Below are 53,542 nucleotides of genomic sequence, written 5' to 3'. Positions count from 1 at the left end.
ATTATAACGTTACTTTTTTATAACAACATTTCAAACCGTCAGTCGAGAGATTGACGGTTTTCGTTTTAAATAACTGTAGGTAAAATATTGTTTATTTAATTTGAAGTTTTTAAAATTAAATCCAGGATAATATTTTTTTTATTAATAAATTTGAATACTTTATACAATTTATGAAAAATAAGTTTACATACATAGATCTTTTTGCTGGATGTGGCGGACTTTCACTTGGTTTACATCAAGCTGGATGGAAAGGTATTTTTGCAATTGAGAAAAGTTCGGATGCTTTTAAAACACTTGATTATAATTTAATAAAAAATAAAAATCATTTTGATTGGCCAAAATGGTTACCAAAAGGGGCCCATGAAATAAATGAGGTACTTGAAAATTACAAATCTAATTTAGAAAAACTCAAAGGGAAAGTGACGATGATTGCGGGTGGGCCGCCTTGTCAGGGCTTTTCGATGGCAGGAAAGCGTAATGAGTTTGACTTAAGAAATGATTTAATTAACTCCTATATTAATTTTGTTAAGATTGTAGAGCCTAAAATTATTTTTTTCGAAAATGTAAGAGGTTTTACAATGGAGTTCAAGAAAAATAAAGAAAAAGGAATTGCTTATTCTTCACAAGTAACTCAAAAACTAGATGAAGCAGGTTATTATGTAAAAGGGCAATTAGTGAATTTTGGTGATTATGGAGTTCCTCAAAAAAGAACCCGTTTTATTCTAGTTGGGATAAAAAAGAGTTTAGAAAATGCTTCTCAAGAAAAAGCAGAAAGTTTTTTTAATTCTTTAAAAGAGAATCGATTTGATTTTTTGAAACAAAAAGGATTAAATGTTAAAACCAATCTTCAAGATGCTATCTCTGATTTATTTAAGAAAAATGGATTAAAGGAAACACCAGATTATCCAAGTTTTCAATCAGGGATTTATGGGAAGGAAAAAGGGAATTATCAAAAGTTAATGCGTGAAGGTGTTGATAATAAAATTGCTGACAGTCATCGTTTTCCTAAACATTCCAGTGCAATTATAGACAGATTCAAATTAATATTGGATGAAACCGTCGATAGAAGAAATTTCAATGTTAGTAAAGCTATTCAAGAAAAATATGGCATTAAGAAACGTACCGTGATTCCTTTGAATGGGTTGGATAAAACTCCAACAATCACAACTCTTCCAGATGATTATATACATTATTCAGAACCAAGAATTCTGACAGTTCGAGAATATGCACGTATTCAATCTTTTCCTGATTGGTATCAATTTCAAGGAAAATATACAACAGGAGGAAAATTAAGAACTCAAGAAGTACCAAGATACACTCAAATAGGAAATGCAATTCCACCGCTTTTTAGTGAACAAAGTGGATTGATTTTAAAACAACTTATTTAAAATGCAAAATCCATTATCATTCAAAGTTAGTTCTGCTTTAAAGAATATTATAGGGAGTGATTTAATCAATGATGATTTTATTGCCGTTTTTGAATTAGTTAAAAATGCTTATGATGCTCATGCAACAAAAGTTGAAATTATATTTGAAAATATTTATTCTAGGAGAGCTAAGATAATCATAAAAGATAATGGTAAAGGAATGAATTATGACGACCTTATAAATAAATGGTTGTTTGTAGCATATTCGGCAAAGATTGAAGGTACAGAGGAAGATAGTTATGATTATCGTGATAAAATTAAAGTAAAAAGAGCGTACGCAGGTGCAAAAGGGATTGGTCGTTTTTCTTGTGATAGACTTGGTAGTAATCTTTATTTAGAAACTATAAAAGAAGAAACAAATCCCAAAGTTGAAGTTTTAATAACTGATTGGAATAAATTTGAAGGAGATATTAAAGATGAATTCGTAAATATAACAGTATTACAAGAAACTATTGAGGAAAGTAATTATGATATTGATCACGGAACTGTTCTTGAAATTACTAATTTAAAAAGCAAATGGAGTAGAGATAAGTTTCTTCAATTAAAAGATGCACTTTCAAGATTAATAAATCCTAATACAATTAATGAAAATGATTCTTTTAATATCATATTAAAAGTTAAAGAAGAACTTCAAAACGATAATGAACAGATTCTAAAAAATAAGAGACAAGTTAATCATCCTAAAAGTCCAATTGATCAAAATTTAGTCAAATATATAAAGATTGTAAATGGAGAAATCCAAAACCTTATTTTTGATGCTTTAGGTATAAAAACTTCTTACATTGAGTCTAAAGTTTATGACTCAGAAATAATTACAACATTATTTGAAGCGGGTAAAATGGTATATTCAGTAACTGAAGAAAATCCATTTCAAAATTTTAAAGATCTTAATTTTTCAATTTACTATTTAAATCTATCTGCAAAATTAACTTTTAGCAGAAGAATGGGGTTACAGCCTGTTGAATATGGACACATTTTTGTCTACAAAAATGGGTTAAGAATTTTTCCTTATGGAGAAAGAGGAAATGATCCATTAAAAATGGATAATAGGAAAGCTCAAGGGCATAGTAGGTATTTAGGGACACGTGAGGTAATAGGTTATATATCAATAGAAGGTACAAACAATAATCTTCGTGAAACCTCTAGTAGAGGCGATGGATTAATAAAAACTCAAACTTATTTAGATTTAGAAAATTGGTTTTATGAAACGTTAAAAAAACTCGAAAAATATACAATTGAAATTACCGATTGGGGGAATTCACTTTCTCCAGAAGAATTCATCAATTTTGACAATGTTTTTATAAAAAACAAAGGACAAGAAAATGAAAAGATTAATGATATTAATGATAACTTAAGGAAGTTATTGAATGGTTTAACAAATTCTAAAAATGTTATAAGGTTCGAGGTTTCAGATGAAATCCTAAGTATTTTAAATAAAAAATCTGAAAACTCTATAAACACAGTTTTAAGTAATCTTACCGAACAAATAAAAACTGATTCTTTTAATAAAGAAGAAGTTATTAGTACAATTAAGAAAGCAGAAAAGAAAATTGATGAACTTCGTAAAGTAAAAGACGAAGCAGAAGCAGAAGCATTTGAAAAACTTATAGAAAATGAAAAAATTTCTAAAGAATTAAATGAAGAAATTTCTAGAAAATTATTTGATAATTCAATAAATAATAGAGATAAAGATGATTTATTAACGTTGCAACATCAAATAGTTCATACAGCTGGAAATATAACTTTTAGTCTTGATGAATTGATAAAATCAATAAATAGTAATTTATCAAAAGACAAGTTAATTGAAGAAGTTCTGAACATTAATTTGGAAGTCAAAAAAATATTAAGTGCATCAAGATTTGTAACAAATGCAGGTTTTAGTATGGAAAGTGAAAGAATAACGGAAGATATTGTTCAGTTTTCATATGATTATGTAGTAAATAATTATATTCCAATTAATTCATTTATTCATCAAAAAAGACCAATTAATGTAGAATTTGAACCGATAGAAAATATAGTATATAAAACCAAATTTAGGCCGTTAGAAATAACTGTTTTGTTTGATAATTTATTTAGTAATTCAAAAAAAGCCAATTCAAAAAATATATTTATTAAATGGACCAAAACTAAATCAGATTTCATTCTATATTTTAAAGATGATGGAGATGGAATTCCAAATGAAATTAAGGATAAAGTATTTGACTTTGGTTACACTAAGACAAATGGTTCAGGGATTGGTTTATATCAAACAAAAGAAACATTGAAAAAATTAGGAGCATCAATAACTATTAATAATGATTTTGAAAAAGGAGTTGAATTTATAATAACATTTCCATTATGAAGTTAAATTACGATATTTTATGGGTTGATGACAGAATTAAAGAGCGTCCTTTTCAAAGAATAATTAATGAGACAAAAGAATTTCTTTTAGATCAGTACTTTAATTGTAATATAATTGAAGCAGAAGATTTTAATGAGTTTAAGGAAAAGTTTTCTGCCCAAAAAGAATTTGATATAATTATAACTGATTACTCCTTAAATGAAGGAACTTTCGGTAATCAAGTAATTGATTTTATTCGAGATAGCCAACATAATTTCACAGAAATATTTTTCTATTCAGCAAATAATAATGTAAAAGAAATAAAGCTTTTTAGTAATAATCGTATAACTTTTTATCAATTAACAGGAGGTGATTATAAAGAATTAGAAAATGAAATTATAGAAGTGATTAACCAAACAATCAAGAAATTTCAACATATTGTTGCTATGCGAGGTATGATTATGAATGAAACTAGTAGTTTAGATGTGGAATTTCATAATATTTTAAAAACTGTAATTTCTCGAGGGGAAACTGAAGATATTTTGAATCTGATTAAGGATAAATATAAAAAGTCAAATTTAGATTTTAATTCAAATATAGAATCTGTTAAAGAAATTGACGATATATTATTAAAAATTGGCTCTACACATAGATGGAGAGCTCTAATAAGAAATTTACCGAAAGGTGATGTGTTAAACATTTTAAACGAATATGAAAAAGAAGTTATAAAAGTTCGTAATGATTTTGCTCATGCAGAACTAAAAACAGAAGAAGGGACAGGGATTCAATATTTTGAAGATAAAAAAGGAGGAAAGCCTTTCAACGATGAAGCATGTAAAATTATTAGAAAAAACATTATTAAACATAAAAATAATTTAGATAATCTTCAGTCTGAACTGGGTTAAATAATATTTTTTAATTCTCACATTAAAGAAGAATTAATTCTTATCTCAATTTGTTCTTAAAGAATTTTAGTAAATGTAAAGTTAGAAAGACTGTTTTATATCATAATATTTTACTAATTCATTCGCTTTTTAAATTGTGGTTGGTTAATTTAGGGAAATAATAATAAACAAAGCAGACTATGAAAATTCAATTTAATACAGACAAAAACGTAGAAGGACACGAGAGAGCAGAAGCTTATTTTGCTAGCGAATTAGAAACCGCTTTGGCGCGTTTTGAAGAAAAGATTACCCGTATTGAAGTGCATGTTGGGGACGAAAACAGTACTAAATTTGGAACTGACGATAAACGTTGCTTAATTGAAGTGCGTCCTGCAAAATTACAACCTATTGTAGTTACAGAACACGCTGATACGGTTGAAAAAGCATTTAGAGGTGCGCTTGCAAAAATCAAGAAAACACTGGAAACTACATTTGAAAAACAAAAAACATATTAAATACTTCCGTTTAGGTATAAAATACAAAAGACAGTTACTTTAAAAGTAGCTGTCTTTTTTTATGCTGAAATTTTAAATTATTGCTTGAATAATAAATTAGCTAATAATTCATCTCTTTTGTAGATATCATTGTAAAAATGAATGGTGCCGTCATTATCTACCCAGGCGGTAAAATAACCAATATAAACAGGGATTTTGTTTTTGAGCGTGTGCCAGGTTTCCTTGCCGCTATTCATGGCTGCTTCAATTTTTTCGGGAGTCCATTTAGGATCATCTTTTAGGATTTCGATGGCTAATTCTTTTGGCTTTGCCACACGAATGCAACCATGACTAAAGGCTCTGGTTTCTCTTTCAAAAAGACTTTTAGAAGGCGTGTCGTGCAGGTAAATATGATTTGAATTGGGGAATAAAAATTTGATTAATCCAAGGGAGTTTTTAGGTCCGGGTTTTTGTCTGATGTTGTTGCCGTTCCATTCCATGTTGTGTTGGGCTAAATAATTGGGGTTTTTAGCTATGGCTGGAAGAATTTCGTTTTTCTTAATGCTGGTAGGTACATTCCAATACGGACTAAAAACAATGTATTGCATGGGAGCACTAAAAATTACGGTTTTATTCATTGTTTTACCCACAACAACTTTTGATCGTAAGACCACTTCCTGATTTTTGAAATAAGACAATTGAAAAGAAGGAATGTTTATGGCAATTACTTCTTTTGATTTTGGAATATCGCTGGAAACCCATCGGCAGCGTTCCATATTAATCATGATGGTTTTAATGCGTTCGCTGATGGGAACATTCAAATCTTTGATTAATTCTTTTGAAATAGTACTGTTAGAAAGATAGCCTCGTCTTAGTTTGTAATTCAAAATTCCTTTGGATAACTCTTTGTCATAAACAGCACTTTTAGAATCGGATTTGATGTCATCCGTAAGAAACAAGCGTTCTCTTATTTGTGCTATGGCAGTTGCGCTATCGCCAATTTTATAAGAGGTAAAGGCAGAATCTGTGGTGATAGCATTCCATTTGTCTTTCTTCTGGATTTGGCGGTATTTTCGGAGTGCTTTTTTGAGTAAAAAATATTGGCTAAAAAGGTTTTTTTCTTCTTTGTTAATTAACGAAGGATTGGCCAAAAGCGAATCCAGATAACTAATGTATGATTGTTTTTTTCGGGGAATATACCATTCTATTTCATTTGATTTTTCGGTGTCTAAACCATGATACACATTCATAGCGTAGAAAAAATACAAAGAAGAATGCAAGAGTTCAGTTTCGGTATTCGGTTTTTGATTTCCACTTAAATTAGTATGAATTTTGTCTAATTTGTCTTTATATGGAACATTGATTGCAACGCCTTCGTCTTCTAAATGATTGGTTTTATCGTATAAAAGATTAGCAAATTCGTTAATTCCTTTTTTATCAAACCATACATAGTGGTATTGGTGTTTTCGATACAATTGTTTTACATCTGACTCGTATTTTTGTAATAAAGGATGCGTTTTAAAAAAAGAATCTACAGCCGTACTGTCAAATGTACTTTGATAGGCTTCAACTGCAGCTGTAGGTTTGATAACTTGATCTTTAGCCGATTTATTTTTGCATGACAACGTAAACAAAACGATAATGGAAAAGGCAAAAAATATTTTTTTCATGCAGTGACTGTTTTGGATTTAGTAGAGTGAAATAAAAGACAATAAACACTTTTTAGCACTATGAAAATTTACAACTTTTTTTTCATATTTTGGGTGTTAAGCACTTTTTTGTTAAGTTTTTCTAAATTTTCAAAAAATATTTTTCTCATTGAAAAGAGTTAAAATCGTCAAAATTGATAATTTTTTGCAATAAAATTTTATTAGGAGAGTTGAAACGGGGTAGTTTGTTGTGGAGTTTCTTATTTTACATACTATTTAGGCTCAAATGTAAATTATTTTTAAATTTGCCCCCACAATTTAATGGGTTAAAGTAAGAAAATATGAAAATTGAGAAACGCTGGATCATTTCTTTTGTAGTTATTAGTATTGTTTGTATTTCAGGACTTTTCTGGGAAGTGCCTTTGGAACCTAAGAATGTACATTCTCAATTTGGAACTATTGACCAAATTGTTCCTGCTGATGTTGCCTGGATGCTTACTTCCTGTTGTTTGGTTTTGATTATGACTCCTGGTTTGGCTTTCTTCTACGGAGGAATGGTGGGCAAGAAAAACGTAATTTCGACTATGTTACAAAGCTTTATTTGTATGGGTGTGGTTACTTTAATATGGGTTGTGGTTGGATTTAGTCTGGCTTTTGGAGAACCATTAGGAGTTCAGATTGGAGATGGTTTTTATAGTTTTGTGGGTAGTCCAGCTACTTTTACTTTTATGGATTATGTGGGTGTTTTGCCTCATAAAGATATTGCAAAGACAGTTCCGTTTATGCTTTTTGCTTTGTTCCAAATGAAATTTGCAGTTATTGCTCCAGCTATTATTACAGGTTCATTTGCTGAGCGTGTTCGTTTTATTTCGTATTTACTTTTTATCTGTTTGTTTAGCATCTTTATTTATTCTCCTTTGTGTCATGCGGTTTGGTATCCAACAGGAATTTTAGGTTCATTCTTTGGGGTTAAGGATTTTGCTGGTGGAACAGTAGTACACATGAGTGCTGGATTTGCAGCATTAGCAGGTGTGCTTGTTTTAGGGAAAAGAAAAAACAGCAATCATGTACCTACAAATATTCCGTTTGTTTTATTAGGAACTGGAATGCTTTGGTTTGGATGGATTGGTTTTAATGCGGGTTCTTCTATGGAAGCGAATGGTGTTGCAGCTATGGCTTTTGGAACAACTACTACCGCTTCTGCAGCAGCTATGTTAACCTGGATCTTTTTTGACAGAATAAATGGTAGAAAAGTTTCTGCTCTTGGTGCTTGTATTGGGGCAGTGGTAGGATTAGTATCTATTACGCCAGCTGCTGGTTTTGTTACGGTTCCTGAAAGTATGTTTTTTGGTTTTGTTGCCGCTTTAGTTTCTAATTTAGTAGTATATTCTAAATATTTAAAAGGAATTGACGATACATTAGACGTTTTTGCTTGTCATGGTGTAGGCGGAATTATGGGAATGATTTTGACGGCTATTTTTGCTCATGGAGAAGATGCTAGTTTGTTACACGGAGGTTGGGGTGTTTTTGGACATCACATGACAGCCTTATTATTGGTTTCTATTTATACTTTTTTTGGAGCTTATTTTCTGTTTAAAATTACTAATAGAATTATTCCGATGCGTGTTTCAGAAGAAAATGAAGTTATCGGATTGGATTTATCACAACATGATGAAACGCTGTTTCCTATCGAATGTGCTGAATAGTTGTTTTAGATTTTTAAGTTATTAAAAAAAACAAGCACTTTTATTTTGTAAAAGCTTACCATCGGTCTTATATATTTGCTTAATTTTGCGCAAATATTTAAAAAACAGTGGGAAGTAAAAATAAATTAAAGCGATTTAAGGAGAACGAAACATTCAATAACGTTTTTCAACCAACAAGAGAAGAGGTAGTAAGTAATTTATTTCCTTTAAGAGGGAAATGGAATACTGATTTCTTTAAAAATGACAATCCTTTAGTATTGGAATTAGGTTGTGGAAAAGGCGAATATTCTGTTGGTTTAGCCGAAAGATATCCTAATAAAAATTTTGTTGGAATCGATATCAAAGGAGCTCGTTTTTGGCGAGGCGCTAAAACAGCTGTAGAAACGGGATTGAACAATGTGGCTTTTATTCGTACTCAAATCGAATTGATCAATCATATTTTTGCCGAAAATGAAGTAGATGAAATTTGGATTACTTTTCCAGATCCTCAAATTAAATACAAGCGTACAAAACACAGAATGACCAATTCAGAGTTTTTACAATTGTATAAAAAAATCCTCAAAAAAGACGGTGTTGTCAACCTTAAAACCGATAGCGAATTTATGCACGGTTATACCTTAGGATTGCTGCACGGAGAAGGTCATGAGGTTTTGTATGCCAATCATAATGTTTATGTAAACGAAGGAAGCCCAGAGGAAGTGACTGCTTTTCAAACTTTTTACGAAAAACAATATTTAGAAATTAACAAAGCAATCACTTATATTCGTTTTAAAATTAAAGATTAATTGTACTGCTTTTAAAACGAATTTTTAGGTTTTCCTATAAAATAGGCTTATGAATTTAATTATATCCTTGCTTTCTGGTTTTATTTCAGCCTTTATAGGAATTACTCCTCCAGGTTTGCTTAACATGACTGCTGCTAAAGTAGGCATGAAAGAAGGAAGACGCAATGCTTTTTGGTTTGTAACAGGAGCGGTACTGGTTATTTTTATTCAAGTCTATCTGGCGGTTTTGTTTGCACGAATTATTAATGCGCGTCCAGATATTATTTTATTATTGCGAGAAGTAGGATTTGGAATTTTTGGAACATTGACGGTGTATTTTTTATGGATTGCTAAACAGCCTAAAATTAAGCAGCCTAAAATTAAACAGTACAGTAAAAAGAAACGTTTTTTTCTAGGGATGCTATTGTCAGCGCTGAATTTTTTTCCTATTCCGTATTATGTTTTTGTGAGTATTTCATTGTATTCCTATGCTGTCTTTTCTTTTGATAGTACTTCGGTTTTTACCTTTGTAAGTGGAGCTGTTTTAGGCTCTATTCTTGTTTTTTACTTCTATATTGCCTTTTTTCAAAAAATAGAAAAAAAGGCCGATTATCTTCTTAGAAATATGAATGTTATTATTGGTTGTATTACGGGCATTGTTTCGGTAATTACGCTAATCAATATTTTGGAATATTATTTGCGTTAATTACTTGATTGCTATAAAATTGTAATGCAAGAATTTGTCTATTTAAAATAGTATGAATTATCTCCAAATAACGTCTTTTTAAGATCGTATGTCGAAAATATTTTCTGGTCTGGTGGTAAAGTTGGATAATTGTATATATTTAATTTTTGCAATAGTAATTTTGACCAATTATGTATTTAAGTCTTGTATATTTTGTAACCGGTTTGTTGGGATTCCTGACATTTTCTGTTGTAGTTACTCAGTACAGGTCTAATAGGAAAGTTAATTCTTATCTTCTAATTTTATTTTTTTTTTCAGCGTCTCGATATCTTTTTAATGGGATTCATATTTTGATTCCTTTTAGAATTAATGAAGATGTAATGATTACTCTTCGCTCTTTTGGCTGTTTGATTTTTCCTTGTATTTATTTGTATTTTAGAAATTTAATAGCAAATAGAAAGCATTTTATTAAAGAGGATTTTCTTTATTTTATACCTCCCATTTTATTTGGTTTTACCAATCTCTTGATTCGGAAATATGCCATTTCTTTGCATATCATTGTTTATTTTTTGTTTGCTGCAATTGCTAGTTATTATTTGATTCTTAGTTATCTGGAGTTAAAAAATAAACTTTGGTCCAGGCAATCTACAGTAGCAATAGTAGATAAGCAAAAAGGATTAATTCGAAATTGGACTATCTTTTTCTTTGTTCTCTGCTGCTTGTGTATTTCACGTTTGTTGATTACTCTTTTTTTAGATATTTATATAGCGGGATATTCTGATGGGACAAGTTATTTTTGGGTTGCAGCAATTCTAAGTTGTATTTTGTATTTTAAAATTTTACTGACTCCGGTGGATTTACATGCTGGGATTACAATAAACCATAAAGAAAAAAAAGAATATTTTGAATTGGTTTTTGAAGATTTTTGGATTGTTTCTGATTCAGTTTTAGTTGAAAATTGTCAGGATTTAAAATTAAAAGAGCGAATGGATGCTAATCTGGTGAGTTACATTCATGAGATAGAAAGGATGGCGCTGAAACAGTTTTATTTTAGAAAATCATCGGTTTGTATGAGGGATTTTGCAATTATTTTAGGCATTCCTAAAAGTCATTTAATTTATATTTTTAAATACCATTCGAATGTAAATTTCTTTGAATTTAAAAAAACAGTCCGAATTTATGATGCTATTTGTTTGATTGAAGCGGGTTTTTTGAAATCAAATGCTTTAATGTGTTTGTCTAAAAAAATAGGATTTTCATCTTGTAATCTTTTTTTAATTAGTTTTAAAGAAATTACAGGAGTAGTTCCGCAGGAATACAATAAAATGATAAAAGAATGAAAGCAGATCAGGTTGAACCTAATTTTTTCGAAAAAGTTTATGAGGTTGCAAAGCAAATCCCGTATGGTAGAGTGACTTCTTATGGAGCTATCGCCAAGTTTCTGGGCACCGCCCGATCAGCAAGAATGGTGGGTTGGGCAATGAATGCTTCACACGCTATGGAAGATGTTCCTGCCCACCGGGTAGTGAATAGAAAAGGTTTGCTTACTGGAAAATTTCATTTTGACGGAACTAATTTAATGCAGCAACTACTGGAAAGCGAAGGCATAAAAGTAGTGGACAATCAAATTGTAGATTTCGATACCCATTTTTGGAATCCACAGCAAATTAATTCTGAAAATTAGTTCGTAAAAATCACATCTAAGCCCTTTATAGTTAGAACTAATTCGACCATTAATAAATACAATTTAAAACCTTTAAATTAAGAACTTAATCTATTATCTTTGCAATCTTAAATCAGTTTAAAATAAAAATGTTTTTAGACTGAAAAATAGCAATTGAAAAATAGTATACTTAGTAATGAAATTAGATAGAAAAGAAATTCTTAAAGCCTTAGAAACAATTACTATAGCGGGAGAAGGAAAAAATATGGTAGAAAGTGGAGCCGTTACTAATGTAATCACTTTTGGAGATGAGGTAGTAGTAGATTTAGTTTTGCATACACCAGCGATGCACATTAAAAAACGTGCCGAAGACGATATCAAAAAAACAATTCAGGAAAAAGTCGCTGCCGAAGCTAAGATTAAAGTTAATATAAAAGTGGAAGCTCCGGAAAAGCCAGAAATTAAAGGAAAAGCAATTCCTGGAATTAAAAATATTATTGCTGTAGCTTCTGGAAAAGGAGGAGTAGGAAAATCTACAGTTACAGCTAATTTAGCCGTTTCATTAGCTAAAATGGGATTCAGTGTTGGTGTTCTTGATGCTGATATTTACGGACCATCTATGCCAATTATGTTTGATGTTGAAAACGAGAAACCCATTTCGATTCTTGTTGACGGAAAATCAAAAATGAAACCTATTGAAAGTTATGAAGTAAAAATGCTTTCGATTGGATTTTTTACATCGCCAAATCAAGCTGTGATCTGGAGAGGACCAATGGCTTCTAAAGCACTTAATCAAATGATTTTTGATGCTGATTGGGGAGAATTAGACTTTATGCTAATCGATTTACCTCCAGGAACTGGAGATATTCATCTTTCTATCATGCAATCACTTCCAGTTACTGGAGCAGTAGTGGTGAGTACACCTCAGGCTGTGGCTTTGGCTGATGCCAAAAAAGGAGTTGCCATGTTCATGTCGGAAGCAATCAATGTTCCTGTACTTGGAATCATAGAAAATATGGCTTACTTTACACCTGAAGAGTTGCCTAACAATAAATATTATATTTTTGGTCAGGAAGGAGCTAAGAACTTAGCCGAAGATTTGGCTGTGCCATTTTTAGGAGAAGTTCCAATTGTGCAATCTATTCGTGAAGCAGGAGATTACGGTCGCCCAGCGGCATTGCAAACTGGTTCAGTAATAGAAACTGTTTTCGAAAACATAACACGTAATGTAGTTCAGGAAACGGTAAGCAGAAATGAAAGTTTGCCTGCAACAGAGGCAATAAAAATTACTACTATGGCTGGTTGTTCAGCAGTAAAAAAATAATTTAATAGAACAAAATGACAACAGAAGAATTAACAATTGAAGTTGAAAAAGCGCTAACTGAAATCAGACCTTTCTTAGAGTCGGATGGCGGTAACATCAGCCTTATTTCTATTGAAGACGATAAACATGTAAAAGTGCGTCTGGAAGGAGCGTGTACTAATTGTAGTGTGAACCAAATGACACTAAAAGCAGGAGTTGAGACTACTATTAAAAAGTATGCTCCGCAAATAGAAACTGTTGTAAATATCTTGTAAAACAAGCTAATGTTTGTCTTAAAGAGATGACTTGCTAAAACTGTTATATTGTTAAATCAATCAATTTCCAAATAGTAAAAATGGATGTATTAATAAAAGTTAAAGATAGAGAAGGAGTCATTCATGAATTACAAGCTCCTACAGATATGGCCATGAATATCATGGAACTTTGTAAAGCTTATGAGTTGCCTGTTGAAGGTACTTGCGGAGGAATGGCTATGTGTGCTTCTTGTCAATGTTATGTTTTAAATGATGTAGGTTTGCCAGAAATGGGAGAAGATGAAGAAGCCATGCTTTCGGAAGCTTTTTATGTAAAATCAAATAGCCGTTTGGGTTGTCAAATTCCAATTACCGTAGACTTAGAAGGTCTTGAATTAGAATTAGCTCCTGAGAGTTAAAATCATATCAAATCGAAATATAAAACCTCAAAATAGCATTTGCCTATTTTGAGGTTTTTTTATGTTTAAAATTTCAGCCTATTCCTTTAAAATAGCAACCGCTTTAGGTAATAATCTTTCAGTAAAAAGCGTATAAGCATTTTGCGAAGGATGCAATCCATCATTAGCAACTAAATTAGGTGTGTTTAATCCTTGACGGGTAATATCAGTGATGTTAATGAAAAGTATTGAATTGATTTCGCAATACGATTTTGCAAACGCATTATAACGATCAATTTCAGTTGAGATGGAAGTTGGATTTCCAAAACTTTGTCCAAAAGGAGTATAAGCATAATCCGGTATAGAAACTACAATCAATTTGGCTTTATCGCCTTTGGCAAGGCTAATGGCTTTGGTTACTAATTCAGGAAATTCTTTTTCGTATACACTAAAATTGATTCCTTGATATTGATTATTTACTCCAATTAATAAGGTAACCAAATCATAGTTATTATTTGGTTTTTGTTGCTCAATAGCATTAATTAAATTAGTTGTTGTCCAGCCTGTTCGGGCAATTATTTCAAGAGAAAAATTGTTTTGAAGATTTATGTTTTTTAAAGACTGTTTGAGTTGTTCAGGAAATCTGCAAGTCTCACAAACACTTTGACCAATGGTGTAACTATCGCCCAGAGCCAAGTAATTTATAGTTTCAGATCGTGTTGGGAGTTGTAGCGAGGAATCGGTAATTGGTGGTGGAGGTGTAATAGATTCTATATTGGGATTTTCGCTGCTACAACTTGTGGTTATTGCAAAAGTAAAAAACGCAACTACTACTTTTAATGTCGTTCTCATGGATATGAAATTGAGTTATAATAGTAGTTACGTTTTTTCTATAATCTTGGATTATTTTTTAAACCATTTCCACTTTCATGGTAATAATTTCCTCGATAGCATTCCATAGTTCGATTCTTTTTTCTAAAGCAATAATAGATACTTCCTCTACTTCTTTCCACTTTTGAGCCTCTTCTCCGCAAAGTTCAGTAATCATTTGCATCGCCATTGGACCGTGCTCATCAGCATCTAATTCAATGTGTCTTTCGAAATAATAAATCAATTTACTTAAATCAGTTTCTGGAAATTGTTCTTGAAAATTGTTCAAAATAGCATGAAACATACTCGGGATTAAATCTTCTCTGCCAAAGGTAAATGCTGCAGCAATTTCATGCGGTTTTCCTTCCTCAATAACTCGAAAAGTAAAATCTAAAAAAGCTTTAATATTCGGGTGTAAATCACTCGTTTTAATAGCAACAAATATGTTTTGCAAAGATTGAACCTCAGATAAAAAACTATTGATTTTACTAACATCAGCTCCGCAAGCTTCCATAGCTTCCAGATACATTTCAAAATGACTTTGACGTTTTCCATCAAGAGTCAAATCAGTTTCTTCGGCTAGAACAATTTCGTTAATTAAATATCGGGTTTCTGGGTTTTGGGTAGCAAACCACGGAGTGGTAGTACAGGTTAACCTGGATTGCAATGCTTTTAATAAAGACATAAAATCCCAAACGGCATACACATGACTTTCTAAAAAAGTATGTAAGTCTTCAATAGTTTTTACCTTGTTATAAAGCGGATGCTGTAATAGAACGCTTTTTTGGGTTTCGATGCTGTTGTTGATATGCTGAATGTTCATTGTCTATAATTTTGTGTAAAGATAAAAAAGCTAGCACTTTTGAGTAGTGTTTTCTATCGATTTTATCAATACTTTAATAAATGTTTATTTTCTAAAAATCCTGTAATTCTATTTACGAATTTATCCAAATTAAGGTTTTTACTTGGAGTACTAAAGAAGTCTATTTTATATAATAATTTTCTCCATTAATTTTTCCGGATGTGCCAATGAATTAAAACCGAATTTTTGATATAAAAAATGCGCATCGGTTGTGGCTAATCTCCAAATTTTAATCTGTTTTAGTTGTGGTTCGTTCATCATGGCATTAATCAGAATAGAAGAATAGCTATTTCCTCTGTGTTTTTCGTCAATAAAAACATCCATCATATACGCAAAAACTACATAGTCAGTAATAACACGTGCAAAACCGATTTGCTTGCCATCAAGATAAATTCCAAAACAAAAAGAATGTTCAATTGTTATTTGCACTTCTTCTATTGTACGACCCGCTGCCCAATAAATATCCTTTAGAAAATTATGAATAAACGGAACATCAAGTTTGTTTTTGTCAGTTGATATAGTAATCATTTGATAGTTGATTATTAAAATTTTTAAATCTGTAATCTGCAATCAAAAATCTGCAATCTTAAATAGTATGGGTTTACTGGGACTCGCATCGTTTTCAAAAGAGGCAATTTGTAAATTCAAAAAATAACTTCCGTCTAAAATGGCATCAGCCACAAAAATCATTTCGGTAATCGTACAATTCAATCGTGCGTCAGCATTCAAATTAGTCACATCTTTTACATTCCAGAATGCTTTGTGAGCCAATAATTTTCCTTCGTCATGCTCTTTGTCTACGCTTGGTAAATCAATTAGTAAATGCTGAATTCCGTTTTCGCGAATGAAAATCGCCGCTTCTTCAGACAAATAAGGCGGATTCGTATTCGAATAATTTTGATGTTTTTTGTTTGCCAAATTTGGAAGCGTTCTAATAATTAAAGCTTCTGGAGTTTTTCCGTTTAAAAGTGGCTCAAGCTGGTTTTTAGTAATTACAGCATTTTCTCCTTGAATTTCTGGTTCAATAGAAATCAATTCAGCTAAAAAGAAAAACTGCTTCAAGCATTGATTGATGCTGTAAAATTCTTTGGTGATATGCCCCAGACATTCCGTGTGCGTGCCATGTCCATGCGGATTAAACTGGATATTATTAAAATTTGTTGAAGCTCCTTCTTTTACACTTCCTGTCCAATCGCCAAAAACAACGGGTTTTATTTCAGGCTTCTCAATATACCACGCAATCGGATTTTCCTCAGTGTTCGATAAAGGGATAGAAATATCAATGGGTTTTGATAAATCGATTTCGAAGTTGTTGATTTTTGCTAACACAAATTAGGTTTTTATGCCGCAAAGACGCTAAGTCGCAAAGTTTCATAATTTGCTTTCTTTGTGCCTTCATGGCTAATTTCATTCTTCCAAATTTAGATAAAATAAGTCTGATGCAATTCCATCAGTCAAAAACTTTCCTTTTTTAGTTGGTTTTAAGATGTTGTTTTCAATAAAAAGCAAATCGTCGGTTAAGAATTTCTGTGCTTGTTTTGATAAATAATCCAAATAATCTTGTCCAAATTCGTTTTGAATTCTGTCTAAAGAAACACCCCAAATGGTTCGTAGACCTGTCATAATATATTCGTTGTAGCGATCAGTAACGGAAAGAATTTCGGTTTCATTCGGAAGTTTGTTGTCGGCAATGGATTTCAAATAAAGAGCATTATTGGCTACATTCCAACTTCTGGAAATGCCATCATAACTGTGTGCTGAAGGACCAATTCCAATGTATTTTTTACCCAGCCAATAAGCCGAATTGTTTTTAGAAAAATAATCAGGTTTGCCAAAATTCGATAATTCATAATGAACAAATCCGTTGGCTTCTAGTGTTTTGACCAGAATCATAAAATGTGCTGAAGCTACTTCGTCTTTTGGTTCTGCAATTTTTCCTGTTTGAATCAATTTATTCAAAGCTGTTTTAGGTTCTACCGTCAAAGCATAACTCGAAATATGCGGGATTCCAAAACTCAAAGCGGTTTCAATATTTTGTTTCCATTTTTGGTCACTCATTCCCGGAACTCCATAGATCAAATCCAACGAAATGTTATCAAAATATTTTGTGGCAATTTCCAAACATTTTTTGGCTTCCGCAGAATTATGCGCACGATTCATCAACTTTAAATCATCTTCAAAAAAAGATTGTATTCCGATAGATAGACGGTTGATTCCTATTTTTGAAAGTTCAATCAAATAGTCTTCCGACAAATCATCAGGATTGGCTTCTAAAGTAATTTCAGGCTTTTCGATTACTTTATAATTGTTATAAATCGTATCAATCTGCAATCTCAAATCTGCAATTTGCAATCTACTTGGTGTTCCTCCTCCAAAATAAATGGTCTCAATTTGGTTGTCACTTCGAGCGGAGTCGAGAAGCTCAAACTCATTTTTTCGAAGAGAAATTTCTTTAATCAAAGCCAAAACCATTTCATCCTTCTTTTTCATCGAAGTCGAAAAATGAAAGTCGCAGTAATTACACGCTTGTTTACAGAATGGTATGTGGATGTAGATTCCTGACATTACTTCTTAACTCTTTCTTCATTCTGTTTCACAAAAGCATCCCAACCTGAATAATTTTTGCCCGCTACCACTTTTCCTGAGTTGAAAAAATGACAAACTGCAGCAGCCAAACCATCGGTGGAATCGAGATTTTTAGGAAGTTCTTTCAGTCCTAAAAGCTGTTGCAACATTTTAGCAACCTGTTCTTTACTGGCGTTTCCGTTTCCGGTAATCGCCATTTTTATTTTCTTAGGTTCATATTCTGTAATCGGGATATCTCTGGAAAGCCCGGCTGCCATAGCCACACCTTGTGCACGACCTAGCTTTAGCATCGATTGAACATTTTTACCAAAAAAAGGAGCTTCAATGGCAATTTCGTCTGGATGATGAGTATCAATTAATTCAATGGTACGCTCAAAAATGAGTCTTAGTTTTTGGTAGTGATTATCGTATTTAGACAATTGCAATTCGTTAAGCTGAACAAATTCCATTTTTTTATTGATAACACGTATCAAACCAAAACCCATTATGGTTGTTCCTGGGTCAATACCTAATATGATGCGTTCTTTTGTCATTGTTTTGTCTCGCTAAGCTGCACGAAGTTGGCACAGAGATGCACGAAGTTTTTTTGTTATTGTAAAAAATTAAAATTCTTAGCGAAACTCTGTGAGTCTTTGCGTTTCTTTGCGCAATAGTTCTTCGTTATGATTTCAATTCCTCACAAAACTAAGCAATTCCTTGTACTTCTAATCAAAATTTTGATTGTAGCTGGCGCCTTTTATTTTATTTACAATCAGCTAGCGAATAACGATCAACTGGATTGGCAAAAATTCATTGTTTTGTTCCAGAAAAATCAGTCGGTTTTAGGGATTAGTTTTATTTTGTTGCTGAGTGTTTTAAACCGTTATTTCGAAATTTTGAAATGGCAAAATCTAGCGCAATACATTCGCAAAATCTCAGTTGCCGAATCGACTAAACAGGTACTTGCCGCTTTAACTGCAGGATTGTTTACGCCAAATGGTGTAGGCGAATATGCTGGAAAAGCGCTGTTTTTCAATAAATCAGAAGCTAAAAAAGTAGTTTTTTTGAACCTGATTTGCAACGGAATCCAAATGGTTTTAACGGTTGTTTTTGGAATATTTGGGTTGTTGTATTTCAACACACTTTATGATGTGATTACTCCAAACGCAGTTCTGATGCTGCTTGGAATTTGTTTTTTGCTTTTTGGAATTTTGTTCTTTTCGAAAAAAATAAATATAAAAGGTTATTCAATAGAAAAATTGATTCATAAGATTAATGAAATTCCAAAGCGTATTCACCAACGAAATATCTTGCTTGGAATTTCTCGTTATTTGGTTTTTTCGCATCAATATTATTTTTTGTTTTTGGCTTTTGATGTGCATTTACCATACTTGATTCTCATTGCAACCATAGCTAGCGTTTACTTTTTGGCGTCTTCGTTGCCTACTTTTCAGTTTTTGGATTTTGCTGTAAAAGGCAGTGTTGCTATTTATTTCTTTGGGATTTTAGGTGTCAACGAATGGATTGTCGTTTTTATCTCCACTTTGATGTGGTTTCTTAATGTGGTAATTCCAGTGGTTATCGGTAGCTATTATGTATTGAATTTCAAGACTAAAAACATCGCATAATGCTTTTTTTAGTCTTCATATTGTCCATTTATTTTGTAGCTATTTTGTTTTTAATTTATGGTTTTACAAAAGTAAAAAGCTATGATGCTATTGGCTTAAAGCCAAAAACTACGTTTACAATTGTAGTTCCTTTTCGAAATGAAGCCGAGAATTTACCAGTGCTTTTAGAAAGTATTTCGAAAATAAACTATCCAATGGATTTGTTTGAAGTGATTTTAGTGGATGATGAATCAACAGATAAATTCCAAAACATAAATTCTAAATTCCAAATATCAGTAATTGATAATATTAGAATTTCAAATTCACCAAAAAAAGATGCTATTACAACCGCTATTCCTTTCGTGAAAACGAATTGGATTATTACTACTGATGCTGATTGCGTAGTTCCTGAGAATTGGCTTTTAAGTTTAGATAATTACATTCAAACGCATCAAGTTGCTATGATTGCTGGAGCGGTGACTTATAATTGTAACAATTCCTTTTTACATCATTTTCAACAATTGGATTTGGCAAGTTTGCAAGGAGCAACTATTGGGAGTTTTGGACTCCAAAAGGCTTTTATGTGTAATGGTGCGAATTTCGCTTACACTAAATCATTATTTGAAGCTCTCAATGGTTTTGAAGGAAATGATACTATTGCCAGCGGTGATGATGTTTTTTTGTTGCAAAAAGCCATTCAATCCCGAAGTTTCGGGACCGAAAGGGTACATTATTTAAAATCTAGAAATACTATTGTTACCACAAAACCTTTAGATAGTTGGAAATCCTTATTTTACCAAAGAGTACGTTGGGCATCAAAAACGGGTTCTTATCAAAGTAATTTTGGAAAATTATTAGGATTGCTAGTTTTTGCGGGGAATATTAGTTTGTGGTTTGTAGTTTGTGGTTTATTGTTTGGGAAAGAAAACTTTTTTCTATTATGTATTTTGTTGTTGATAAAATTTATTATTGATAGCATTTTGATTTATAAGACTAATCGATTTTTAACAAAAAACAAAATACGCTATTTGGTTTTTAGTAGCTTATTGTATCCTTTTTTTAGTGTAAGTGTGGCTTTGTATTCGTTGTTTGGAAAATACGAATGGAAGGGGAGGCAATTTTAAATCTTTTTTTGATTTCTAAAAATTAAACCCGCTAATGTAGCTGCTATTATTATTGATGAAATAGTGCTTACAATTATGTTTCCTATTTTGTTGAATTCAGTTCCAAAATAGAAGCGCATTAAAATAACTATTGTTGAAAATACTAATACCAAATACCAATAATTGGGATTGATTTTCTTTACGCTCACTTCATTGAAAGGCATTTTGTAGAAATAAATAAAAATGAAGCACATGCCAATTACTGAGCTCAAATGTTGTCCTATTTTGTATAATGGAATGTTGTATATTTTTATGTTTAAAAGAGAAATATTTTCTACCAAATAACCATTCCAGTGTGTCATTGAATCCCAAAATATATGAGAAATTGTACCTATAAAGAATGAAATTAATACAGTGAAGATGTTGTTTTTCAAATATTCAATCCAATTTAATTCTTTTAAATCATTCAGTCTTTTTTGGAAAAAATAAGGAGCATTTTCTATTAAAGGCTTTTTTATAATTTCATGAAATAATATTATTGTTATAAGTCCTAACGGAAAATCAATCAAAAATATTCCTAAAAAAGTATGACCAATTTCACTTTGAATTTTCATTCGAAAAAAATACTCTAAATCTGGAGACATTGCTCCAACGATTAAAGCAGTTGCCGATACATTTTTGTTTTTTAAGAAAGGCAGAATGATTGCTGGATGTGATAAAGTAAAAGGCATTTACTCTATTTTTATAATTACAGGCAATATAAATTGTGTTTTTACAGGAATCCCTTGTTTGAGAGCTGGATTTACTTTTGGGAAATCAACTAATCTTGCGTGTAGGATACTGTCTATTTTAATTGTGTCATAAGCAACAGAATCTTTGGGAAACTGCGGTTCAAATTTCATTTTTGAATTTGGAAAAACTGTTACTTTTACCTCGATTGTATCAAGTTCCGGATATAAAACAGAAAGAGTATCTACTTGTAATTTTTCCTGTATAAGCTGGGTTAAAAGGTTGAAAAAACATTGTTGACGCTCTGTTTTATCGTCTAATTTGTCGCAATCTACAAACGAAGGATATTCGTCGACCTCTTTCCAGTTAATGGCTTTCAATTCCTTTTGCAATAATTCTTTCTCTGACGGCACTTGTTTTTCGAAGTATTGACAGGAAGTGAATAGAATGAAAAGTAATAAAAAGTAATAGTGCTTCAAGGTTCTGTTTTTGAATTCGACCAATATTTTATAAAAATACAATTATTTTTTTGAGATGCTTTGGAAAATAAATAATCTTCCTAACTTTCTGTAAATTATTTTTTCAAAATTAATAAAAATTAATTTATGGATATTCTACTTCTGGTACTTGGTTTAGCGTGTATGTTTATTGGAATTCTAGGTAGTTTTTTACCAGTGTTGCCTGGTATTAGTTTGTGCTGGTTAGGGATAGTTATGCTTTATTTTACAAGTGTAATTCCGGTCAATTATTGGCTTTTAGGAATAACATTGTTAGTGGTTATTGTTTTTTCTATTGCCAATTATATTTTGCCAGCCAAAGGAACTCAGCGATTTGGTGGCAGTAAAGCTGGGATTTGGGGAACAAATATTGGACTTGTTATTGGCTTATTAGCTCCAATTCCTTTCGGTTTTATAATTGGTCCGTTTGTAGGTGCATTAGTTGGTGAATTGTTTTTCGATACTAAAAATGTTGAGCAAGCATTAAAAGCGGCTACTGGATCGGTTTTAGGGATTTTAGCTTCTAGTTTTATTCAATTTATGCTTTGTGTGATTTACTTTGGAATATTTATTTCCATTGTTTGGGAATACAGAGCACTTCTGTTTTGATTAGAATAAATTTATCATAAAAACTTTTGAACCTGATCCCTAAAAACACACTCTCTAATTGTTTTTTTTTACCGCAGAGAGCGCAAAGGTTTTCATTTAAGAATGCTCCTAAAAGCACAAAGTTCGCAAAGCTAAGTCAATAGAAAGCTTTGCGAACTTTGTCTTTTTATAAAAACTAAGGGTAAAAAACTTAGCGCTCTCTGCGGTAATTTTTTTCTAACTCCACAACTTTTAGTATTGATCCGTGATTTTATAATTTCAGTTAATTGATTAGAAATTGTTTAAAATAAAAAAGCCTTTCCGTTAAGAAAGGCTTCTTGCAAATTTGTCTCGTTTTTGAAACGAGAGGACTCGAACCCGTCTCGTCCGAAAGACGAGATGACAGGGGTGTATTCTAAGCTTGTATTAATTTTTGGATTGATGTTCTATTTAATTTTTTTAGTCGCTTTTCTTCAATTAAAGCGGATTGTTTAGTTTCAAACTCTTTTGTATAGACTAATTTCCAATCTATAGCTCTAGATGTAAACTCACTTTTGCCTAGCAAATGCGATTCTAGTCTTCCTTCAACATTGGAAGTAAAGCCTTTGTAATAAACATCAAGACTTGCGGAGTATAAAATATAAACATAAAACATAATGCAATATAATAAAAAAAAAGCCTTTCAGTTAAGAAAGGCTTCTTGCAAATTTGTCTCGTTCTTAAAACGAGAGGACTTGAATCCGGTCTTGTTTCAAAGATGAGATTATAGGGGGTATAATCCAGCTAATTGAATTGGAAATCGTTTAAAATAAAAAAGCCTTTCCGTTAAGAAAGGCTTCTTGCAAATTTGCGGTCTGGACGGGACTCGAACCCGCGACCCCATGCGTGACAGGCATGTATTCTAACCAACTGAACTACCAAACCTCTGCTTTATTGCGAGTGCAAATATACGATATAATTTTCTTTAAAAACAAGTGCAAATAAAAAGTATTTAGTTTAAAGTTTACTTCTATGAAAATTGAATTAAAATGTGACTCGAATCCGTCTCGTTCCAAAGACGAGATAACAGGTATTTATTCTAAGAAATGAAGCTGTCGAACTTCTGCTTTATTGTGAACTACAAAATGGTCAATGTGATTTTTTTTTAACAAGAAGAATTTAAAAAAGTATTTTTATAATAAAACGTCTTTAAATCAAAAAAGCCATTCACATTTAAGTGAAAAGCTTTTCATTGGTCTAACTACTAAACCGAGATCAGCTAACTAGGCTGATCTAACAACACAACTAGCTTTAGATACCGTATAGTGGAAAAAAAAGCCTTTCTGTTACGAAAGGCTTTCCCAATATTAGCGGTCTGGACGGGACTCGAACCCGCGACCCCATGCGTGACAGGCATGTATTCTAACCAACTGAACTACCAAACCTCTGCTTTATTGCGGTGGCAAAGATACAATAGATTTCTGTTTACACAAGTGTTTTTGCTAAAAATAACAATATTTTTTTTGATGTATTATCCAAAGTTTTGTTTTTCAGTTAAATAGGTGAGGATGATTTTTCCAAAATCTTCTCTTACGTTTACAGGAACATACTTGATTTTATTTTGAGCACAACTTAAAGCCAGTTTTTTAAAGTATATTGCTACTTGTTTTTCATATTCTTCCTTTACATTCTCGGCAAAAACTGAGATTTCTTCCGCGGTTTCTATGTCAATAAATTTTCGGGGTGCATTGTCAAAATCAAAATTGAATTCGGTTTTTCCATCAAAAACATGAAATAAAACTACTTTGTGTTTGTTGTGTTTTAGATGTTGCAAGGCGTTCAATAATTGTTCTTCATCTCCAGTTTGAAACATATCGGTAAACAAAATAATCATCGAACGACGGTGAATTTTCTCGGCTATTTGATGTAAAAAAGTAATAGTATCGGTGCTTTTCTTAACTACAGGTTCTTTTAATAGATTTTCAAGAGTATTTAATACCATTCTGTGATGTCTGTCACTGCCTTTTTCGGGAGCGTAGTATTCATAAGTGTCCGAAAACACACTTAGTCCCACAGCATCTCTTTGCTTCTTTAAAAGATTCATTAAAACAGCCGAAGCTAGAACCGAGAATCCTATCTTGTTTTCGTAGAAATTTTGATTTCCTTTTAGTTTAGGAAAATGCATTGACGAAGAATTATCAATAATAATATGACAACGCAGATTGGTTTCTTCCTCAAATTGTTTGGTATACAACCGATCCGTTTTGGCAAAGAGTTTCCAGTCGATGTGCTTGGTGCTTTCGCCTACATTATACACTTTATGTTCGGCAAATTCTGCCGAAAATCCGTGAAACGGACTTTTGTGCATGCCCGAAATAAAGCCTTCAACAACTTGGTTAGCCAACAATTCCAGATGTTGAAAACTCGATATCTTGTCTATTTGCGATTCTATCTTCATCTCTCAAATGTATTAAAAGATTGCAGAATCTAAATCGAGAAACCGAAATAAATTTGGTTTAAACCACAAAAAAAAGGCTTGACTTTCGTCAAACCTTTTTCTCATATAAATCATAATCTTACGATTACAACAAAGCGTCTAAACTATCTGCGTAAGTTTGTTTCGGAGCAACTCCTACTTGTTTTCCTACGACTTCTCCGTTATGAAAAACCAATACTGTAGGTATGTTTCTCACTCCGTATTTTGCAGCAAATTCCTGGTTTGCATCCACATCAACTTTTCCTACAACAACTTTTCCGTCGTATTCTGTACTCAATTCGTCAATGATTGGTCCAACCATTCTACATGGTCCACACCAAGCTGCCCAAAAATCTACCATTACTGGTTTGTCTGATTTCAATACTATTTCTTCAAAAGTAGCGTCTGTTATTGCTAATGCCATATCTTTTTTATTTAAAGTTTATAAATTTAGAGTCTTTAATTCCTTAAACACTATGCAAATTTAGAAATTAAAAACCAACAAAACACCATTCTAAAATTAGTTTTGGCTATTAATGTATTGTTAATTATTATCAGTAGCTATTCCTGCTGTCCGCTATATCTTTTATCCTGTACTTGTTTCAGGATCCTGAAACAAGTACAGGATAAAAGGATGCCGCTTCCATCAGGGCTAGTGGTTTAATAGTTAAATTTAAACAAATCATTCCATAGAATTAAGTTTTAAAGGAACCTTTCTGCCATCCAAAGCAAGTGTGTATCTTAACATTTTCTCTCCTTGATGATTTTCAATTCCTTTGAAAATTAATTCCCCCGATTCAATAAGCGGTTCGATTATCTCATATTTCCTAAAAGTATCATCATATAAAAAACGAGCTTTACTCGGGATAAACCATACAGAATGTCTATACGAAGAAGGTTTTTGAAGTATGTCTTTCAATGATAATTCTTCTTTAATTGAAGATATTATCTTTTCTTGTGCCTTTTTTACATCCATAATCATAAATATTATTGTAATTTTTTTATTAAAGAGTTATAATTAATTCAACTTAAAATTCACTTGCATTTTCTCTAATTCCTGTAGTAATTCATTCGAAATCTTAATTTTTAACCTTCTGCTTGCCATACTCAGTTTAGTTACCACTTTTACTTCTTCTACCTCAGTAACCTGAACCGCTTTGTTTTCTGATATTTCCGAAGCTTCCAGATCTTCATTTTCATCTTCAAAAACTACTTCTTCATTTTCTTCAAGAACAGCGGTTGTTTCTATTAGTTTCTTGATTTTTTCTATTTCCATCACTTCAAAAGTTACTTGATTATCTCCTTTATTTTCGTTAAAAAGATGGCTCAGCTTATGAATAAATTCTGGCTGTAAATCTTTTATGTTCAACAATACAATCAGTCTTTTTGCCATTGCTTCTAAAACATCCTGCAATTGTTTCAGTTCTATAAATTGCATTCTCGGATCTCCTTTTTTTCCAGTATCCTGATTCATCCAGCCTTCTTTTACGGTTATTTTCATAAAAGTAAAATTGTTTTGTATCAGGAAATGACGGAATTTTAGATATTCTTCTCCAAAAATTCGAAACTCAAAACTTTCATCATAACCTTCAAGCGAAAACATTGCCCATCCTTTACCATTCTTAGCCACACGATGTTGTACGTTATTGATAATTCCGCCAAAAGTCAATGTTTTGCCCACATAAGCTTCTAAGGTTTTTAGCGCTTCCAGCTTCGCATTACAGAAATATTTCATTTCAAATCTAAAATCATCCAGCGGATGACCCGAAATATAAATTCCAACCACTTCTTTTTCTTTGGCTAACTTTTCCATCGTACTCCAGTCTTCACAAGGCGGAACGACAGGCTCGGCAATTTGCACTTCGCTGGCTTCGCCAAACAAACTCACCTGAGAGGAATTTTCATTTTCCTGGAATTTCGAACCATAACGAATGGCTTTTTCATAAAAAGTAATTCCATCGCCTTCATCATGAAAATATTGTGCTCTTGTTGTTCCTTCAAAAGCATCAAAACCACCAGCCAAAGCTAGGTTTTCAATTGCTTTTTTGTTGGCTGCTCGCAAGTCAATTCGCTTAGCCAAATCAAAAATCGATTTGTATTTTCCGTTTTTTCTATTTTCAACAATGGTTGCCACCGCTCCAGAACCTACACCTTTAATGGCGCCCATTCCAAAACGTACCGCATACTCATCGTTTACCGTAAATTTGTAAAAAGATTCATTTACACAAGGTCCTAAAACCTGTAATCCCATTCGTTTGCATTCTTCCATAAAGAACGAAACTTGCTTGATATCGTTCATGTTATTCGAAAGTACCGCTGCCATATATTCTGCTGGATAATGGGCTTTCAAATAAGCAGTTTGGTAGGCAATCCAGGCGTAGCATGTAGAGTGTGATTTGTTAAAGGCATAACTTGCAAAGGCTTCCCAGTCTTTCCAGATTTTCTCCAGAATTTTTGCATCATGTCCTTTTGCCGAAGCTTGTTCGACAAATTTAGGTTTCATTTTATCCAGTACGTCCTTTTGTTTCTTACCCATCGCCTTACGTAAAACGTCGGCTTCACCTTTAGTAAATCCGGCTAACGATTGGGACAAAAGCATTACCTGCTCTTGGTAAACCGTAATTCCGTAAGTTTCTCCTAAATATTCTTCACAAGCGTCTAAGTCGTATTTGATTTCCTCTTCGCCGTTTTTTCTTCGAACGAAAGAAGGAATGTATTCCAAAGGTCCCGGACGGTACAAGGCATTCATGGCAATTAAATCTCCAAAAACCGTTGGCTTCAGATCCTTCATGTATTTTTGCATTCCGGGCGACTCATATTGGAATATCCCTACTGTTTCTCCACGTTGGAACAGTTCATAGGTCTTAACATCATCAATTGGGAAAGTATCCGGATCGAGGTCAATGTTGTTACGGTATTTGACTAACTTAACAGTGTCTTTTATCAAAGTAAGGGTCTTTAGACCCAAGAAATCCATTTTAAGCAATCCGGCACTTTCGGCAACGGAGTTGTCAAACTGAGTCACATATAAATCAGAATCTTTGGCGGTAGTTACCGGAACATAATTGGTAATATCCGAAGGCGTAATGATTACTCCACAGGCGTGAATTCCTGTGTTTCGCATCGAACCTTCCAGAATTTTTGCCTGCTGAATAGTTTCTCCAGCCAAATCACTTTCATTGGCAATGGCGATTAATTGTTTTACAAGTTCAAATTCATCAGGACCTTTTAATGCTTTTTTAACCTCATCTTCTGATTCTGAAAGGAAACGCGCCAAGTTCCATTTACCAGGCATCATTGCCGGAATCAATTTCGCAATTCTATCGGCTTCAAAAAGTGGCAAATCCAGTACACGTGCTGTATCACGAATCGCCGATTTGGTTGCCATTTTACCATAGGTGATAATTTGCGCCACCTGATTGGCTCCGTATTTTTTGATTACATAATCCATCACTCGACCACGACCTTCATCGTCAAAATCGATATCAATATCGGGCATGGACACACGATCAGGATTCAGGAAACGCTCAAAAAGTAAATCGTATTTAATAGGATCAATATTTGTAATTCCGAGACAATAAGCAACCGCAGAACCCGCTGCTGAACCACGACCCGGTCCAACTGAAACATCCATTTTTCGGGCTTCGGCAATGAAATCCTGTACAATCAGGAAATAACCTGGATAACCGGAATTGGAAATCGTCAATAATTCAAAATCCAAACGTTCCTGAATGGATGCTGTAATTTCGCCATATCTTTTAGCTGCACCTACCATAGTTAAGTGCCTCAAATAAGCATTTTCACCTCGAACGCCTCCATCGGCGGCATCTTCGGCAACAACAAATTCTTCTGGAATATCATATTTTGGAAGTAAAACGTCTCGGTAAAGCGAGTAAATTTCGACCTTATCTATAATTTCCTGAATATTGATAATGGCTTCGGGTAAATCAGAAAAGAGTTTTTTCATCTCTTCTTCCGACTTGTAATAATATTCCTGATTAGGCAATCCGTAGCGGTAGCCGCGACCCCGCCCAATAGGCGTTGCTTGTTTTTCGCCGTCTTTTACACACAATAAAATATCATGCGCATTCGCATCTTCCTTGTTTACGTAATACGTATTGTTAGTTGCAATTAATTTAACCTGATGTTTTTGTGCAAACTCAATCAGGGTTTTGTTTACCCTGTTTTCGTCTTCCTGATTGTGGCGCATGATTTCGAGATAAAAATCATCTTGAAATTGTTCTTTCCACCAAATCAAGGCTTCTTCCGCTTGGTTCTCACCAACATTTAGGATTTTACTCGGAATTTCTCCGTATAAATTCCCGGACAGAACCATGATGTCTTCTTTGTATTTTTCGACGATGTTTTTGTCAATTCTGGGCACATAATAAAAACCACTCACATAAGCAATCGAAGCCATTTTGGCCAAATTATGATAACCATTTTTGTTTTTTGCCAATAAAACGACTTGGTAGCCATTGTCTTTTTTGGTTTTATCCAAATGGTTTTCGCAAATGTTAAACTCGCAACCTACAATGGGTTTTATTTCAGTTTCTGTTGGTTCTTCGCCACTTTCCACTAAGGCTTTGTTTTTAGCAGAAGCCCCTTTGTTGTGATTCATTACTGCGCTCACAAAATGAAATGCTCCCATCATATTTCCGGTGTCAGTCATTGCAACTGCTGGAAATTTATTTTTAGCGGTAGTTGCAACAAGTGGTCCAATTCCAATGGTGGATTGTAAAACCGAAAATTGCGTATGATTGTGTAAATGCGCAAACTTCGCCGCCGAAAAATCTTCTTTATCGGCAGCTGAAATCGTAGTTTGTGAAACGTTTGGCTCCGTTTTTTGAAGTTGCTGACGGATTTTATCCGAAGCCGCTTTTAAATTGATATGTTTTAATCCGATAAGCTGAATTTCTCTCGGATTTTTGTTTTGAAAATCTTGAAAATAAGAAGCAGGAACATCCAGTTCTTCTTTGGTAAAAACTTCTTTTCTGATTAATTCCAGAAAACAACGTGTAGTTGCCTCCACATCGGCAGTTGCATTGTGCGCTTCTGCAAATGGAACATTGAATAAATATTCGTGTAATTCAGTTAACGTAGGTAGCTTGAATTTCCCACCACGACCACCGGGTAATTTTAATAATGAAGCGGTAACTTCAGTACAGGTATCTAAAACTGGCATCGAAGCCATTGGCGAGTCAACTCCCATTCGATACAATTCGGAGCCCATAATGTTGACATCAAAACCTAAGTTTTGACCCACAATAAATTTGGCTTTGCCTAATGCAATATTGAATTTTTCTAAAACTTCACTCAAAGGGATTCCTTCGGCTTGTGCTAATTCGGTTGAAATTCCGTGAATACGCTCGGCATCATACGGAATATTAAATCCATCGGGTTGTACCAAATAATCCTGATGCTCGATGAGATTTCCCATATCATCATGCAACTGCCAGGCGATTTGGATACATCGCGGCCAGTTATCAGAATCAGTTATTGGAGCATTCCAATTTTTTGGCAATCCAGTTGTTTCGGTATCGAATATTAAGTACATAGCTGTAAATGAAGGAATTGAAATTTTGTGAAATCAAAAAATCTGAATTCCAAATTTAGCTATTTTTTAGAGTAAAATAAAGGGAAGTTATGAACAAAAAAACTCTTTTATGGAGATTAAAAAAGAAAGAAAAAAACAGCTTTATGTTTTTTTGTGTACGTTTTTAATAACAACAGAAAGTTACTCAACTAATTTGTTGAATTTTTCTATCATGGCGTTGCCTTTTTGTATGTTTCCTGTCTTTTTTAGTGCTTCGCCAAAACGATAATAATAAATAGGATCCAATTCACTATTCATTGCAAAGAGTTCTTCGTACCATTTTACGGCTTTTTCCATCTGATTTTTAAAGAAATACTGATTTGCCATTTCTTTAAACATATATACAGATTTGTATCCTTTTTGAGCTACTCGTTCGTAAACATCAGTAACATTTATGGATATGTAATTTGGTTTTTCTTTTATTGGTTCCATTGTAATTACAACAGCTGGTCCTTCCTTTATTGGATTATTAGTTGGTAGCGCTAATGGAGTTTTTTTGGTTTTTGGATTTTCGGCAATTTTGATGTTTTTATTTTCGGTTTTTGCTGCAACAAGAGTTTTTAGTTTTGGCGCTTTTTCAGATTTTATATCTAAGTTATCAATTCTTGAAATGTTGTCTTTATTAGGGTAATTAATAGTTTTTTCTTGTTTGTTTAAATTATTTATAGCTAATAAAAAACTGTCTTTTTTAGGGCTTTTAGAAACCCTAGTATTATCGTTTTTGCTTTTTATTTCAACAAGATTAGCGGGTTTTTTATTTCTTACTGCAGTTTTATTTATACTATTGGTTTCGGGAATATAGCTCTTGGTTTTGTAATTCTCTTCCTTTTTTTGTGAGGTTAAATTGTCTATGGCTATAGCTAATGCAACTTTTTCCATTTTTGGATTATCAGGAATCACGATGTTAGAATTTTCTATTTTAATTTCTACAAGATTTGTTGGGTCTTGATTTTTTTCTGAATCTTTTTTTAAGTTTTGGGTTTCTACGTAGTAACTTTTTGTTTTATAATTTTTATCCTTATAAATAGGAGTAATAATTCTAATATTATCAGGTCCTAAATTCACTTTGCTAATAAGATTTAAGTTTGAGACTGTGTAGCGGGTAGTAGTTCCTCCAAAAGTCATCTTGACAATTTCTTCTACCTTATAGTATAAAACATTCTTAGTTTCTATAGTGCTATAGTTTTTGTTCGCTTGAGCGTGCCCATAGTAAGGATATAGAGTGCTTAAGGTTATTAGTACTATGAGGATATAGTTTTTCATGATTATCTGGAAGTATTTCAAAGTGTATAATAAAGTACTCTTTGAAAATTATTAATTTTTAAGGTTGCTACTGTAAAATTATAGAAAGCAACAATGTTGTTTATAAAGTTAATTTATAATCTGGGGCGATAAAAATGAAACTATTTAAAGTACAAAGATATGCCACTTCTAAAACAAATGAAAGCAAAATGAAGTTTAATCTGAATGTTCTTGGAGTCATGGAACACTCATTGAGTTAGGAAGATAAACCTATTAATTAGCTATTTTTTTTAGAAAACACATTAAAAAATAGCCGTTCAATTGAACTTTCTTATTTTTTGGTTGTCGTAATATTATATCAAAATAATCTCCTTGTGAAAAGCAAATACATCTTGTTTTTTTTGAAAATAAAAAATACTTTTAGAAAGGGCTTCTATAATAAAACCTTATTGATTTTTTTGTTTTTAACCACACATTTAACGATTTGTTAAACAAAATAGCGTAATTCACTCAAAACTCGTGAAAATTCATAAAATACAAAACAGTTTTTGTGTTGTTACAAAAATAACTTTATGAATATAAATTAAAATAAAAAAACTAACTCTCTAAAACACAAGCAAGCAAAACAAAAGCTGACAATCCAATTAATATAGTTTGGGTATCGTATATAATCGATAATATTAATTGAATACATGATTTCATTTTTATACTTTTGCGTCCTTGTTATCACTTTGTTAAAAAACAGGGTAGTACAAAACACAGAAATACACTAAAAAAAATTAAAAAATGAGCAAGACATTATTTGACAAAGTATGGGATTCGCATGTTGTGCGTAAAATTGAAGACGGACCAGATGTGTTTTTTATTGATCGTCATTTTATTCATGAAGTTACAAGTCCAGTAGCTTTCTTGGGTTTGAAATCAAGAGGCGTATCAGTATTATATCCTGAACGTACATTCGCAACTGCCGATCACAATACACCTACTATTAACCAACACTTGCCTGTTGAAGACGCATTATCTGCTAATCAATTACAAGCGTTAGAAGATAACTCAGCAGAATACGGGATTTCTCACTGGGGATTAGGTCATCAAAAAAATGGAATTGTACACGTAGTAGGACCTGAAAACGGAATTACTTTGCCAGGTGCTACAATTGTATGTGGAGATTCACATACTTCTACTCATGGTGCTTTTGGTGCTATTGCTTTCGGAATTGGTACTTCTGAAGTAGAAATGGTTCTTTCTACTCAATGTATCATGCAGCCGAAGCCTAAAAAAATGCGTATTAACGTAAACGGAAAATTAAGTAAAGGTGTTGGACCAAAAGATGTTGCGCTTTATATTATTGCTCAATTAACTACTTCTGGAGGAACAGGTTATTTTGCTGAGTACGCAGGGAATGTTTTCGAAGAAATGACAATGGAAGGTCGTATGACTGTTTGTAACTTAAGTATCGAAATGGGTGCTCGTGGAGGTATGATTGCTCCGGATCAAAAAACATTTGATTATTTAGAAGGTAGATTACATGCTCCAAAAGGAGAAGCTTGGACAAAAGCAGTAGCATACTGGAAAACTTTAAAAACAGACGAAGGTGCTAAATTTGATGCTGAATTAAACATCAATGCCGAAGATATTGAACCAATGATTACTTATGGTACTAATCCAGGTATGGGAATTGGTATTTCTAAACATATCCCAGCAGCTAACCAAGTTGAAGGTGGTGAAGAAACTTATAAAAAATCATTAGCTTACATGGGCTTTGAAGAAGATGATGTAATGATTGGTAAGCCAATTGATTATGTTTTCTTAGGAAGTTGTACTAATGGTCGTATAGAAGATTTTAGAGCTTTTACAGAAATCGTAAAAGGTCGTAAAAAAGCAGATAACGTAACTGCTTGGTTAGTTCCAGGTTCTCACGTTGTAGAAGCACAAATCAAAGAAGAAGGTTTATTAGATATTCTTACTGAAGCTGGTTTTGTATTGCGTCAGCCAGGTTGTTCAGCATGTTTGGCTATGAACGATGACAAAGTTCCTGCTGGAAAATATGCAGTAAGTACTTCTAACAGAAACTTCGAAGGTCGTCAAGGTCCAGGTTCAAGAACATTGTTAGCTTCTCCAATTATGGCAGCAGCAGCAGCGGTTACTGGAAAATTAACTGATCCAAGAGATTTGTTGTAGTTGAATGTCAATTTCAATAACAATTTCAAAAAAGAATTAAAAAATAAAAAAAGATTTTAACCATTTATGATTTGTTTCCCTCAAAGGAAAATCTAAAATCAGAAATCGTTAATCAAAAATCAAAAATCAAATGGCATACGATAAATTTAATATACTTACCAGTAGTGCAGTGCCACTACCGATAGAAAACGTAGATACTGATCAAATTATCCCAGCTCGTTTCTTGAAAGCTACAAAACGTGAAGGTTTTGGAGATAACCTTTTTAGAGACTGGAGATACAATGGAGATGATACTCCAAAAGCGGATTTCGTATTAAACAACCCAACTTACAGCGGAAAAATCCTTGTAGGTGGGAAAAACTTTGGTTCTGGTTCTTCTCGTGAGCACGCTGCTTGGGCAGTTTACGATTACGGATTCCGTGCTGTAGTTTCTTCTTTCTTTGCAGATATCTTCAAAGGAAACTGTTTGAATATTGGAGTTTTACCGGTACAGGTTTCTGCTGAGTTTTCAGATAAGATATTTGCTGCAATCGAAGCGAATCCTAAAACAGAATTAGAAATCAATTTACCAGAGCAAACAATTACATTGAAAGCTACAGGTGAAAAAGAATCTTTTGATATCAACGGATACAAAAAGAACAATATGATTAATGGTTTTGATGATATCGACTATTTGCAAAACATCAAAGAAGAAATTGTAAGTTTTGCTGAGAAGCTTCCTTACTAAATAAAATTATCATATATAAATGCAGCTGCTAAACATAATTCTTACGGAATTCTTTAGCAGCTGCTTTTAGCGTTTATAAATTACACAATATAATGGTTTCAAAATCATGAAATCAGAACTTTTTTTAGCATCAAATTTATAATGGGAAAAAGAAAAATTGAAATAATGGACACGACACTTCGTGATGGTGAACAAACCTCAGGAGTATCATTTTCTGCTGCAGAAAAACTAACCATTGCCCAATTATTGTTAGAAGAGTTGCATGTAGATCGTATCGAAATAGCTTCGGCTCGCGTAAGCGAAGGAGAATTTGAAGGTGTAAAAGGAATTATGACTTGGGCAGAAACCAAAGGATATGCTAATAAAATTGAAGTACTAACTTTTGTAGATAAAGGACTTTCCATCGAATGGATGAAAAAATCAGGTGCAAAAGTTCAAAATCTTTTGACTAAAGGTTCTTTAAACCATTTGACGCATCAACTAAAAAAAGCACCAGAACAACATTTTGCTGAAATTGCCGAAAGTATCGCTTTGGCTAATGAAAACGGAATTGATACCAATGTTTATCTAGAAGACTGGAGTAATGGAATGCGTAATTCATCTGAATATGTGTATCAATATTTAGATTTTATTAGTACGCAACCCGTAAAAAGAATTTTGCTTCCTGATACTTTAGGAGTGCTTATTCCTTCAGAAACTTTTCAGTTTATCTCAGAAATTACTAAAAAATACCCGAATATTCACTTTGATTTCCATGCGCACAACGATTACGATTTAAGCGTTGCTAATGTCATGGAAGCATTAAAAGCAGGAATTAATGGACTGCACGTTACAGTAAACGGAATGGGAGAACGTGCTGGAAATGCACCTCTAGCCAGTACAATTGCTGTAATTAATGATTTTATGCCTGAAATTGAAATTGGTGTAAAAGAAACTTCCTTATATTCTGTTAGTAAATTAGTCGAAACTTTTACAGGATATAGAATTCCGGCTAATAAACCAATTGTAGGTGATAATGTTTTTACTCAAACAGCTGGAATCCATGCTGATGGAGACAATAAAAACAATCTGTATTTTAATGATTTACTTCCGGAGCGTTTTGGAAGAAAAAGAAAGTACGCTCTAGGAAAAACTTCTGGAAAAGCTAATATTGAAAAAAATCTTCAAGAATTAGGTTTACAATTAAATCAGGAAGATTTAAAATTGGTTACCCAAAGAATTATCGAATTGGGAGACAAAAAAGAAACCGTTACTAAGGAAGATTTGCCTTATATCATTTCTGATGTTTTAGACAGTCATACTTATGAGGAAAAAATTACCGTAGAATCGTATTTGTTATCTCATGCCAAAGGAATGCGTCCATCAACCACTATTTGTTTGAAAATTGATGGACAAATTATTGAGGAACACGCTCAGGGCGACGGTCAATTTGATGCTTTTATGAATGCTTTGACAAAAATTTATAAGACTAAAAAAATGACTTTGCCTAAGCTTACCGATTACGCAGTAAGAATCCCGCCTGGAAGTAGTTCGGATGCTTTATGTGAAACTATTATTACCTGGGTAAATGACGGAAAAGAATTCAAAACTAGAGGTTTAGATTCTGACCAGACTGTAGCAGCAATTATTGCTACTCAAAAAATGCTCAACGTAGTTTAATTAGAAAATAATAAATTAATATAAATATAAAATAATGAAATTAAATATCGCACTTTTAGCAGGGGACGGAATCGGACCAGAAGTTATTGATCAAGCAGTAAAAGTATCAGATGCAATTGCACAAAAATTTGGACATGAAATTACTTGGAAACCAGCTTTAACTGGAGCTGCTGCGATTGATGCAGTAGGGGAACCTTATCCTGATGAGACGCATGAAATTTGTAAAAATGCAGATGCAGTTTTATTTGGAGCTATTGGTCACCCTAAATATGATAACGATCCTTCTGCACCTGTAAGACCAGAGCAAGGTTTGTTAAAAATGCGTAAAGCATTAGGTTTGTTTGCAAACGTTAGACCAACGTTTACATTCCCATCTTTATTAGATAAATCTCCATTAAAAAGAGAAAGAATTGAAGGAACTGACTTAGTTTTCTTAAGAGAATTAACTGGTGGTATTTACTTTGGTGAAAAAGGAAGAAGAGACAACGGAGATACTGCTTTTGACAACTGCGTTTACACAAGAGCTGAAGTGCAACGTTTAGCTAAAAAAGGATTTGAATTAGCAATGACTCGTTCTAAAAAATTATGTTGTGTGGATAAAGCTAACGTAATGGAAACATCTCGTTTGTGGAGAGAAACAGTTCAGGCAATGGAAAAAGATTATCCAGAAGTTACTGTAAGTTACGAATTTGTTGATGCTGTAGCGATGCGTTTGGTACAATGGCCAAATTCTTATGACGTATTAATTACTGAAAACTTATTTGGAGATATCTTAACAGATGAAGCTTCTGTAATCTCAGGATCAATGGGATTAATGCCATCTGCATCTATGGGAGCTGAGGTTTCCTTGTTTGAGCCTATTCACGGTTCATACCCACAAGCAACTGGTTTAAATATTGCTAACCCAATGGCTACTGTTTTATCTGCTGCTATGATGTTTGAAAACTTCGGATTAATGGAAGAAGGAAAAGCAATGAGAGACGCTGTAAACAAAGCTTTAGAAGCTGGAATTGTTACAGAAGATTTAGCTGATGGAGGAAAAGCTTATGGTACTAAAGAAGTAGGAGATTGGTTAGCTGCTAATATCTAAAAATAAATTCGCTTTCAGTTCCCTCTCCTTTGGAGAGGGCGGAGGGTGAGGAAAATAAAAAAGGGGACAATGTAAATTGTCCCCTTTTTCTATATAAAGAAAAAATATTAATATCCTCCTCTGTTTCCACCACCACGGTTATCTCCACCACGGCTGTTTCCGTAACCTCCGCGAGAATCACCTCCACGGTTGTTGTTAAAACTTCTTCTTTCGCCTTCTGGTTTTGGCTCAGATTTATTAACAACAATTGCACGTCCTTGAACAGTAGCTCCGTTCAATTCATCAATTGCTTTTTGAGCTTCAGCATCAACTGGCATCTCAACAAAACCGAATCCTTTACTTCTTCCAGTAAATTTATCAGTAATAATTTTAACAGAATCAACTGCTCCGTAAGCCTCAAAAGACTCTCTTAAATCTGCTTCCTCAATACTAAATGGAAGGCTTCCAACAAAAATATTCATATATACTTATTTATAATAATGACACAAATGTAGTCTTATTTTTTTATAACACACTATAAATAAGCTTATTTATATTTTTATTTAGAAGCGAGCATAAAATAGTTGAATAAAAAAATCAAAATAAAGAGAAAACGGCTAAAACAAATTCATTTGTTACTAATTAATAATAACGGGAATTTTATAAAAAACACCGCTTTGAAAGTTCAAAGTAGGTCCGGCTAAAGGGTCGTCAAAAGTGTTTTCTATGTTAAATTTAAAAGTTCCCGAAATGGTCTTTTCTACTTGATTGTATTCGGTAATTTCAATTTCGCCATTACCTACACCAAAACCTGAAGAAAATCTAACGCTTTCTTTAGTTGTAGGATCTGTATAAACATAAGTTGCCGTATTAAAAGGATTGGTACCAATAAAATAAGTCCCCGTGGCTGCTGAATTTGTTTTTAACGTAATAATCTCTGTTGAAGTGTAAGCTTCAATGATCAATATTCCTCCTGAATTAACCGTTGCAGTCGTTTGAACCGCTCTCCAAAAAACATTGTCTTTCATTCCTTGAAAAGAAGGATTGTTGAACCTCACGTCTTCTTCACAGGAAAACAATGAAAAAAGTAGCGTTAAAAACAAAAAAAGCTTTTTCATAAATTAAAAAATTTACAAACAAAAATAGACTATTAATGCTAAATTAACTTGGTTGACAAGAAAAAAAAGAATCAAAAAAACAGCTAAATAATTACATATCAAAATACTAATATTAATATTGGGTATGTAAAAAAATAATGTATCTTTGCAGCCTTAATTAATCGAGGTCGAGTACCTCAAAATTTAATCATAAAGATTATGTCAGTAAAAATTAGATTACAAAGACACGGTAAAAAACAAAAACCGTTTTACTGGGTTGTAGCAGCAGATGCTCGCTCAAAAAGAGATGGTAAATACTTAGAGAAAATCGGTACTTACAATCCAAACACAAACCCTGCAACTATCGAATTAAATTTGGATAGCGCTGTAAAATGGTTGCACAATGGTGCTCAACCAACTGATACTGCTAAAGCAATTCTTTCTTACAAAGGAGCTTTATTGAAACACCACCTTGATGGAGGAGTTCGTAAAGGTGCTTTGACTCAAGAGCAAGCGGATGCAAAATTAGCTGATTGGTTAGAGGCTAAAGCTGGAAAAGTTGATGCTAAAAAAGACGGTTTAACAAAAGCGCAAGCTGATGCTAGAGCTAAATCTTTAAAAGCAGAACAAGAAGTTAATGCAAAACGTATCGCTGCTGCTGCACAAGCTGAAGCTGATGCTATTGCTGCTGCAACTCCTGCTGTAGAAGAAGAAACTGAAGTTGTTGCTGAAGAAGCTGCTACTGAAGAAAACAACGAAGAAGCTCAAGCTTAATTTAGAAGGCGAAAATGCGTAAAGAAGATTGTTTCTATTTAGGTAAAATCGCTAAAAAATTTAGTTTTAAGGGTGAAGTCTTGGCTTATTTAGACACAGACGAACCCGAGTTATACGAAAACTTGGAATCAGTGTTTGTTGAATGCAACAAACACTTGGTTCCTTTTTTTATTGAAAGTAGCTCACTACATAAAAACGATTTCCTACGTATTCGTTTTGAAGATATCAACACCGAAGAAGAGGCCGATGCCTTAATGGGTAACGATTTATACCTTCCTCTAAAAATGTTGCCAAAACTTTCTGGTAACAAATTCTATTTCCATGAAGTAATTGGTTTTGAAGTAGAAGACAAACGTCTGGGATTTGTTGGAGAAATTCAATCCATCAATGATACTACTGCTCAACCGTTATTTGAAGTCCTTAAAGACGGTGCAGAAATCCTTATTCCAATGATTGACCATTTCTTGGTTAAAATTGATCGAGAAAACAAAAAAGTCATCATGGATTTGCCTGAGGGCTTGATTGAGATGTATCTTTAAGGGGAAATTCCAAAAAGAAAATTCCAAATTCCAATCAAACGGGAAATCCCAAATTCCAACTTTGGAATGGAAATTCGAATATTTAATCTAAATTTGAAATCTAAACGAAATTTGAAGAGCGTATCCTTCGATTTTGGAATTTAACAACATTATGGAAAAACCATATGATTTAGAAGAAAGAACTTTTTTGTTTGCTAAAGAATGTAGAATCTATATTCAAAAGCTTCCGAAAACTATATCAAATATTGAAGACGGGAGACAACTAGTAAGATCTTCAGGTTCTGTTGGAGCAAATTATATTGAAGCAAATGAAAAACTAGGGGAAAAAGATTTGTCATTCCGTTTAAAAATAGCCCGAAAAGAAGCCAAAGAATCTAAATATTGGCTTCGTTTATTACAAGAATTAAATCCTGACCACACAACACTTTCAGAATCATTACTATTCGAAATCGAAGAATTAAGAAAAATTCTATCAGTAATAATTACTAAAACTTCAAAACAATAAATTGATTTTTTAATCTTATTTTTGCACGTCAAAACTAAATACTTTAAGTCCTTTTAAACTTGAAATTTCCTCCTTAGGTTGGAATTTTCTTTTCATGTTGGCATTTGGAATTTTAGTTTTGGGATTTCACTCCTTATGGTTGGAATTTGGAATTTAAAAAATTGGAATTTTACTTTATGTTTTCATTCAAAAAATTCTCTCTTGAACAAGACCGTTGTGCCATGAAAGTAGGCACCGATGGTGTTTTATTAGGTGCTTGGACTCCCATTGAAAATAATCCTTTTAGCGTTTTAGATATTGGAGCAGGAACAGGAATCATTGCTTTGATGTTGGCACAAAGAAGTGGAGCAGAACAAATTGATGCTTTAGAAATTGACGAAGATGCTTACGAACAAGCTACAGATAATTTTGAAAATTCGCCTTGGAATGACCGTTTATTCTGTTTTCATGCTGGTTTGGACGAATTTGTCGAAGAACCAGAAGACGAATACGATTTAATTGTTTCCAATCCTCCTTTTTATAGCGAAGATTACAAATCCAGTAATGACCAACGAGATTTGGCGCGTTTTCAAGATGCCATGCCTTTTGAGGACTTGATTGAAGCAGCCGCTTTATTGCTTTCTGAAAACGGAATCTTCTCCGTAATTATCCCTTTCAAAGAAGAAGAAAATTTCCTTACTCTTACCAAGGAATACGAATTGTTTCCCCTGAAAATTACCCGCGTAAAAGGAACGCCAACTTCGGAAATAAAGCGTAGTCTTTTGGCTTTTAGCCGAAACGAACATACAAACTTCCCTGTTGATGAATTAATCATCGAAACGGCAAGACATATTTATACTCCCGAATATATTGCTTTGACAAAGGATTTTTATTTAAAGATGTAATATTCTAAAATTGATTTAGATTTATAAATAATTTCTTAAATTTGGAATTAACCTGCAACAATTCAATAATTGTCAAGTAGAGTAATATAATTTTAAATCAAAAAATAACAAATATGGAATATTCTGGTTTTTCGGTATTAATTGTATTAGCCATAGTGGCATTTTTCTGGTTTTTGCCAATATTGATAATTTTATGTTCAAGCAAAACTAGAGGAAGCGAAAAAATAGCTTGGTTATTGGCTGTGATTTTTATATCATGGTTTGCTTGGATTTTTTATTTGCTACTTGCCCCGATAAAAAAGAGATAATAAAGTTTATAGTAATTAGCGATTTTTTGTTTCTATTAAAAATGAAAATCGGACAGTAGAAGTGAAACGTTAAACATTCTTAAAAACGTCATATCCTATTCTTTTTTTTACGTAGTTTTATTAAACACTCAATTTCCAATATTATGAAACCAGACTTATTTCAGGCTCCAGATTATTATAACCTTGACGAATTATTGACGGACGAACATAAATTGGTGCGTGATGCCGCACGCGAATGGGTTAAACGAGAAGTTTCACCCATCATTGAAGACTATGCTCAAAAAGCAGAATTCCCGAAACAAATCATCAAAGGATTAGCTGATATTGGTGCTTTTGGACCTTATATTCCTCAGGAATATGGTGGTGCAGGATTAGACCAAATTTCTTATGGTTTGATTATGCAGGAAATAGAAAGAGGTGATTCTGGCGTTCGTTCTGCGGCTTCAGTTCAATCTTCGTTGGTGATGTATCCTATTTGGAAATATGGCAGCGAAGAACAACGTTTGAAGTATTTGCCCAAACTGGCTTCGGGAGAATGGATGGGTTGCTTTGGCTTGACCGAACCCAATTACGGTTCTGATCCTGGAAGTATGATTAGTAATTTTAAAGATATGGGTGATCATTATCTATTAAATGGTGCCAAAATGTGGATTTCGAATGCGCCTTTTGCTGATATTGCTATCGTTTGGGCAAAAGATGAAACTGGAAGAATTCATGGTTTAATTTTAGAACGTGGAATGGAAGGTTTTTCAACCCCTGAAACACATAACAAATGGTCGCTTCGTGCTTCGGCAACTGGGGAATTGATTTTTGATAATGTTAAAGTACCAAAAGAAAATTTATTGCCTAATAAATCGGGATTGAGTGCGCCGTTGGGCTGTTTGGATTCGGCGCGTTATGGTATTGCCTGGGGTGCGATTGGTGCTGCAATGGATTGTTATGACACCGCTTTGCGTTATGCGAAAGAAAGAATTCAATTTGACAAACCAATTGCCGGAATGCAATTGCAACAGAAAAAATTAGCCGAAATGATTACCGAAATTACCAAAGCACAATTGCTGACCTGGCGTTTGGGTGTTTTACGAAATGAAGGAAAAGCAACTTCGGCACAAATCTCTATGGCGAAAAGAAATAATGTAAATATGGCAATTGAAATTGCTCGTGAAGCACGACAAATACTCGGTGGAATGGGAATTTCTGGCGAATATTCGATTATGCGACACATGATGAATCTCGAATCGGTAATTACTTATGAAGGCACACACGACATTCATTTGTTAATTACAGGAATGGATATTACAGGAATTTCGGCTTTTAAATAATATTTAGTTTAGAAATTCAATTCGATAAGAGTTCCATTATTTTCAATTTTAACTGTTATTTTATTACTTGCTGCCGGAATTTGAGTGGGATACCAATTTCTGTTGGGTTTAACAATAATCAGTAAACCTTCATCATTTCCCACAGCTGAAAATAACTCACTATTGGGGTTTTTAGCAAAAAAATCCAATCCATGTTTTTCTATTAATTGGTTTGCTAATTCCAAAGGAGTTTCATTTACAATTCCTATCTCGCTAATATTCAAAATGGATTTAGAATCAAATGGAGCTAACTGATTGTTGTCGAGATCATGTCTCGCAATAAATTCTAATAAATTGCCATTGTTGTCGTAAAAATAAACAGCATTCGCATTCCAATTTTCAAATCGGGCAATCACATTTTTGTCTTCAATAACAAGTAAATCTATTTTGTTTTTAAGCCATGTTATAGCTTCTTCTAGTTTGTTATTAGGTATGTTGAAAGCAAAATGATAAATGGAATTAAAGTTATTGTTTTCAATAAATTTTAAAATAGAATTCCCTACTTGAATACTAATAGATTCAGAATTATTTTCGACAATAGAAAGCCCAAGTATTTCTTGGTAAAACCGTGCTGTGTTTTTAAGATTGTTAGTTTGAAGTTGTAAGTGTTCTAATTTCATAGCGATATTTTTAAGTAGCTTTTTTGTTTCAAACAAATTTAAAAAAGGATGATTGTATTAATAGGAGTCTGTTATTGTATGTCCCAATGTGAGTATAGTGAAATAGAATAGTTTTTCTTATTTGTGTTATTTTATTTATAAATTATTTTGGAAGTGTTGGCGTTATGATTCTTCTGGTTGGTGTGCTTAATGTTTCTATGAAAGCCAATAAATCGCTGATTTCTTCTTTATTTAAATTTAATTTTCTAAGCAAAGGATCAGGTTTTGGAATCAATGAATCCCGTGCTGTTCCCAAATATTTTTTCTGAATAGGAGCCGGGTTTCCTAAATTGTATAATTCTACAACGTCTAATAATGAAGGAAAATGTCCGTGATGCATCCAGGGTTTTGTATTGACTACTTCTCGGAGTGTAGGTGTTCTAAATTTGCCAATGTCTTTTATGTCTTTAGTCACATTGTAACGACCAAAATCTTCATTTTTTGTGCCAAATAATGTTTGTCCATCATTATGAAACTGATTGTCGCTAAAATAAGGTGTGTTGTGGCAATTGATGCATTGGGCTTTTGTTCTAAATAAATGCAATCCTTTAACTTGTGAATCGGTAAATGCTTCTGATTTTCCGCTAACAAAATTATCAAACTTACTTTTAGGACTGTTGATTGATCTTTCGAAAGTAGCAATCGCATATTGGATTCTTTCTAGTGATACTTTTTTATCTCCAAAAGCTGCTTCAAAAAGTGGATTATAGCCTTTTATTTTTGCAATTTTATTTACTGCAATTGTCAGTTTTTCGTTCATTTCTAGAGGATCACTCACTGGAAATTGCGCCTGATCTTCTAAACTTTTAGCACGACCATCCCAAAATAAAGACGTAGCGTAAGCCGAATTCAAGATAGTCATTGAATTTCGTTTTCCAGTTTGGCGGTCATGACCAAAAGAGCGTGTCAAATTATCCGTCCAGCCCAATTCAGGATTATGGCAGGAAGCACAGGCAATTTGTCCGCTAACAGATAATCTGGGATCGAAAAACAGGATTTTACCCAAACTTTCCTTTTCCTTTGAATACGGATTGTAATCAGGATAAGGAACAGCAGGAAGCACTCCAATATCTTGAAATTTAGATTTATCGATAGTCTCATGTAATTCAGCAGCAGGCCATTTTGAAGAATCGCCACTAGAATAAACTTTTCGCAATTCCTGAATATCGATGTATTCTGGTTCTTCGATGCTTTTATAAGCCGTTAAACTTATTAGGAATAAAAAGGGAATTATTAATTTTTTCAATTTCATGTAAATTTATTATCTCAGTTTGGATATTGAAATAGTATTATGGTAAAGTAACTTCTTTTGGGCAATCTATACTTAAAGCAGCCGGTTTTGGATACACTCGGTTGTTGTACATCCTGTATTGAGTAGAAACTGTTCCTCCAAAAACTTTGTCATTTGTTAGTTTTAATTCAAAAGAAATCTCAAATAAACCATCACTTATTTCTTTATAGATTCCGTCACCTGATATGGCAATTTGATACGTATTTGTAGCGCTAGATCCAATTGTTATATCTTGAGGGATTACCAAAACGGTTCCTTCAGTTTTACTGTTTCCATTTGCTGGAAAAAACTCTAGGGCAGAGGTAATATTAAATCCAGGTGATACTGCTGCTGATCCACTTTCATTAGAAAACCATCTTTTTAGACCAAAAGAATTAACAGTATTTGATCCAGTTACAACATTAAAACCTATTTTAAAAGCATCATGATAGACGTCATCATTTGGGTTTGCTGTTCCTTTATCACTGTACAATATTGCATTTTCATCATCTTTTGTAACTACAACTGGAAATGTAAACGCATTAAATGTTTGCCACGCACAACTACCATTTCTATCAAACCAATGTTCACCATAAGTTAAATAAAATTGATTTGATAAATCATAGAATTTAGAAGCAGGATTTGCCTGAATATCCCTTGGGGATTTTATAGGTTTTACAATAGTAAGATTAATGCTCCCCGTTGCATTATAATTTGGAACATTTACTAAAGTAATTTTTGATTCATAACGGGCATCATCATTTTGAAGATCTTCTAAAAGTGTCAAATGATAGTTTATTGAATTTCGGTTGTCTCCATAATCATCATGAGTAAGCGAATAATCAAATCCGTTAGTGAATTTAAAAATAGGTGCATTTTCAATTTCTGAAGGAATAAATCCGTTAGGGAAATTCACTTTGAAATCTATTGTTTCTCCAATTTCACCTTTTATAATATATTGATTTACTGGAAAGGTGTAGTTTGTTTCAATTGTCGCCAAATCAATTTTAAAAGTATCATTTGGATATTGGTTATTAAGATTTCCGATATGAATTTCAGGATCGGAAACAGTTTCTAATTTTAAGGTAATACTTTGGTTTGCTGCCCATCTTTTGTCAAATGAAACAAAAATAGTATCCGTTAGCTTACTTCCTTGAAATACTAATTCATTGATTGGATTAACTGTAAAACTTTCATTCTCTCCAGTTGATGAAACTGCACTGAAATTGGCAGTAACAGTATTTTTTAAGTTACGGGTTGTTAGAGCAACTGGTACTTTCAACGTTTTTACGGAATTATTTACGTAAGTAGATTGAGGGATCAAACTTCCATTTGCAATTGGATATTCTACAGGTGTATTATCACTTTTTACTAAAAAATTAAATCTTAAAAACGGATCAATTTCAGAACCTAATTTATAGTCGTCCTTTGAGCAAGAAGTAATTAATGCTACTGTAAACAATATGCTTAATATCTTAATACGAGTCATTTTGTTGTAAGTTAGGGTTAAGATTAGTGTTAAATGTTGGAATAGGAAGTACAAATTTTAAAGAAGGATATGTCATGCTGCAGCTTGTTGAGATACAGCCATCATTTCTAGAAATATCCTTCTGATTTCGTACAAGATCAAAAAATAAATGCCCTTCAAAACACAGCTCTTTTCTTCTTTCCAAAAGAATATCTTCTTTAAGGTTGGCAGTACTAGTTAATACAGTTGCATTTGCACGCGCACGAATAATATTGATATCTTCCATGGCAATATCGTTTCTGTTTGTTTCTAAAGCTGCTTCTGCACGAATTAAATACATCTCACTAAGTCTGAAAGCTACATAACCAGCATTGTTTTGGAATTTTTTAGTGAAGTTATAATTCACAGGAGCTAAAACGCCATTTACTAGAGTCTGCAGTGATTGTTTTAAAAATAATTGTTTTCTTAAATCTGAGTTTTCATAGAGATTAACCAAATCATCAGAAGCAACATATTTAGTATAGCTTGTTGCAGAAGTATATCCAAAATAATTTGACATAGAAATATTGGCACTGCCTTCAGAATCTCTTGGAATTGAAAACTCCAATAAAATTTCAGATACAGGAAGGTCGGATTTTTCCCATTCTGGAATATAATTGTCTTTTTCTACTAACTCAACTCCAGAATTTGTAATTACATCATTAGCTGTTTCGTATGCGTTTGTCCAATCACTTTTTTGCAGATAAACTCTAGCAAGTAAGGCTTTTGTACTGTTAATATTAAAATAAGAGTATGTTGGACCTGAAAGTACTAAAGTATTCGAATAATTATTAATTGCTGTTTTTAAATCAGTTATGATTAAATTATAAGTATTTGCAGCGGTTTCTCTAGCAGGATATTGTATTCCTGCTTTAATTGATTGAGTATTGTAAACAATTCCTAAATGAGATGCATCTGGCGTATAATTATAATTCTGGCTGTAAACGATTGCTAAAAGAAAATGAGCATAAGCTCTTATAGTCATAGCCTCAGCCATAATTTGTTTTTTTTCTTCTTCAGTAGCATCTTTTAGGACAGGAGTATATTCTAAAATTAAATTAGCCTGATTTATGATATCATAACTTCCGTCATAAAATGGCTTGAAATCACTAGTTAGTGCTAGATCTTCAAAAGAATAGATTTGCTCAACGTTTCCAGCTGGAGAAATTTGTCCCCTGTTAGTTCCTGAAGCGGTTGGTGTGAATTTTATATTTCCGCCTTGTAAATCTGCGTAAACAGCAAAACGTTCGCTTCGTACATTGGCTTCAAGTTCAGTATAAAGTCCTGTTAAAGAAGTAATTACCCCCTTCTTGTTTTGCAAAAGTTCATCAATAGAAGTTTGTGTTCCAGGTTCCTGCTCTAAAAAATCACTACAGCTTTGTAATGAGAAAATTAGAATAAATAATGTGATGTATTTTGAATATTTCATTTCTTTAAAATTTTGCATTAAGTCCTAGTGAGATTGTTCTTGCCTGAGGATAAATAAAACTGTATTCTCGTATTCCATTCATTCCTTCCGGACTTTTTGCTTTGTACCAATATGCCACATTAGAAGCATCAACAAAAACAGAAAGAGTATCCAGAAAAGTATTCTTTAACGGCACATTATAGCCCAAATTAATATTACTAATTCTAACATAAGTTCCGTCATAAACATATTTGCTTAAGTTAGAAAGAAGAGGAGCAGAGGTAACTGCCGGTTGTGAAACAATATCTCCTGGATTTCTCCAGTGATCTGCCGCATTCACTGAAAGATTTCTATTTAAAGTATTTGAATATTTATCAATATAAACATCAGAAATAAAAACATCTCCTCCAAGTTGAAAATCTCCTCTAACAGATAATGTTAAATTGTTATAAAATGTAAAGTTGTTATAAAATCCACCGTAAGCATCTGCCTGCGTGTCTCCAATTGGTACCCAGTCTGCAACGGTATGTAGATCGCTATAAGTTTTTGTATCATAAATTTGTCCATTTTTTTCTACAAGATCTCTTCCAGTTGCGGGATCAACTCCAACCCATTTTACACCCCACAAAGTGGTAGTACTGTGACCTATTTTTTGAGCTAAAGCTACGTTTGCTAATGCATAGTCACTTCCTAGACCTTTTAGATCGGTTACTTTACTCTCTACTGTAGAAATATTGAAGAAAGTAGTCCATTTAAAGGGTTCACTTTTTACCCATTTAATTCTGGTAGTAAGTTCAATTCCTTTGTTATACATACTTGAGGCATTTAATTGCACGGAATTATATCCCGTTTCTGTTGGAATGTCTCTTGTTGTAATTAAATCACTTTTATTATCATAATAGTATTCAAATGTTAGCTCGATTCTTTTAAAAATATTAAAGTCAAAACCCACATTGAATTTTGTATTTTTTTCCCAACTTAAATTACCATTTGGAGCGGCACCAGTTGTTGCTCCACCGTAGCCGTTATAACCGTTTTGATTAATATTGTATAAACCTTTTGATCTGTAAGAGCCAATTCTTGAATTTCCTGTTGATCCATAACTTGCTTTAAATTTCAAGAAATCAATCCATGTGTTTGACTGTAAGAAATTTTCATTACTGGTAATCCAGCTCAAACCAGCACCTCCGTTAAGGGCAACGTTTGTATCATCTCCAAAAACCGAGCTTTCGTCGCGCCTTAAATTGGCTAAGACATAATAACGCTTTTTGTAGTTATAATTTACCTGAGATAAAAAGGAAACTCTGGAATTATAGCTAATTTCATTTCTGTAAGTCTGACCACTTGTCGATTCGTCAACTGAAGGTGTTGCTAAATTATCGTCTCTAATTGCATCTGTAACTTTATTAATTTGAGCTGGATTAAGAAATCCTACTCCAGATTTATAATTAAAGTCTGTTTTATCTTCTGATAATTCAAAACCTACAACACCGTCAATTTTATGGTTTTCATTCCATTCTTTGTTAAACAAAAGCTGTCCTTGCCAGTTCCATTTTGTTGAATTTCTTTGATTTAAAATTCGACGTCCCCATGCAGGATATACAATTCCGTTAAGTGTGAAAGAACCATTAAACTGACCACTTTCGTTTGCGGCAGAAAAGTAACGATCTTGCTCTTTATCAGTGTAATCCATTCCGAAAAGGGTAGAGAATTTTATGGAATTACTAAGTTGATAAGATAAATTTAAACTTCCTAGAAGACCAAATGTCTGCGCTTGATTTTTATTTTGGTCAATTGCAGCCAAAGGATTTCCTCTTGTCATACCGCTAACTCCTAAATCAGCATAAGAACCATCTGCATTATAAACGGCAAGAGTAGGTAAATAAGCAAAACCAGCAAAGATATTTGGTGCATCTTTTTGTACATAACTCGGATTCAGCATTAGGTTAGCGCTCCATTTGTCAGATCTGTAACCTAAATTAATTCCTGCGTTTAATTGTTTGGTATCATTTCCTAATTGAGGTTCGTCAATTTTTAAATAACTTATATTTGTACGATAAGAAAATTTTGAAGTAGCACCAGAAACATTAAAATTATATTTATTATAGATTCCTGATCTGTTTAAAACTTCAAACCAGTCTGTATTAATACCGTTATAAGCAACAGGAGTATAAGCTGTTGTGGTATTTTTCATGTACTCATTTCTAAGATAGGTAAATTGTTCCCCGCTTAGATATTTAATTCGATTAATGGCTGATGAAATCCCAAGCTGATTAGAAAAGCCAAATTGTGTTTTTCCTTTTTTTCCTTTTTTTGTTGTAATCAAAATTACGCCGTTTGCACCATCGGCACCATAAATACCTACTGCTGCTGCATCCTTTAGAACAGAAATAGTTTCGATGTTTTCGGGAGCAATTTTCATCAATGGATTGGCTAAATTTTCAGCAGTATCCCCTCTTCCGTCAAAAGAAGCACTATCAATAGCGTATTCTTCGCTCATTACAACACCATCAACAATAATTAAAGGTTGTGTAGATGTTCCCGTTATTGCACCAGACAAAGAAGATAAAGTTCCCTGTCCGCGAATGTTAATTTTTACAGGACCTCCAACACCAGAAGTATTTTCAACCAACACACCAGCGATTTGTCCTGCTATCATTTTATCGATACTTTCTGATGCTTGTTCGACTGCTATGTCTTTAGCATTTAAAGTTGAAATACTTCCAACAATTTCCTCTTTTAATTTTTCTGTTCCATAAGAAGAGGTAACGATAACCTGATCTAATTCATCTATAGATTCTTCAAGGTAGAAAATGAAATCTGTTTCATTATTTACTTTTAAACTCTGAGTTTGCATTCCTAAATATTCAACTTCAAGAATAATATTACTGATGTTTTCTCCATTTAACTTATAGATGAATTTTCCATTGGCATCAGTTATTGCTCCCATTCTTGTTCCTTTGATACGGATGATTGCACCAGGAAGAGGTAATTTGTCTTTTGCTGTAAATACAGTTCCTTTAATGAATCTTTCTTTGTCTTGTAATTGTGATTTTACAGGTTCTGACGGAGTTACATTCGTTAACAAAACTTGCTTTTTTTGAATGTAAAATGTAATATTTTTGTCCTTGAGTAATTTTGTTAACACATCTTCTAAAGAAGCATTTACCACATTAATGGAAGCTTTTTGATTGGTGTCAATTTTTCGTGCATTGTATATAATTCTATAATTGGTTTGTTGTTCAATTGATTTTATAATCAGGCTTATAGGTTGTTCTTTTATATGTAATGTTATGGAACTGTTCTGAGAATACCCTTTTAAAACAGAAAAAAGAGTGACGATTAGAATTGTGTATTTTCTAAAATTAGATGGCGTCAAAGATGTCATTTTTTATTGAATTATGGAAGATTGCTAATGATAATGGTGTTTTTGTTTATCGAGTAATTGAACGGGGTATCACGTTTTAGAAGTTCTAAAATATTCTCAACACTCGATTCGCTAATTTTGATAGTACCTGTAAAATTTTGCTTTGCCAAATCAGCATTTTCATTGATAATTTCAACGTCGTAGGTACGCTGAATAATTTTAGCTATAGTTGAAAAAGGAGTATCATTAAACGCCAGTTCCCCTTTAGTCCAGGCAGTATAAAAACTAGGATCTACTGATTTAGTGGTGATTTTTCTCGAATGATTTTGCCAAGTTGCCATTTGGTTGGGCTGTAGCAAAATGACATTCGATTTATTGTTGATTTCTGACATTTGAATACTTCCTTCCACCAAAGTGCTGTTTACTGTTGGAGTTTCTGGATAAGCACTTACATTGAATTTTGTTCCTAGAACTTTAATATCTACCTGATTGGTATTTACAATAAAGGGATGTTGTTTGTCTTTAGTTACTTCAAAAAAAGCTTCTCCTGTTAGATATACTTTTCGGTTTCCGTTGATTCCAAATTGTTCTGGATAACGCAAAGTAGTCCCGGAATTTAAACTCACAACCGAACCGTCCGAAAGTGTGATTTTAAATGTTTTTCCATAAGGAACGTTAAGTGTATTATAAACTACTTTGTTGTCACTGACTTTCCCGAAGTATACAATTTCGTTTACTTTTCTTTCTGCAATTAATTCGCCTTGATTATTCAGTAAAGCTGTCTGATTGTTTTTAGTAATGTATTCAATGCGACCGTTTCCTAATTCGAGAACAATTTCCTTAGATAGTTTTGTTTTTTGGTTAAAATCGAAAGCCAATTTTGTTAATCCTAACAAGACTAAAAATACAGCAGCATATTTTAGATAAGAAATAGTTTTATTTTTGGGTTTGATGTTAATTACTGGAGTAGTTCTGCAGGAAGTAGTTCCTGAAAGTGCAGTAATTGCCCAGGTTTTTTTAGTATTTATAAAATGTTTTTTGTTTTCTTCAGAAGCTTCAATCCATTCAAAAAGCATTTTTACTTCCTGCTCTGTAGCTTCATTAGATAAGTATTTATAAATTAAATTGGATTTCATATTTTGGGTTTTTAATCAAGTTCTTAAGTAAGTACACTCAAGAGATTAAAAACCCTATGTTTTATTTTTAATTATTATAAATAAAAAGAATAATAATGAGTCCTAAATAATCTGATAAACTGTTTTTTAAAAGCTTTAAAGCCTTTGTCATGTGGGCTTCAATAGCTTTTAGGGTTACTTGCATTTCTTCGGCAATTTCACTATTTTTCTTTTGTTCGAAACGTTTTTTTATAAAAACCTCACGTGTTTTTGGCGGAAGTTTACTGATTGACCCGCTAATTAGATGTTCTAATTCAGTCAGTTCTAAAGTATCAAAAGCAATAGAATTTAAGATTTCAGTATCTAGCTCTCTTTCCTTTTGGTTCAAAACAGCATCTTTAAATCGATCTTTTACCTTATTGTGGCGAATGATATTTAAACATTTGGATTTTGTGTAAGTATGTAAAAAAGAAGATATTCCGTTGACTGTATCAATATTATTTCGGTTCTCCCATAAATGCAAAAAAGCTTCTTGCGCTACATTTTCGGCTTCTTCTTTATCATAAACAAATGAAATACTAAAAGCCTGAATTTTACTGAAAAATTGATCATAAAAATACGCAAACGCAACTTGATCTCCTTCTTTGAAAGATTCAAAATAGATTGATTCAAGATTGTTGTCAATTTTCATTAAACTAGAATACTTTGGAGAAAGAAAAGCTATTGTGCTAAAAATTGCTGCAAATATAAATCTTATTTAAATTAATTCTAAATTAAATTCAAAACTTTTATACACTTAAAAGTGATTGAATAAGTGTTTTAATGTTAAATTTGTTTTTCTATCGAATTGCAAACTAAGGTACAAAACGATTTGTAGATACAACAACATTGTAATTGTGAAAAACTAATAGTATGGATTTAGAAACTTTTTATGAATATTGTCTTTCTAAGAAAGGAGTAACCGAGCATTTTCCTTTTGACGAAAATACATTAGTGTTTAAAGTGGGTGGAAAAATGTTTGCTTTATCCTCTTTAAAACATTGGGAATTAGGAGAGCCATCGGTTAATTTAAAATGCAATCCTGATCAGGCAAAAGAGTGGAGGCAACAATATGAAGCCATACAACCCGGTTATCACATGAATAAAAATCATTGGAATACAGTGGCAATAAATACCAGTATTTCAAGTTTGTTTTTAAAAGAAATGATAGATATTTCTTATGATTTAGTTTTTAGTAGTTTGACTAAAAAAGTCCAAAAAGAGGTGTTAGATTAATACGATTTTTTAGCGTTTTTATAGGATGTAAAAACAAAAGTCGGTAAAATTTGTTTTTTAAATTTTATATCTTCATATTTGTAGTGTAAACGTTTACATTTATCAAAATTGTCAAATTTAAAAGCAGTAGCTGAACATTCAAAGGTTTCTATAGCCACAGTATCTAGGGTGATTAA

Annotated in this window: 50 protein-coding genes and 2 tRNA genes (1 of these 52 only partly in view); 26 read left to right on the top strand and 26 right to left on the bottom strand. The window is 32.9% G+C overall.

The features are described from left to right. The first annotated feature begins 170 nt into the window (after positions 1–170). The 4 genes from AAGV33_RS01915 (at position 171) to AAGV33_RS01900 (ending at position 5,146) form a co-directional block, all read left to right on the top strand. A complete protein-coding gene (locus AAGV33_RS01915) occupies positions 171–1,388 on the top strand; it encodes a DNA cytosine methyltransferase (RefSeq protein ID WP_373390213.1) in 1,218 nt (405 codons plus the stop codon). Position 1,389: 1 nt separating this feature from the next. After that, on the top strand, positions 1,390–3,768 hold the full coding sequence (locus tag AAGV33_RS01910) for an ATP-binding protein (protein WP_373390212.1): 2,379 nt from the start codon (positions 1,390–1,392) through the stop codon (positions 3,766–3,768). Beyond that, complete coding sequence (locus AAGV33_RS01905; RefSeq protein ID WP_373390211.1) at positions 3,765–4,652, top strand: hypothetical protein; 888 nt, start codon at positions 3,765–3,767, stop codon at positions 4,650–4,652. Before AAGV33_RS01910 ends, AAGV33_RS01905 begins: the two co-directional genes overlap by 4 nt. Positions 4,653–4,831: 179 nt before the next feature. After that, the gene (locus AAGV33_RS01900; protein WP_373390210.1) at positions 4,832–5,146 is read left to right on the top strand and encodes an HPF/RaiA family ribosome-associated protein; all 315 of its coding nucleotides are present in this window, start codon (positions 4,832–4,834) and stop codon (positions 5,144–5,146) included. A gap of 77 nt (positions 5,147–5,223) precedes the next feature. Here the strand turns inward: AAGV33_RS01900 and AAGV33_RS01895 are convergent, their stop codons facing one another. After that, positions 5,224–6,795, bottom strand: a complete 1,572-nt coding sequence (locus tag AAGV33_RS01895; RefSeq protein WP_373390209.1) for a L,D-transpeptidase family protein — start codon at positions 6,793–6,795, stop codon at positions 5,224–5,226. A gap of 320 nt (positions 6,796–7,115) precedes the next feature. Here AAGV33_RS01895 and AAGV33_RS01890 point away from each other — a divergent pair, with 320 nt between their 5' ends. The 8 genes from AAGV33_RS01890 to AAGV33_RS01855 all read left to right on the top strand — a co-directional run bounded on the left by AAGV33_RS01890 (position 7,116) and on the right by AAGV33_RS01855 (position 13,568). After that, positions 7,116–8,480 carry an ammonium transporter gene (locus tag AAGV33_RS01890; RefSeq protein WP_373390208.1) on the top strand — a complete coding sequence of 455 codons (1,365 nt, stop codon included), beginning with the start codon at positions 7,116–7,118 and terminating at the stop codon, positions 8,478–8,480. Between the two features lie 107 nt (positions 8,481–8,587). Next, positions 8,588–9,265 carry a tRNA (guanosine(46)-N7)-methyltransferase TrmB gene (trmB, locus tag AAGV33_RS01885; protein WP_373390207.1) on the top strand — a complete coding sequence of 226 codons (678 nt, stop codon included), beginning with the start codon at positions 8,588–8,590 and terminating at the stop codon, positions 9,263–9,265. Positions 9,266–9,314: 49 nt separating this feature from the next. Then, positions 9,315–9,950, top strand: a complete 636-nt coding sequence (locus AAGV33_RS01880) for a LysE family transporter (protein WP_373390206.1) — start codon at positions 9,315–9,317, stop codon at positions 9,948–9,950. 359 nt (positions 9,951–10,309) lie between these two features. After that, positions 10,310–11,269, top strand: a complete 960-nt coding sequence (locus AAGV33_RS01875) for a helix-turn-helix domain-containing protein (protein WP_373390205.1) — start codon at positions 10,310–10,312, stop codon at positions 11,267–11,269. Beyond that, positions 11,266–11,613, top strand: a complete 348-nt coding sequence (locus tag AAGV33_RS01870) for an MGMT family protein (RefSeq protein WP_373390204.1) — start codon at positions 11,266–11,268, stop codon at positions 11,611–11,613. The genes AAGV33_RS01875 and AAGV33_RS01870 overlap by 4 nt, the downstream gene beginning before the upstream one ends. A gap of 175 nt (positions 11,614–11,788) precedes the next feature. Then, the gene (locus AAGV33_RS01865; protein WP_373390203.1) at positions 11,789–12,916 is read left to right on the top strand and encodes an Mrp/NBP35 family ATP-binding protein; all 1,128 of its coding nucleotides are present in this window, start codon (positions 11,789–11,791) and stop codon (positions 12,914–12,916) included. A 14-nt stretch (positions 12,917–12,930) separates the two neighbouring features. Next, positions 12,931–13,170, top strand: coding sequence for a NifU family protein (locus AAGV33_RS01860; RefSeq protein ID WP_373390202.1), 240 nt, complete (start codon positions 12,931–12,933; stop codon positions 13,168–13,170). An 80-nt stretch (positions 13,171–13,250) separates the two neighbouring features. Beyond that, positions 13,251–13,568, top strand: coding sequence for a 2Fe-2S iron-sulfur cluster-binding family protein (locus AAGV33_RS01855; RefSeq protein WP_373390201.1), 318 nt, complete (start codon positions 13,251–13,253; stop codon positions 13,566–13,568). 78 nt (positions 13,569–13,646) lie between these two features. Here the strand turns inward: AAGV33_RS01855 and AAGV33_RS01850 are convergent, their stop codons facing one another. The 6 genes from AAGV33_RS01850 to ruvC form a co-directional block, all read right to left on the bottom strand. Further along, a complete protein-coding gene (locus AAGV33_RS01850) occupies positions 13,647–14,399 on the bottom strand; it encodes an SGNH/GDSL hydrolase family protein (RefSeq protein ID WP_373390200.1) in 753 nt (250 codons plus the stop codon). Positions 14,400–14,457: 58 nt separating this feature from the next. After that, positions 14,458–15,240 carry a DUF3050 domain-containing protein gene (locus AAGV33_RS01845; RefSeq protein WP_373390199.1) on the bottom strand — a complete coding sequence of 261 codons (783 nt, stop codon included), beginning with the start codon at positions 15,238–15,240 and terminating at the stop codon, positions 14,458–14,460. Between the two features lie 165 nt (positions 15,241–15,405). Then, positions 15,406–15,807: a GNAT family N-acetyltransferase gene (locus AAGV33_RS01840; RefSeq protein ID WP_373390198.1), complete on the bottom strand. Its 402-nt coding sequence runs from the start codon at positions 15,805–15,807 to the stop codon at positions 15,406–15,408. A gap of 42 nt (positions 15,808–15,849) precedes the next feature. After that, entirely contained in the window at positions 15,850–16,608 is a 759-nt protein-coding gene (locus tag AAGV33_RS01835; RefSeq protein ID WP_373390196.1) for a cyclase family protein, read from the bottom strand. Between the two features lie 78 nt (positions 16,609–16,686). Next, positions 16,687–17,844: a radical SAM family heme chaperone HemW gene (gene hemW, locus AAGV33_RS01830; RefSeq protein WP_373390195.1), complete on the bottom strand. Its 1,158-nt coding sequence runs from the start codon at positions 17,842–17,844 to the stop codon at positions 16,687–16,689. After that, positions 17,844–18,398, bottom strand: coding sequence for a crossover junction endodeoxyribonuclease RuvC (gene ruvC / locus AAGV33_RS01825; RefSeq protein ID WP_373390194.1), 555 nt, complete (start codon positions 18,396–18,398; stop codon positions 17,844–17,846). The genes hemW and ruvC overlap by 1 nt, the downstream gene beginning before the upstream one ends. A gap of 129 nt (positions 18,399–18,527) precedes the next feature. Here ruvC and AAGV33_RS01820 point away from each other — a divergent pair, with 129 nt between their 5' ends. Both AAGV33_RS01820 and AAGV33_RS01815 read left to right on the top strand, forming a co-directional pair. Continuing rightward, positions 18,528–19,472: a hypothetical protein gene (locus AAGV33_RS01820; protein ID WP_373390193.1), complete on the top strand. Its 945-nt coding sequence runs from the start codon at positions 18,528–18,530 to the stop codon at positions 19,470–19,472. Then, positions 19,472–20,575 (top strand): glycosyltransferase family 2 protein, encoded by a 1,104-nt coding sequence (locus tag AAGV33_RS01815; RefSeq protein ID WP_373390192.1) that lies wholly within the window; start codon positions 19,472–19,474, stop codon positions 20,573–20,575. The genes AAGV33_RS01820 and AAGV33_RS01815 overlap by 1 nt, the downstream gene beginning before the upstream one ends. Here AAGV33_RS01815 and AAGV33_RS01810 read toward each other — a convergent pair. Together AAGV33_RS01810 and AAGV33_RS01805 are read right to left on the bottom strand one after the other, a co-directional pair. After that, positions 20,572–21,285: a DUF4184 family protein gene (locus AAGV33_RS01810; protein WP_373390191.1), complete on the bottom strand. Its 714-nt coding sequence runs from the start codon at positions 21,283–21,285 to the stop codon at positions 20,572–20,574. The genes AAGV33_RS01815 and AAGV33_RS01810 overlap by 4 nt on opposite strands. Next, on the bottom strand, positions 21,286–21,762 hold the full coding sequence (locus AAGV33_RS01805) for a hypothetical protein (RefSeq protein ID WP_373390190.1): 477 nt from the start codon (positions 21,760–21,762) through the stop codon (positions 21,286–21,288). It abuts the gene before it with no gap. Between the two features lie 126 nt (positions 21,763–21,888). On the opposite strand from AAGV33_RS01805, the gene AAGV33_RS01800 reads away from it, so the two are divergent. Continuing rightward, positions 21,889–22,389: a DUF456 domain-containing protein gene (locus tag AAGV33_RS01800; protein WP_373390189.1), complete on the top strand. Its 501-nt coding sequence runs from the start codon at positions 21,889–21,891 to the stop codon at positions 22,387–22,389. Between the two features lie 394 nt (positions 22,390–22,783). On the opposite strand, the gene AAGV33_RS01795 is transcribed toward AAGV33_RS01800, so the two are convergent. The 8 genes from AAGV33_RS01795 to AAGV33_RS01760 all read right to left on the bottom strand — a co-directional run bounded on the left by AAGV33_RS01795 (position 22,784) and on the right by AAGV33_RS01760 (position 31,682). After that, positions 22,784–23,023, bottom strand: coding sequence for a GIY-YIG nuclease family protein (locus AAGV33_RS01795; protein ID WP_373390188.1), 240 nt, complete (start codon positions 23,021–23,023; stop codon positions 22,784–22,786). Positions 23,024–23,218: 195 nt separating this feature from the next. Beyond that, positions 23,219–23,292: transfer RNA gene (locus AAGV33_RS01790), tRNA-Asp, on the bottom strand. A gap of 426 nt (positions 23,293–23,718) precedes the next feature. Continuing rightward, positions 23,719–23,792, bottom strand: a tRNA-Asp gene (locus AAGV33_RS01785). An 86-nt stretch (positions 23,793–23,878) separates the two neighbouring features. Continuing rightward, positions 23,879–24,805, bottom strand: a complete 927-nt coding sequence (locus AAGV33_RS01780; protein ID WP_373390187.1) for a DUF58 domain-containing protein — start codon at positions 24,803–24,805, stop codon at positions 23,879–23,881. Between the two features lie 124 nt (positions 24,806–24,929). Continuing rightward, entirely contained in the window at positions 24,930–25,247 is a 318-nt protein-coding gene (gene trxA, locus AAGV33_RS01775; RefSeq protein WP_373390186.1) for a thioredoxin, read from the bottom strand. A gap of 258 nt (positions 25,248–25,505) precedes the next feature. Then, positions 25,506–25,805 (bottom strand): hypothetical protein, encoded by a 300-nt coding sequence (locus AAGV33_RS01770; RefSeq protein ID WP_373390185.1) that lies wholly within the window; start codon positions 25,803–25,805, stop codon positions 25,506–25,508. Between the two features lie 36 nt (positions 25,806–25,841). Further along, a complete protein-coding gene (dnaE, locus tag AAGV33_RS01765; protein WP_373390184.1) occupies positions 25,842–30,380 on the bottom strand; it encodes a DNA polymerase III subunit alpha in 4,539 nt (1,512 codons plus the stop codon). Positions 30,381–30,560: 180 nt separating this feature from the next. Beyond that, entirely contained in the window at positions 30,561–31,682 is a 1,122-nt protein-coding gene (locus AAGV33_RS01760) for a tetratricopeptide repeat protein (RefSeq protein WP_373390183.1), read from the bottom strand. Between the two features lie 765 nt (positions 31,683–32,447). On the opposite strand from AAGV33_RS01760, the gene leuC reads away from it, so the two are divergent. From leuC to leuB, 4 genes are all read left to right on the top strand, one after another. After that, on the top strand, positions 32,448–33,842 hold the full coding sequence (leuC, locus tag AAGV33_RS01755; RefSeq protein ID WP_373390182.1) for a 3-isopropylmalate dehydratase large subunit: 1,395 nt from the start codon (positions 32,448–32,450) through the stop codon (positions 33,840–33,842). Between the two features lie 130 nt (positions 33,843–33,972). After that, a complete protein-coding gene (leuD, locus tag AAGV33_RS01750) occupies positions 33,973–34,569 on the top strand; it encodes a 3-isopropylmalate dehydratase small subunit (RefSeq protein ID WP_373390181.1) in 597 nt (198 codons plus the stop codon). Between the two features lie 141 nt (positions 34,570–34,710). Beyond that, entirely contained in the window at positions 34,711–36,228 is a 1,518-nt protein-coding gene (locus AAGV33_RS01745) for an alpha-isopropylmalate synthase regulatory domain-containing protein (protein ID WP_373390180.1), read from the top strand. Between the two features lie 34 nt (positions 36,229–36,262). Then, positions 36,263–37,318 (top strand): 3-isopropylmalate dehydrogenase, encoded by a 1,056-nt coding sequence (leuB, locus tag AAGV33_RS01740; protein ID WP_373390179.1) that lies wholly within the window; start codon positions 36,263–36,265, stop codon positions 37,316–37,318. Between the two features lie 107 nt (positions 37,319–37,425). Here leuB and AAGV33_RS01735 read toward each other — a convergent pair whose 3' ends face one another. Further along, positions 37,426–37,779, bottom strand: a complete 354-nt coding sequence (locus tag AAGV33_RS01735) for an RNA recognition motif domain-containing protein (RefSeq protein ID WP_373390178.1) — start codon at positions 37,777–37,779, stop codon at positions 37,426–37,428. 156 nt (positions 37,780–37,935) lie between these two features. Further along, on the bottom strand, positions 37,936–38,415 hold the full coding sequence (locus tag AAGV33_RS01730; RefSeq protein ID WP_373390177.1) for a DUF6252 domain-containing protein: 480 nt from the start codon (positions 38,413–38,415) through the stop codon (positions 37,936–37,938). A gap of 198 nt (positions 38,416–38,613) precedes the next feature. On the opposite strand from AAGV33_RS01730, the gene AAGV33_RS01725 reads away from it, so the two are divergent. The 5 genes from AAGV33_RS01725 to AAGV33_RS01705 all read left to right on the top strand — a co-directional run bounded on the left by AAGV33_RS01725 (position 38,614) and on the right by AAGV33_RS01705 (position 42,726). Further along, positions 38,614–39,168, top strand: coding sequence for a 30S ribosomal protein S16 (locus tag AAGV33_RS01725; RefSeq protein WP_373390176.1), 555 nt, complete (start codon positions 38,614–38,616; stop codon positions 39,166–39,168). 14 nt (positions 39,169–39,182) lie between these two features. Next, complete coding sequence (gene rimM / locus AAGV33_RS01720) at positions 39,183–39,707, top strand: ribosome maturation factor RimM (protein WP_373390175.1); 525 nt, start codon at positions 39,183–39,185, stop codon at positions 39,705–39,707. A 151-nt stretch (positions 39,708–39,858) separates the two neighbouring features. Further along, the gene (locus tag AAGV33_RS01715; protein WP_373390174.1) at positions 39,859–40,212 is read left to right on the top strand and encodes a four helix bundle protein; all 354 of its coding nucleotides are present in this window, start codon (positions 39,859–39,861) and stop codon (positions 40,210–40,212) included. 176 nt (positions 40,213–40,388) lie between these two features. After that, positions 40,389–41,096, top strand: coding sequence for a tRNA1(Val) (adenine(37)-N6)-methyltransferase (locus AAGV33_RS01710; protein ID WP_373390173.1), 708 nt, complete (start codon positions 40,389–40,391; stop codon positions 41,094–41,096). Positions 41,097–41,547: 451 nt separating this feature from the next. Continuing rightward, the gene (locus tag AAGV33_RS01705) at positions 41,548–42,726 is read left to right on the top strand and encodes an acyl-CoA dehydrogenase family protein (RefSeq protein ID WP_373390172.1); all 1,179 of its coding nucleotides are present in this window, start codon (positions 41,548–41,550) and stop codon (positions 42,724–42,726) included. Positions 42,727–42,734: 8 nt separating this feature from the next. Here the strand turns inward: AAGV33_RS01705 and AAGV33_RS01700 are convergent, their stop codons facing one another. The 7 genes from AAGV33_RS01700 to AAGV33_RS01670 form a co-directional block, all read right to left on the bottom strand. Continuing rightward, a complete protein-coding gene (locus AAGV33_RS01700) occupies positions 42,735–43,385 on the bottom strand; it encodes a VOC family protein (RefSeq protein WP_373390171.1) in 651 nt (216 codons plus the stop codon). Between the two features lie 142 nt (positions 43,386–43,527). Continuing rightward, a complete protein-coding gene (locus tag AAGV33_RS01695) occupies positions 43,528–44,676 on the bottom strand; it encodes a cytochrome-c peroxidase (RefSeq protein WP_373390170.1) in 1,149 nt (382 codons plus the stop codon). Between the two features lie 37 nt (positions 44,677–44,713). Continuing rightward, positions 44,714–46,183: a hypothetical protein gene (locus AAGV33_RS01690; RefSeq protein WP_373390169.1), complete on the bottom strand. Its 1,470-nt coding sequence runs from the start codon at positions 46,181–46,183 to the stop codon at positions 44,714–44,716. Continuing rightward, positions 46,170–47,630 (bottom strand): RagB/SusD family nutrient uptake outer membrane protein, encoded by a 1,461-nt coding sequence (locus AAGV33_RS01685; RefSeq protein ID WP_373390168.1) that lies wholly within the window; start codon positions 47,628–47,630, stop codon positions 46,170–46,172. Before AAGV33_RS01685 ends, AAGV33_RS01690 begins: the two co-directional genes overlap by 14 nt. Positions 47,631–47,634: 4 nt before the next feature. After that, positions 47,635–50,997, bottom strand: a complete 3,363-nt coding sequence (locus AAGV33_RS01680) for a SusC/RagA family TonB-linked outer membrane protein (protein WP_373390167.1) — start codon at positions 50,995–50,997, stop codon at positions 47,635–47,637. Between the two features lie 11 nt (positions 50,998–51,008). Further along, positions 51,009–52,112: a FecR family protein gene (locus AAGV33_RS01675; protein ID WP_373390166.1), complete on the bottom strand. Its 1,104-nt coding sequence runs from the start codon at positions 52,110–52,112 to the stop codon at positions 51,009–51,011. A gap of 67 nt (positions 52,113–52,179) precedes the next feature. Further along, entirely contained in the window at positions 52,180–52,782 is a 603-nt protein-coding gene (locus AAGV33_RS01670; protein WP_373390165.1) for an RNA polymerase sigma-70 factor, read from the bottom strand. 221 nt (positions 52,783–53,003) lie between these two features. On the opposite strand from AAGV33_RS01670, the gene AAGV33_RS01665 reads away from it, so the two are divergent. Beyond that, the gene (locus AAGV33_RS01665; RefSeq protein WP_373390164.1) at positions 53,004–53,366 is read left to right on the top strand and encodes an MmcQ/YjbR family DNA-binding protein; all 363 of its coding nucleotides are present in this window, start codon (positions 53,004–53,006) and stop codon (positions 53,364–53,366) included. A gap of 108 nt (positions 53,367–53,474) precedes the next feature. After that, positions 53,475–53,542 carry the 5' end (the start) of a LacI family DNA-binding transcriptional regulator gene (locus tag AAGV33_RS01660; protein WP_373390163.1) on the top strand. It continues 940 nt past the right edge of the window, so the window shows 68 of its 1,008 coding nt (coding positions 1–68); the start codon lies at positions 53,475–53,477; its stop codon lies beyond the right edge, outside the window.

It is taken from the genome of Flavobacterium magnesitis, assembly GCF_041729735.1.
GTDB lineage: Bacteria > Bacteroidota > Bacteroidia > Flavobacteriales > Flavobacteriaceae > Flavobacterium > Flavobacterium magnesitis.
The sequence above is the reverse complement of the archived record's forward strand: the minus strand, read 5'-3'. Positions and strand labels throughout refer to the sequence as shown.

Excerpts from the sequence above, each read along its gene's own strand:
- AAGV33_RS01915 (WP_373390213.1), top strand. The coding sequence starts at position 171 with ATGAAAAATAAGTTTACATACATAGATCTTTTTGCTGGATGTGGCGGA.
- AAGV33_RS01910 (WP_373390212.1), top strand. The coding sequence starts at position 1,390 with ATGCAAAATCCATTATCATTCAAAGTTAGTTCTGCTTTAAAGAATATT.
- AAGV33_RS01905 (WP_373390211.1), top strand. The coding sequence starts at position 3,765 with ATGAAGTTAAATTACGATATTTTATGGGTTGATGACAGAATTAAAGAG.
- AAGV33_RS01900 (WP_373390210.1), top strand. The coding sequence starts at position 4,832 with ATGAAAATTCAATTTAATACAGACAAAAACGTAGAAGGACACGAGAGA.
- AAGV33_RS01895 (WP_373390209.1), bottom strand. The coding sequence starts at position 6,795 with ATGAAAAAAATATTTTTTGCCTTTTCCATTATCGTTTTGTTTACGTTG.
- AAGV33_RS01890 (WP_373390208.1), top strand. The coding sequence starts at position 7,116 with ATGAAAATTGAGAAACGCTGGATCATTTCTTTTGTAGTTATTAGTATT.
- AAGV33_RS01880 (WP_373390206.1), top strand. The coding sequence starts at position 9,315 with ATGAATTTAATTATATCCTTGCTTTCTGGTTTTATTTCAGCCTTTATA.
- AAGV33_RS01875 (WP_373390205.1), top strand. The coding sequence starts at position 10,310 with ATGATTACTCTTCGCTCTTTTGGCTGTTTGATTTTTCCTTGTATTTAT.
- AAGV33_RS01870 (WP_373390204.1), top strand. The coding sequence starts at position 11,266 with ATGAAAGCAGATCAGGTTGAACCTAATTTTTTCGAAAAAGTTTATGAG.
- AAGV33_RS01865 (WP_373390203.1), top strand. The coding sequence starts at position 11,789 with ATGAAATTAGATAGAAAAGAAATTCTTAAAGCCTTAGAAACAATTACT.
- AAGV33_RS01860 (WP_373390202.1), top strand. The coding sequence starts at position 12,931 with ATGACAACAGAAGAATTAACAATTGAAGTTGAAAAAGCGCTAACTGAA.
- AAGV33_RS01855 (WP_373390201.1), top strand. The coding sequence starts at position 13,251 with ATGGATGTATTAATAAAAGTTAAAGATAGAGAAGGAGTCATTCATGAA.
- AAGV33_RS01850 (WP_373390200.1), bottom strand. The coding sequence starts at position 14,399 with ATGAGAACGACATTAAAAGTAGTAGTTGCGTTTTTTACTTTTGCAATA.
- AAGV33_RS01845 (WP_373390199.1), bottom strand. The coding sequence starts at position 15,240 with ATGAACATTCAGCATATCAACAACAGCATCGAAACCCAAAAAAGCGTT.
- AAGV33_RS01840 (WP_373390198.1), bottom strand. The coding sequence starts at position 15,807 with ATGATTACTATATCAACTGACAAAAACAAACTTGATGTTCCGTTTATT.
- hemW (WP_373390195.1), bottom strand. The coding sequence starts at position 17,844 with ATGTCAGGAATCTACATCCACATACCATTCTGTAAACAAGCGTGTAAT.
- ruvC (WP_373390194.1), bottom strand. The coding sequence starts at position 18,398 with ATGACAAAAGAACGCATCATATTAGGTATTGACCCAGGAACAACCATA.
- AAGV33_RS01820 (WP_373390193.1), top strand. The coding sequence starts at position 18,528 with ATGATTTCAATTCCTCACAAAACTAAGCAATTCCTTGTACTTCTAATC.
- AAGV33_RS01815 (WP_373390192.1), top strand. The coding sequence starts at position 19,472 with ATGCTTTTTTTAGTCTTCATATTGTCCATTTATTTTGTAGCTATTTTG.
- AAGV33_RS01810 (WP_373390191.1), bottom strand. The coding sequence starts at position 21,285 with ATGCCTTTTACTTTATCACATCCAGCAATCATTCTGCCTTTCTTAAAA.
- AAGV33_RS01800 (WP_373390189.1), top strand. The coding sequence starts at position 21,889 with ATGGATATTCTACTTCTGGTACTTGGTTTAGCGTGTATGTTTATTGGA.
- AAGV33_RS01795 (WP_373390188.1), bottom strand. The coding sequence starts at position 23,023 with ATGTTTTATGTTTATATTTTATACTCCGCAAGTCTTGATGTTTATTAC.
- AAGV33_RS01780 (WP_373390187.1), bottom strand. The coding sequence starts at position 24,805 with ATGAAGATAGAATCGCAAATAGACAAGATATCGAGTTTTCAACATCTG.
- trxA (WP_373390186.1), bottom strand. The coding sequence starts at position 25,247 with ATGGCATTAGCAATAACAGACGCTACTTTTGAAGAAATAGTATTGAAA.
- AAGV33_RS01770 (WP_373390185.1), bottom strand. The coding sequence starts at position 25,805 with ATGATTATGGATGTAAAAAAGGCACAAGAAAAGATAATATCTTCAATT.
- dnaE (WP_373390184.1), bottom strand. The coding sequence starts at position 30,380 with ATGTACTTAATATTCGATACCGAAACAACTGGATTGCCAAAAAATTGG.
- AAGV33_RS01760 (WP_373390183.1), bottom strand. The coding sequence starts at position 31,682 with ATGAAAAACTATATCCTCATAGTACTAATAACCTTAAGCACTCTATAT.
- leuC (WP_373390182.1), top strand. The coding sequence starts at position 32,448 with ATGAGCAAGACATTATTTGACAAAGTATGGGATTCGCATGTTGTGCGT.
- leuD (WP_373390181.1), top strand. The coding sequence starts at position 33,973 with ATGGCATACGATAAATTTAATATACTTACCAGTAGTGCAGTGCCACTA.
- AAGV33_RS01745 (WP_373390180.1), top strand. The coding sequence starts at position 34,711 with ATGGGAAAAAGAAAAATTGAAATAATGGACACGACACTTCGTGATGGT.
- leuB (WP_373390179.1), top strand. The coding sequence starts at position 36,263 with ATGAAATTAAATATCGCACTTTTAGCAGGGGACGGAATCGGACCAGAA.
- AAGV33_RS01735 (WP_373390178.1), bottom strand. The coding sequence starts at position 37,779 with ATGAATATTTTTGTTGGAAGCCTTCCATTTAGTATTGAGGAAGCAGAT.
- AAGV33_RS01730 (WP_373390177.1), bottom strand. The coding sequence starts at position 38,415 with ATGAAAAAGCTTTTTTTGTTTTTAACGCTACTTTTTTCATTGTTTTCC.
- AAGV33_RS01725 (WP_373390176.1), top strand. The coding sequence starts at position 38,614 with ATGTCAGTAAAAATTAGATTACAAAGACACGGTAAAAAACAAAAACCG.
- rimM (WP_373390175.1), top strand. The coding sequence starts at position 39,183 with ATGCGTAAAGAAGATTGTTTCTATTTAGGTAAAATCGCTAAAAAATTT.
- AAGV33_RS01715 (WP_373390174.1), top strand. The coding sequence starts at position 39,859 with ATGGAAAAACCATATGATTTAGAAGAAAGAACTTTTTTGTTTGCTAAA.
- AAGV33_RS01710 (WP_373390173.1), top strand. The coding sequence starts at position 40,389 with ATGTTTTCATTCAAAAAATTCTCTCTTGAACAAGACCGTTGTGCCATG.
- AAGV33_RS01705 (WP_373390172.1), top strand. The coding sequence starts at position 41,548 with ATGAAACCAGACTTATTTCAGGCTCCAGATTATTATAACCTTGACGAA.
- AAGV33_RS01700 (WP_373390171.1), bottom strand. The coding sequence starts at position 43,385 with ATGAAATTAGAACACTTACAACTTCAAACTAACAATCTTAAAAACACA.
- AAGV33_RS01695 (WP_373390170.1), bottom strand. The coding sequence starts at position 44,676 with ATGAAATTGAAAAAATTAATAATTCCCTTTTTATTCCTAATAAGTTTA.
- AAGV33_RS01690 (WP_373390169.1), bottom strand. The coding sequence starts at position 46,183 with ATGACTCGTATTAAGATATTAAGCATATTGTTTACAGTAGCATTAATT.
- AAGV33_RS01685 (WP_373390168.1), bottom strand. The coding sequence starts at position 47,630 with ATGAAATATTCAAAATACATCACATTATTTATTCTAATTTTCTCATTA.
- AAGV33_RS01680 (WP_373390167.1), bottom strand. The coding sequence starts at position 50,997 with ATGACATCTTTGACGCCATCTAATTTTAGAAAATACACAATTCTAATC.
- AAGV33_RS01675 (WP_373390166.1), bottom strand. The coding sequence starts at position 52,112 with ATGAAATCCAATTTAATTTATAAATACTTATCTAATGAAGCTACAGAG.
- AAGV33_RS01670 (WP_373390165.1), bottom strand. The coding sequence starts at position 52,782 with ATGAAAATTGACAACAATCTTGAATCAATCTATTTTGAATCTTTCAAA.
- AAGV33_RS01665 (WP_373390164.1), top strand. The coding sequence starts at position 53,004 with ATGGATTTAGAAACTTTTTATGAATATTGTCTTTCTAAGAAAGGAGTA.